This is a genomic window from Enterobacter quasihormaechei (assembly GCF_004331385.1).
In the GTDB taxonomy this organism is placed as follows: Bacteria; Pseudomonadota; Gammaproteobacteria; order Enterobacterales; family Enterobacteriaceae; genus Enterobacter; species Enterobacter quasihormaechei.
Window position 1 is genome coordinate 57,184 of sequence record NZ_SJON01000006.1, and the last position, 56,810, is coordinate 113,993.

The 56,810-nt window shown below is 55.2% G+C and carries 57 protein-coding genes, 3 tRNA genes and 1 pseudogene (2 of these 61 only partly in view); 43 read left to right on the plus strand and 18 right to left on the minus strand.

Translation table 11 applies throughout. The features are described from left to right. The 5 genes from tcyJ to sdiA form a co-directional block, all read left to right on the plus strand. A protein-coding gene (tcyJ, locus tag E0L16_RS10245; RefSeq protein WP_131636865.1) for a cystine ABC transporter substrate-binding protein crosses the window boundary here: on the plus strand, nt 1-264 show its 3' portion. It extends 537 nt beyond the left edge of the window; only the last 264 of its 801 coding nucleotides appear in the window; its start codon lies beyond the left edge, outside the window; it ends in the stop codon at nt 262-264. A gap of 103 nt (nt 265-367) precedes the next feature. After that, the gene (gene dcyD, locus E0L16_RS10250) at nt 368-1,354 is read left to right on the plus strand and encodes a D-cysteine desulfhydrase (protein WP_107533298.1); all 987 of its coding nucleotides are present in this window, start codon (nt 368-370) and stop codon (nt 1,352-1,354) included. Nucleotides 1,355-1,375: 21 nt separating this feature from the next. Next, nucleotides 1,376-2,044, plus strand: coding sequence for a cystine ABC transporter permease (tcyL, locus tag E0L16_RS10255; protein ID WP_003859632.1), 669 nt, complete (start codon nt 1,376-1,378; stop codon nt 2,042-2,044). After that, nucleotides 2,041-2,793, plus strand: a complete 753-nt coding sequence (gene tcyN, locus E0L16_RS10260; RefSeq protein ID WP_063450165.1) for an L-cystine ABC transporter ATP-binding protein TcyN — start codon at nt 2,041-2,043, stop codon at nt 2,791-2,793. The genes tcyL and tcyN overlap by 4 nt, the downstream gene beginning before the upstream one ends. Nucleotides 2,794-3,016: 223 nt before the next feature. Continuing rightward, entirely contained in the window at nt 3,017-3,739 is a 723-nt protein-coding gene (gene sdiA, locus E0L16_RS10265; RefSeq protein ID WP_131636866.1) for a quorum-sensing transcriptional regulator SdiA, read from the plus strand. Between the two features lie 64 nt (nt 3,740-3,803). Here sdiA and E0L16_RS10270 read toward each other — a convergent pair whose 3' ends face one another. Both E0L16_RS10270 and E0L16_RS22290 read right to left on the minus strand, forming a co-directional pair. Continuing rightward, complete coding sequence (locus E0L16_RS10270) at nt 3,804-4,028, minus strand: DUF2594 family protein (RefSeq protein WP_003859644.1); 225 nt, start codon at nt 4,026-4,028, stop codon at nt 3,804-3,806. Beyond that, on the minus strand, nt 4,015-4,095 hold the full coding sequence (locus E0L16_RS22290) for a hypothetical protein (protein WP_418235935.1): 81 nt from the start codon (nt 4,093-4,095) through the stop codon (nt 4,015-4,017). The genes E0L16_RS10270 and E0L16_RS22290 overlap by 14 nt, the downstream gene beginning before the upstream one ends. A 397-nt stretch (nt 4,096-4,492) precedes the next feature. Between E0L16_RS22290 and uvrY the strand changes: the two genes are divergently transcribed. From uvrY to E0L16_RS10305, 7 genes are all read left to right on the plus strand, one after another. Then, nucleotides 4,493-5,149, plus strand: a complete 657-nt coding sequence (uvrY, locus tag E0L16_RS10275) for a UvrY/SirA/GacA family response regulator transcription factor (protein WP_102751015.1) — start codon at nt 4,493-4,495, stop codon at nt 5,147-5,149. After that, nucleotides 5,146-6,978 carry an excinuclease ABC subunit UvrC gene (gene uvrC, locus E0L16_RS10280; protein ID WP_107533295.1) on the plus strand — a complete coding sequence of 611 codons (1,833 nt, stop codon included), beginning with the start codon at nt 5,146-5,148 and terminating at the stop codon, nt 6,976-6,978. Before uvrY ends, uvrC begins: the two co-directional genes overlap by 4 nt. Before the next feature lie 56 nt (nt 6,979-7,034). Next, entirely contained in the window at nt 7,035-7,583 is a 549-nt protein-coding gene (gene pgsA, locus E0L16_RS10285; RefSeq protein ID WP_003859652.1) for a CDP-diacylglycerol--glycerol-3-phosphate 3-phosphatidyltransferase, read from the plus strand. A gap of 152 nt (nt 7,584-7,735) precedes the next feature. After that, a tRNA-Gly gene (locus E0L16_RS10290) sits at nt 7,736-7,811 on the plus strand. 51 nt (nt 7,812-7,862) lie between these two features. Further along, nucleotides 7,863-7,936: transfer RNA gene (locus E0L16_RS10295), tRNA-Cys, on the plus strand. Nucleotides 7,937-7,947: 11 nt separating this feature from the next. Further along, nucleotides 7,948-8,034 (plus strand) — tRNA-Leu (locus E0L16_RS10300). Nucleotides 8,035-8,283: 249 nt separating this feature from the next. Next, complete coding sequence (locus E0L16_RS10305) at nt 8,284-9,210, plus strand: LysR substrate-binding domain-containing protein (protein WP_112793135.1); 927 nt, start codon at nt 8,284-8,286, stop codon at nt 9,208-9,210. Between the two features lie 5 nt (nt 9,211-9,215). On the opposite strand, the gene E0L16_RS10310 is transcribed toward E0L16_RS10305, so the two are convergent. From E0L16_RS10310 to E0L16_RS10335, 6 genes are all read right to left on the minus strand, one after another. After that, nucleotides 9,216-9,686, minus strand: a complete 471-nt coding sequence (locus E0L16_RS10310; RefSeq protein ID WP_112793134.1) for a hypothetical protein — start codon at nt 9,684-9,686, stop codon at nt 9,216-9,218. 161 nt (nt 9,687-9,847) lie between these two features. Next, complete coding sequence (locus E0L16_RS10315) at nt 9,848-10,564, minus strand: ABC transporter ATP-binding protein (protein ID WP_063450159.1); 717 nt, start codon at nt 10,562-10,564, stop codon at nt 9,848-9,850. Next, on the minus strand, nt 10,561-11,436 hold the full coding sequence (locus E0L16_RS10320; protein WP_063868429.1) for an ATP-binding cassette domain-containing protein: 876 nt from the start codon (nt 11,434-11,436) through the stop codon (nt 10,561-10,563). The genes E0L16_RS10315 and E0L16_RS10320 overlap by 4 nt, the downstream gene beginning before the upstream one ends. Beyond that, nucleotides 11,433-12,707: a high-affinity branched-chain amino acid ABC transporter permease LivM gene (livM, locus tag E0L16_RS10325; RefSeq protein WP_112793133.1), complete on the minus strand. Its 1,275-nt coding sequence runs from the start codon at nt 12,705-12,707 to the stop codon at nt 11,433-11,435. The genes E0L16_RS10320 and livM overlap by 4 nt, the downstream gene beginning before the upstream one ends. 11 nt (nt 12,708-12,718) lie before the next feature. Then, nucleotides 12,719-13,633 (minus strand): ABC transporter permease subunit, encoded by a 915-nt coding sequence (locus tag E0L16_RS10330; RefSeq protein ID WP_131636867.1) that lies wholly within the window; start codon nt 13,631-13,633, stop codon nt 12,719-12,721. A 68-nt stretch (nt 13,634-13,701) separates the two neighbouring features. After that, nucleotides 13,702-14,823 carry a branched-chain amino acid ABC transporter substrate-binding protein gene (locus E0L16_RS10335; RefSeq protein ID WP_063868432.1) on the minus strand — a complete coding sequence of 374 codons (1,122 nt, stop codon included), beginning with the start codon at nt 14,821-14,823 and terminating at the stop codon, nt 13,702-13,704. Between the two features lie 411 nt (nt 14,824-15,234). Here E0L16_RS10335 and E0L16_RS10340 point away from each other — a divergent pair, with 411 nt between their 5' ends. After that, the gene (locus E0L16_RS10340; RefSeq protein WP_063868433.1) at nt 15,235-15,903 is read left to right on the plus strand and encodes a YecA/YgfB family protein; all 669 of its coding nucleotides are present in this window, start codon (nt 15,235-15,237) and stop codon (nt 15,901-15,903) included. Nucleotides 15,904-15,931: 28 nt separating this feature from the next. On the opposite strand, the gene tyrP is transcribed toward E0L16_RS10340, so the two are convergent. Then, a complete protein-coding gene (gene tyrP / locus E0L16_RS10345) occupies nt 15,932-17,143 on the minus strand; it encodes a tyrosine transporter TyrP (RefSeq protein ID WP_063450153.1) in 1,212 nt (403 codons plus the stop codon). A 191-nt stretch (nt 17,144-17,334) separates the two neighbouring features. Here tyrP and E0L16_RS10350 point away from each other — a divergent pair, with 191 nt between their 5' ends. Next, nucleotides 17,335-17,571, plus strand: a complete 237-nt coding sequence (locus tag E0L16_RS10350; protein ID WP_131636868.1) for a YecH family metal-binding protein — start codon at nt 17,335-17,337, stop codon at nt 17,569-17,571. A 37-nt stretch (nt 17,572-17,608) separates the two neighbouring features. Here E0L16_RS10350 and ftnA read toward each other — a convergent pair whose 3' ends face one another. Continuing rightward, nucleotides 17,609-18,106 (minus strand): non-heme ferritin, encoded by a 498-nt coding sequence (gene ftnA / locus E0L16_RS10355; protein WP_003859676.1) that lies wholly within the window; start codon nt 18,104-18,106, stop codon nt 17,609-17,611. A 200-nt stretch (nt 18,107-18,306) separates the two neighbouring features. Then, entirely contained in the window at nt 18,307-18,645 is a 339-nt protein-coding gene (gene yecR, locus E0L16_RS10360) for a YecR family lipoprotein (protein ID WP_131636869.1), read from the minus strand. Nucleotides 18,646-18,890: 245 nt separating this feature from the next. Between yecR and E0L16_RS10365 the strand changes: the two genes are divergently transcribed. Continuing rightward, nucleotides 18,891-19,529, plus strand: a complete 639-nt coding sequence (locus tag E0L16_RS10365) for an RpiB/LacA/LacB family sugar-phosphate isomerase (RefSeq protein ID WP_003859680.1) — start codon at nt 18,891-18,893, stop codon at nt 19,527-19,529. A gap of 43 nt (nt 19,530-19,572) precedes the next feature. Here E0L16_RS10365 and E0L16_RS10370 read toward each other — a convergent pair. Continuing rightward, nucleotides 19,573-20,981 (minus strand): annotated as a pseudogene (locus E0L16_RS10370) (MFS transporter). A gap of 214 nt (nt 20,982-21,195) precedes the next feature. Between E0L16_RS10370 and azuC the strand changes: the two are divergent. Both azuC and E0L16_RS10380 read left to right on the plus strand, forming a co-directional pair. Next, entirely contained in the window at nt 21,196-21,279 is an 84-nt protein-coding gene (gene azuC / locus E0L16_RS10375) for a stress response protein AzuC (protein WP_003859682.1), read from the plus strand. A gap of 106 nt (nt 21,280-21,385) precedes the next feature. Continuing rightward, nucleotides 21,386-21,637, plus strand: a complete 252-nt coding sequence (locus tag E0L16_RS10380; protein ID WP_003859683.1) for a DUF2766 family protein — start codon at nt 21,386-21,388, stop codon at nt 21,635-21,637. Nucleotides 21,638-21,717: 80 nt separating this feature from the next. On the opposite strand, the gene E0L16_RS10385 is transcribed toward E0L16_RS10380, so the two are convergent. Beyond that, nucleotides 21,718-23,061: an anaerobic C4-dicarboxylate transporter gene (locus E0L16_RS10385; RefSeq protein ID WP_112793130.1), complete on the minus strand. Its 1,344-nt coding sequence runs from the start codon at nt 23,059-23,061 to the stop codon at nt 21,718-21,720. 141 nt (nt 23,062-23,202) lie between these two features. After that, the gene (locus E0L16_RS10390) at nt 23,203-23,706 is read right to left on the minus strand and encodes a non-heme ferritin-like protein (RefSeq protein WP_102751027.1); all 504 of its coding nucleotides are present in this window, start codon (nt 23,704-23,706) and stop codon (nt 23,203-23,205) included. A gap of 504 nt (nt 23,707-24,210) precedes the next feature. Here E0L16_RS10390 and E0L16_RS10395 point away from each other — a divergent pair. From E0L16_RS10395 to otsA, 6 genes are all read left to right on the plus strand, one after another. Next, on the plus strand, nt 24,211-24,768 hold the full coding sequence (locus tag E0L16_RS10395) for a DJ-1/PfpI family protein (RefSeq protein WP_131636917.1): 558 nt from the start codon (nt 24,211-24,213) through the stop codon (nt 24,766-24,768). A 316-nt stretch (nt 24,769-25,084) separates the two neighbouring features. Continuing rightward, a complete protein-coding gene (araF, locus tag E0L16_RS10400; protein WP_017384422.1) occupies nt 25,085-26,074 on the plus strand; it encodes an arabinose ABC transporter substrate-binding protein AraF in 990 nt (329 codons plus the stop codon). 71 nt (nt 26,075-26,145) lie between these two features. Further along, complete coding sequence (gene araG / locus E0L16_RS10405; RefSeq protein WP_131636870.1) at nt 26,146-27,660, plus strand: L-arabinose ABC transporter ATP-binding protein AraG; 1,515 nt, start codon at nt 26,146-26,148, stop codon at nt 27,658-27,660. 14 nt (nt 27,661-27,674) lie between these two features. Next, entirely contained in the window at nt 27,675-28,655 is a 981-nt protein-coding gene (gene araH, locus E0L16_RS10410; RefSeq protein WP_131636871.1) for an L-arabinose ABC transporter permease AraH, read from the plus strand. A gap of 153 nt (nt 28,656-28,808) precedes the next feature. Beyond that, a complete protein-coding gene (gene otsB / locus E0L16_RS10415) occupies nt 28,809-29,612 on the plus strand; it encodes a trehalose-phosphatase (protein ID WP_107533281.1) in 804 nt (267 codons plus the stop codon). Continuing rightward, nucleotides 29,587-31,011, plus strand: a complete 1,425-nt coding sequence (gene otsA / locus E0L16_RS10420) for an alpha,alpha-trehalose-phosphate synthase (RefSeq protein ID WP_063868442.1) — start codon at nt 29,587-29,589, stop codon at nt 31,009-31,011. Before otsB ends, otsA begins: the two co-directional genes overlap by 26 nt. Nucleotides 31,012-31,026: 15 nt before the next feature. Here otsA and uspC read toward each other — a convergent pair whose 3' ends face one another. Beyond that, nucleotides 31,027-31,455 (minus strand): universal stress protein UspC, encoded by a 429-nt coding sequence (gene uspC, locus E0L16_RS10425; RefSeq protein WP_063868443.1) that lies wholly within the window; start codon nt 31,453-31,455, stop codon nt 31,027-31,029. Nucleotides 31,456-32,252: 797 nt separating this feature from the next. Here uspC and flhD point away from each other — a divergent pair. The 6 genes from flhD (at nt 32,253) to cheW (ending at nt 37,658) form a co-directional block, all read left to right on the plus strand. Continuing rightward, nucleotides 32,253-32,603 (plus strand): flagellar transcriptional regulator FlhD, encoded by a 351-nt coding sequence (flhD, locus tag E0L16_RS10430; protein ID WP_003859693.1) that lies wholly within the window; start codon nt 32,253-32,255, stop codon nt 32,601-32,603. A gap of 2 nt (nt 32,604-32,605) precedes the next feature. Then, a complete protein-coding gene (gene flhC / locus E0L16_RS10435; RefSeq protein ID WP_003859695.1) occupies nt 32,606-33,184 on the plus strand; it encodes a flagellar transcriptional regulator FlhC in 579 nt (192 codons plus the stop codon). A gap of 123 nt (nt 33,185-33,307) precedes the next feature. Continuing rightward, nucleotides 33,308-34,195 (plus strand): flagellar motor stator protein MotA, encoded by an 888-nt coding sequence (gene motA, locus E0L16_RS10440; RefSeq protein WP_003859696.1) that lies wholly within the window; start codon nt 33,308-33,310, stop codon nt 34,193-34,195. After that, on the plus strand, nt 34,192-35,121 hold the full coding sequence (gene motB, locus E0L16_RS10445; protein WP_022648511.1) for a flagellar motor protein MotB: 930 nt from the start codon (nt 34,192-34,194) through the stop codon (nt 35,119-35,121). The genes motA and motB overlap by 4 nt, the downstream gene beginning before the upstream one ends. Before the next feature lie 4 nt (nt 35,122-35,125). Beyond that, complete coding sequence (gene cheA, locus E0L16_RS10450; protein ID WP_063450138.1) at nt 35,126-37,135, plus strand: chemotaxis protein CheA; 2,010 nt, start codon at nt 35,126-35,128, stop codon at nt 37,133-37,135. 19 nt (nt 37,136-37,154) lie between these two features. Next, nucleotides 37,155-37,658, plus strand: a complete 504-nt coding sequence (cheW, locus tag E0L16_RS10455; RefSeq protein ID WP_003859699.1) for a chemotaxis protein CheW — start codon at nt 37,155-37,157, stop codon at nt 37,656-37,658. Between the two features lie 97 nt (nt 37,659-37,755). Here cheW and E0L16_RS10460 read toward each other — a convergent pair whose 3' ends face one another. Beyond that, complete coding sequence (locus E0L16_RS10460; protein WP_063868444.1) at nt 37,756-39,015, minus strand: dicarboxylate/amino acid:cation symporter; 1,260 nt, start codon at nt 39,013-39,015, stop codon at nt 37,756-37,758. 426 nt (nt 39,016-39,441) lie between these two features. Between E0L16_RS10460 and E0L16_RS10465 the strand changes: the two genes are divergently transcribed. From E0L16_RS10465 to cheZ, 11 genes are all read left to right on the plus strand, one after another. Continuing rightward, complete coding sequence (locus tag E0L16_RS10465; protein WP_063450136.1) at nt 39,442-40,014, plus strand: Csu type fimbrial protein; 573 nt, start codon at nt 39,442-39,444, stop codon at nt 40,012-40,014. A 7-nt stretch (nt 40,015-40,021) separates the two neighbouring features. Continuing rightward, entirely contained in the window at nt 40,022-40,570 is a 549-nt protein-coding gene (locus E0L16_RS10470) for a Csu type fimbrial protein (RefSeq protein ID WP_131636872.1), read from the plus strand. 16 nt (nt 40,571-40,586) lie between these two features. Further along, nucleotides 40,587-41,348, plus strand: coding sequence for a fimbrial biogenesis chaperone (locus E0L16_RS10475; RefSeq protein ID WP_131636873.1), 762 nt, complete (start codon nt 40,587-40,589; stop codon nt 41,346-41,348). Then, entirely contained in the window at nt 41,324-43,708 is a 2,385-nt protein-coding gene (locus tag E0L16_RS10480; RefSeq protein WP_131636874.1) for a fimbria/pilus outer membrane usher protein, read from the plus strand. The genes E0L16_RS10475 and E0L16_RS10480 overlap by 25 nt, the downstream gene beginning before the upstream one ends. Then, entirely contained in the window at nt 43,705-44,667 is a 963-nt protein-coding gene (locus E0L16_RS10485) for a Csu type fimbrial protein (RefSeq protein WP_131636875.1), read from the plus strand. The genes E0L16_RS10480 and E0L16_RS10485 overlap by 4 nt, the downstream gene beginning before the upstream one ends. An 86-nt stretch (nt 44,668-44,753) precedes the next feature. After that, nucleotides 44,754-46,421, plus strand: a complete 1,668-nt coding sequence (tar, locus tag E0L16_RS10490; protein ID WP_112792784.1) for a methyl-accepting chemotaxis protein II — start codon at nt 44,754-44,756, stop codon at nt 46,419-46,421. 44 nt (nt 46,422-46,465) lie between these two features. After that, on the plus strand, nt 46,466-48,067 hold the full coding sequence (gene tap, locus E0L16_RS10495; RefSeq protein ID WP_131636876.1) for a methyl-accepting chemotaxis protein IV: 1,602 nt from the start codon (nt 46,466-46,468) through the stop codon (nt 48,065-48,067). 19 nt (nt 48,068-48,086) lie between these two features. Continuing rightward, nucleotides 48,087-48,953, plus strand: a complete 867-nt coding sequence (gene cheR, locus E0L16_RS10500; RefSeq protein ID WP_063868450.1) for a protein-glutamate O-methyltransferase CheR — start codon at nt 48,087-48,089, stop codon at nt 48,951-48,953. Next, nucleotides 48,950-49,999 (plus strand): protein-glutamate methylesterase/protein-glutamine glutaminase, encoded by a 1,050-nt coding sequence (locus tag E0L16_RS10505; protein WP_003859716.1) that lies wholly within the window; start codon nt 48,950-48,952, stop codon nt 49,997-49,999. Before cheR ends, E0L16_RS10505 begins: the two co-directional genes overlap by 4 nt. A 17-nt stretch (nt 50,000-50,016) precedes the next feature. Beyond that, nucleotides 50,017-50,406, plus strand: a complete 390-nt coding sequence (cheY, locus tag E0L16_RS10510; RefSeq protein WP_000763862.1) for a chemotaxis response regulator CheY — start codon at nt 50,017-50,019, stop codon at nt 50,404-50,406. A 10-nt stretch (nt 50,407-50,416) separates the two neighbouring features. After that, the gene (gene cheZ, locus E0L16_RS10515) at nt 50,417-51,061 is read left to right on the plus strand and encodes a protein phosphatase CheZ (protein WP_063450128.1); all 645 of its coding nucleotides are present in this window, start codon (nt 50,417-50,419) and stop codon (nt 51,059-51,061) included. A 42-nt stretch (nt 51,062-51,103) separates the two neighbouring features. On the opposite strand, the gene E0L16_RS22120 is transcribed toward cheZ, so the two are convergent. Beyond that, nucleotides 51,104-51,856: a hypothetical protein gene (locus E0L16_RS22120; RefSeq protein WP_203464867.1), complete on the minus strand. Its 753-nt coding sequence runs from the start codon at nt 51,854-51,856 to the stop codon at nt 51,104-51,106. Continuing rightward, a complete protein-coding gene (locus E0L16_RS10525; protein WP_131636877.1) occupies nt 51,819-53,267 on the minus strand; it encodes a deoxyguanosinetriphosphate triphosphohydrolase family protein in 1,449 nt (482 codons plus the stop codon). The genes E0L16_RS22120 and E0L16_RS10525 overlap by 38 nt, the downstream gene beginning before the upstream one ends. 236 nt (nt 53,268-53,503) lie before the next feature. On the opposite strand from E0L16_RS10525, the gene flhB reads away from it, so the two are divergent. The 3 genes in view from flhB to flhE are tightly spaced (each overlapping or abutting the next) and all read left to right on the plus strand, a layout consistent with a single transcriptional unit that may run on beyond the window. Beyond that, a complete protein-coding gene (gene flhB / locus E0L16_RS10530) occupies nt 53,504-54,652 on the plus strand; it encodes a flagellar biosynthesis protein FlhB (protein WP_064910429.1) in 1,149 nt (382 codons plus the stop codon). Then, the gene (flhA, locus tag E0L16_RS10535) at nt 54,645-56,723 is read left to right on the plus strand and encodes a flagellar biosynthesis protein FlhA (protein WP_063450124.1); all 2,079 of its coding nucleotides are present in this window, start codon (nt 54,645-54,647) and stop codon (nt 56,721-56,723) included. Before flhB ends, flhA begins: the two co-directional genes overlap by 8 nt. Continuing rightward, nucleotides 56,723-56,810, plus strand: the 5' end (the start) of a protein-coding gene (gene flhE, locus E0L16_RS10540; protein WP_131636878.1) for a flagellar protein FlhE. It continues 305 nt past the right edge of the window; the window shows 88 of its 393 coding nt (coding positions 1-88); its start codon is at nt 56,723-56,725; its stop codon lies beyond the right edge, outside the window. The genes flhA and flhE overlap by 1 nt, the downstream gene beginning before the upstream one ends.

Sequence of the window (56,810 nt, forward strand, 5' to 3'; positions counted from 1 at the left end):
CCGACGAAATACCAGGATCTGCGCGTAGGCCGTATCGACGCCATTCTGGTTGACCGCCTGGCAGCGCTGGATCTGGTGAAGAAAACCAACAATACCCTGGCTGTCGCGGGCGATGCGTTCTCCCGTCAGGAATCCGGCGTGGCGGTGCGTAAAGGTAACGAAGATCTGCTGAAAGCTATTGACGGCGCCATTGCCGAAATGCAGAAAGACGGCAGCCTGAAGGCGCTTTCTGAGAAGTGGTTCGGCGCAGACGTGACGAAATAAGTCTCTGCTCGACAAAAAAAGGCGCTTTTAAAAGCGCCTTTTTTATTTCTCGCGCGTCTGCGTGCATAATGAAATAACAATTGTTTGCGTGACCGGAGGAACCATGTCACTACAGAATTTAACGCGCTTTCCCCGTCTGGAGTTTATCGGCGCACCCACGCCGCTGGAGTATCTGCCGCGATTTTCTGACTATCTGGGGCGCGATATATTCATTAAGCGTGACGATGTAACGCCCATGGCGATGGGCGGAAATAAGCTGCGCAAGCTCGAATTTCTCGCCGCCGATGCCCTGCGCGAGGGCGCGGATACGCTGGTCACCGCCGGGGCCATTCAGTCTAACCATGTTCGCCAGACGGCGGCCGTGGCGGCAAAGCTGGGCCTTCACTGCGTAGCCCTGCTGGAAAACCCGATTGGCACGCAGGCTGAGAATTACCTGACTAACGGTAACCGCCTGCTGCTGGATCTGTTCAACGTGCAGGTTGAAATGGTTGACGCGTTGACCGATCCGGCTGCCCAGCTTGATGAACTGGCGACGCGCCTGGAAGCGCAGGGCTTTCGTCCGTACGTCATTCCGGTTGGCGGCTCGAATGCGCTGGGTGCCCTCGGCTATGTTGAGAGCGCACTGGAAATCGCGCAGCAGTGCGAAGGTGCGGTGAGTCTGTCCTCGGTGGTGGTGGCGTCCGGCAGCGCGGGTACCCATGCCGGTTTAGCGGTCGGGCTTGAGCAACTGATGCCGGACGTTGAGCTGATTGGCGTAACGGTTTCCAGAAGCGTTGCGGACCAAAAGCCGAAAGTCGTCACGCTGCAACAGGCGGTAGCTGAACAGCTTGAGCTTGAGGCGAAGGCGGAAATTATGCTGTGGGATGACTACTTTGCACCCGGCTATGGCACCCCCAATGATGAAGGGATGGAGGCCGTTAAGCTGCTGGCGCGTCTCGAAGGCATTCTGCTTGACCCGGTCTATACCGGCAAAGCAATGGCGGGCCTTATCGACGGCATTGCCCGGAAGCGCTTTAAGGATGAAGGACCCATTTTGTTTGTTCATACTGGCGGGGCGCCTGCGCTGTTTGCCTATCATCCTCATGTCTAAAAATCAGGTCGAAAAATAATAATGCAAGAAAGTATTCAACTGGTTATTGATTCGCTGCCGTTCTTACTTAAGGGCGCGGTGTTTACGTTACAGCTCAGTATCGGCGGGATGTTCTTCGGGCTGGTGCTCGGGTTCGTGCTGGCTCTGATGCGCATGTCAAACATCTGGCCGGTGCGGTGGCTGGCGCGCTTTTATATCTCCGTGTTCCGCGGAACGCCGCTTATCGCCCAGCTGTTCATGATCTACTACGGGCTGCCCCAGTTCGGTATCGAGCTGGATCCGATCCCGGCGGCGATGATTGGTCTGTCGCTGAATACGGCGGCGTACACCTCGGAAACGCTGCGTGCGGCGATCTCGTCCATCGATAAAGGGCAGTGGGAAGCGGCGGCCAGTATCGGGATGACCCCGTGGCAGACGCTGCGTCGGGCGATCCTGCCGCAGGCGGCGCGCGTAGCGCTGCCTCCGCTTAGCAACAGCTTTATCAGCCTCGTGAAAGACACCTCGCTTGCGGCAACCATTCAGGTGCCGGAGCTGTTCCGTCAGGCGCAGCTGATCACTTCGCGCACGCTGGAAGTGTTTACCATGTATCTGGCGGCCTCGCTGATTTACTGGGTGATGGCGACGGTGCTGTCGGCCCTGCAAAACTATTTTGAAAACCAGCTTAACCGCCAGGAGCGAGATCCAAAATGAGTGCAATTGACGTCAAAAACCTGGTGAAAAAATTCCATGGGCAAACGGTGCTGCACGGCATCGACCTTGAGGTTGAGCAGGGCGAAGTGGTGGCTATTATCGGCCCGAGTGGGTCAGGGAAAACCACGCTGTTGCGCAGCATCAATTTGCTGGAGCAGCCCGAAGGCGGGACGATCCGCGTGGGCGATATCACCATTGATACCGGGAAATCCATCAGCCAGCAAAAAGGGTTGATTCGCCGCCTGCGCCAGCATGTCGGCTTCGTATTCCAGAGCTTTAACCTCTTTCCACACCGTACGGTGCTGGAAAACATTATTGAAGGCCCGGTCATCGTCAAGGGTGAACCAAAGGAAGACGCGACGGCCCGCGCCCGCGAGCTGCTGGCGAAGGTTGGCCTGGCAGGGAAGGAGACGAGCTATCCGCGTCGCTTATCGGGCGGGCAGCAGCAGCGTGTCGCCATTGCGCGCGCGTTGGCGATGCGCCCGGATGTGATCCTGTTCGACGAACCCACCTCCGCGCTCGATCCGGAGCTGGTCGGGGAAGTGCTGAACACCATCCGCCAGCTGGCGCAGGAAAAACGCACGATGGTGATCGTGACGCATGAAATGAGCTTTGCCCGCGATGTGGCCGATCGGGCCATTTTCATGGACCAGGGGCGAATAGTAGAGCAGGGGCCGGCTAAAGCGCTGTTTGCCAATCCGCAGCAGCCCCGCACCCGCCAGTTCCTTGAAAAATTCTTAATGCAGTAGCATTTTCGCACTCAATTTGCTCCGGATGCCGCTTCTGGGGCAAATTATCCTCCCTTAAATTCGGTTCTGTTGCTTTTTTATTCCGGCTAATGTGGTTAAGCCTTCCTCAAATTAAAGATAATCTGCCCGTGGCCGATATTTTATATAAATAATCATGCTTTATGTGTTAGGTTATATTCACCATAATAATGATTATCTATTTCAGAGGCTTCATTCACTACGTATGAGGGATATAGACTTTTTCACCTGGCGACGGGAATGCTTCCTTCGGTTCCAGGAAATGACCTGTGCTGACGAGGTATATCAGGAGCTTCAGCGACAAACGCAGGCGCTTGAATTCGATTATTATGCGCTTTGTGTTCGACACCCTGTGCCATTTACCCGCCCGCGAACCTCCGTCCATTCCAGTTATCCGCAACAATGGATGGCACAATATCAGTCCGAGAATTATTTCACCATCGATCCGGTACTGAAGCCGGAGAATTTCATACAGGGACATTTGCCCTGGACGGATGAATTATTCGCGGATGCCCAGCAATTATGGGACGGCGCCCGCGACCACGGTTTGCGCAAGGGAATAACGCAGTGTCTGATGCTGCCAAATCATGCGCTCGGCTTCCTCTCTGTGTCACGTACCAGCGTAGAAGCAAACGCCATCACCAATGAAGAAGTTGAGCTGCGTTTGCAAATGCTGGTCCAGATGGCGCTCACAACGCTGTTGCGTTTTGAACATGAGACGGTGATGCCGCCGGAAATGAAATTCAGCAAGCGTGAACGGGAAATACTGAAGTGGACCGCAGAAGGGAAGACGTCGGCAGAAATTGCCATCATTCTCTCCATCTCGGAAAATACCGTGAACTTCCATCAGAAGAATATGCAGAAGAAATTCAACGCGCCGAATAAGATCCAGATAGCGTGTTATGCCGCCGCGACGGGACTTATCTGACTGCTCTCACGTTCTGCGTGTCAGACGAGGAAAAGGCTGAATGCACTGCATCCAGCCTTTTTTGTTACTGGCGGTAGGCTTGTTTAATTTGCTTAACCGTATTGGCAAAAACAGCGGATTCCGCCTGGTCTTCCATCTGCGCGATCTGTTTTTCCATTTTAATGATCACACGTCCAGCATCAGCCTGGCCCATCGCTTGTAGCATAAGCGTCAGCAGCGACTTCAGGCAGTTAACTTCCTGTGCCAGTTCCTGGTTATTCTCGGCAGTGGCAAATTCAGGTGTGCTCATTTATTTTCCTCATTATAAAACAGCGCATGAGCGCGACGATGAAAGTTAAGGCGGCGGAGTATACCACAAGCTGCGGCAAAAAATGCAGTGGTTGTTTTTTATACTTTTCCGCGTATTGATTATTGGCTGGTGCGGATTATGAAGGTAATCTGTCCAATATGTTAGCGACAATTAAATGTTTATCGCCGGTACGTCATCCGTTAATTGTTGTTACAAAAAAATGAGAGCATTTTTTAGTTTACGTTAACAAATGTTTTGGTAGCTTTTTGAATGCTGGTGCCAAAAAATAGCGGTAAAGCCCAGTGTACATGGGTTTTCTTTCCACTTACTGTACAGCCTAATTTCCAAAAACGAGACCCGAATCGTATAGCCGATTTTTTAGCGTTTTAATCTTGCATGGAAAACCGTTAATATAAACACAATTAGCAGTCAGTAGCGTTATCCCTATTCTGGAGACATTTCCTTTGATCAACGTCCTTCTTGTTGATGACCACGAACTGGTGCGCGCAGGGATACGACGCATTCTTGAAGATATAAAGGGTATTAAAGTTGCCGGCGAGGCGTGCTGTGGTGAAGATGCCGTCAAATGGTGTCGTACTCACTCAGCAGACGTGGTGCTGATGGATATGAACATGCCCGGCATCGGCGGGCTTGAAGCCACGCGTAAAATCGCCCGCATGTTTGTTGATACCAAAGTCATCATGCTGACCGTACACACTGAAAATCCGCTGCCCGCCAGAGTTATGCAGGCAGGTGCCGCAGGATACCTGAGTAAAGGTGCCGCACCGCAGGAAGTCGTCAATGCGATCCGTTCCGTACACGCAGGGCAGCGCTACATTGCTTCTGATATTGCTCAACAGATGGCGTTGAGTCAGATTGAACCGGAAAAAACGGAATCGCCGTTTGCCAGTTTGTCTGAGCGCGAATTGCAGATTATGCTGATGATTACTAAAGGTCAGAAGGTGAATGAGATTTCAGAGCAGCTGAATCTCAGCCCGAAAACGGTCAACAGCTATCGCTATCGGATGTTCAGTAAACTGAACATTCACGGTGATGTCGAACTGACTCACCTGGCCATTCGCCATGGTTTGTGCAATGCGGAGTCGTTATTAAGTCAGTGAGTGAAGCGTTCGATTCAAAAGCATTTCTGAAAACCGTCACCAGCCAGCCGGGCGTCTACCGTATGTACGACGCTGGCGGTACGGTTATCTATGTCGGTAAGGCGAAAGATCTCAAAAAACGCCTTTCCAGCTACTTCCGCAGCAACCTTGCTTCCCGTAAAACCGAAGCGCTGGTTGCCCTCATACATAACATTGATGTCACCGTGACGCACACGGAAACGGAAGCGCTGCTCCTTGAGCACAACTACATTAAGTTGTATCAGCCGCGCTACAACGTTCTGCTGCGCGATGATAAGTCCTACCCGTTTATCTTCCTGAGTGGTGATACGCACCCGCGGCTGGCGATGCATCGTGGCGCTAAGCATGCGAAAGGGGAATATTTCGGCCCCTTCCCGAACGGTTATGCCGTACGGGAAACGCTGGCGCTATTGCAAAAAATCTTCCCCGTTCGCCAGTGCGAAAACAGCGTCTACCGCAACCGATCCCGGCCATGCCTGCAATATCAAATTGGCCGCTGTCTGGGGCCGTGCGTTGAAGGGCTGGTGAGCGAAGAAGAGTACGCGCAGCAGGTGGAATATGTACGCCTGTTTTTAGCCGGGAAAGACGATCAGGTGCTCACGCAGCTGATTGCCCGCATGGAAAAAGCCAGCGCGGGGCTGGAGTTTGAGGAAGCCGCCCGCATCCGCGATCAGATCCAGGCGGTGCGCAGGGTGACCGAGAAGCAGTTTGTTTCCAATACCGGCGACGACCTCGATGTAATCGGCGTCGCTTTTGACGCCGGTCTCGCCTGTGTTCACGTGCTGTTTATTCGTCAGGGTAAAGTGCTCGGCAGCCGCAGCTACTTCCCGAAGGTGCCGGGTGGCACCGAGCTGGGTGAAGTGGTGGAGACTTTCGTCGGCCAGTTTTATTTGCAGGGCAGCCAGATGCGTACGCTGCCTTCGGAGATCCTGCTCGACTTTACGCTTGACGATAAAACCCTGCTGGCGGATTCGCTTTCAGAGCTGGCAGGCCGCCGGGTGAATGTCCAGACGAAACCGCGCGGGGATCGCGCGCGCTATCTGAAGCTGGCGCGAACCAATGCCGCTACGGCGCTGACCACCAAACTTTCCCAGCAGTCGACCGTCAGCCAGCGTTTAACCGCGCTTGCGACGCTGCTCAAGCTGCCGGAAGTGAAACGTATGGAATGTTTCGACATCAGCCATACGATGGGTGAGCAGACCGTGGCGTCGTGCGTGGTCTTTGATGCCAACGGTCCGCTGCGGGCAGAGTATCGACGCTATAATATCACCGGCATTACGCCCGGTGATGATTACGCCGCCATGAACCAGGTGCTGCGTCGTCGCTATGGTAAAGCGATTGAAGAGAGCAAAATTCCTGACGTTATCCTTATCGACGGCGGGAAAGGGCAGCTGGGCCAGGCGAAGGCGGTGTTTGAATCGCTCGACGTGGAGTGGGACAAAAACCATCCGCTGCTGTTAGGGGTGGCGAAAGGGGCGGATCGTAAAGCGGGCCTGGAAACGCTGTTCTTCGAGCCGGAGGGCGAGGGCTTTAGCCTGCCGCCAGATTCCCCGGCGCTGCACGTGATCCAGCACATCCGCGATGAGTCGCACGATCACGCCATCAGCGGGCACCGCAAAAAACGGGCGAAGGTGAAAAATACCAGTACCCTCGAGACTATCGAAGGCGTTGGGCCAAAACGTCGCCAGATGCTGTTGAAGTATATGGGCGGATTGCAAGGATTACTCAATGCCAGCATGGAGGAAATTGCAAAAGTGCCGGGTATTTCGCAAGGGCTGGCAGAAAAGATCTACTACTCGTTGAAACATTGAGGGCTCTGTAGCAACATAGAGCTAAATTTTACTGACAACAGACAGTTACCGTCATCATGCGATTTAATATCCCTACGTTGCTCACCCTTTTTCGCGTTGTGCTCATTCCGTTCTTTGTACTGGCATTTTACCTGCCGGTCGTCTGGGCGCCTTTTGCCTGTGCGCTGATTTTCCTGATTGCCGCCGTGACGGACTGGTTTGACGGGTATCTGGCACGCCGCTGGAATCAGAGCACCCGCTTTGGCGCGTTCCTCGATCCGGTCGCGGATAAGGTGATGGTGGCGATCGCGATGGTGCTGGTGGCGGAGCATTATCATACCTGGTGGGTCACGCTGCCCGCCGCGACCATGATTGGCCGTGAAATTATTATCTCTGCCCTGCGCGAATGGATGGCGGAGCTGGGGAAACGCAGCAGCGTGGCGGTATCCTGGATCGGTAAAGTCAAAACCACCGCACAAATGGCGGCGCTGGTGTGGATGCTGTGGCGTCCGAATGCCTGGGTCGAGTGGGCCGGCATTGGCCTGCTGTGGGTTGCGGCAGTGCTGACGCTGTGGTCAATGCTGCAATATTTGAACGCTGCGCGCGGTGATTTGCTTGAACAGTGATCGTTTCGGCTTAATTTTCAGCAAACGATCCTGAGATGCAAAAAATAACGTTGACTCAAAACGTCATATCAGTAGAATGCAACGCATCGAACGGCGGCACAGTTAGCCGGACGATAATGAAATCAAGTGGTTAGCAGTTAACTTGATAACATGCGGGAATAGCTCAGTTGGTAGAGCACGACCTTGCCAAGGTCGGGGTCGCGAGTTCGAGTCTCGTTTCCCGCTCCAGATTAAAGCATCGGCAGTTTGCGGGTGCGTGTCGAAAGACAAAAGATTTAAGGCGCGTTAGCAAAGCGGTTATGTAGCGGATTGCAAATCCGTCTAGTCCGGTTCGACTCCGGAACGCGCCTCCACTTTCTTCCCTGGCCGGATGGTGGAATCGGTAGACACAAGGGATTTAAAATCCCTCGGCGTTCGCGCTGTGTGGGTTCAAGTCCCACTCCGGCTACCATGGGAAACAAAGAATAATCAAAGCAATAAGCAGTGTCGTGAAACCACCGAAAGGTGGTTTTTTTGTGCCTGGTCTTCCGTTAATCATTCTCTTTCATCCCTGATCTTCACTTAATACACAGCGTTCCTTTCGTAACGGAATTAAACAGATACGCATTATGCTATCGTGTAGCGGGCGCGATATGCGGTTTGAACACGTGCACGTTTGCGACCCCGATTCCTCATCTCATCACGTTATGTAAGGGACGCTATGTCTTTACCGCCATTGTATGCACTGCGTGCGTTTGAGGTTGCTGCGCGGCTGAACTCCTTTAGTAAAGCCGCTGAAACGCTGAATATTACGCCGGGCGCGGTCAGCAGACATGTCCGTACCCTTGAACAATGGTTCGACTGCGAGCTTTTCAAAAGGCAAGGTCCTCGCGTGGAGGTCACTGAAGCCGGGCGGGTGCTTGCCGGACAGCTGAACGAAAGCTTCACGAGCATTGAATGGGCCTGCCGGGCATTTCGCAGTGAAAACCATCTGCTGCGGTTAAAAGCACCCAGCACCCTGACCATGAGATGGCTTCTCGACGTGCTGCGATCTTTTCGCAACAACCATGCAAAACCACAGGTGGAGATTGCCAGCGTCTGGATGGACATTGACACCGTTGATTTCAATCTTGAGCCATACGACTGCGCCATTCTTCTCGGCAATGGCCGTTTTGGTGAGACAACGGAAAGCCAGCTGCTTTTTCATGAATGGCTTATTCCGGTTTGCACACCATCGCTTCTCGAACCGGCCCGGCAGCAGCTTTCGCAATGCGATCTGATCCATCCTTCACCGGACAGACGGGACTGGAGGCGCTGGCTGCGAAGGACGGGCTTGTTCCCGGGGCTCGATATGAGCAGCGGCATGGTGTTTGACACCCTTGAACAGGGAAGTATCGCCGCGATGAACGGGCATGGCATCGCCATCGCCGACCTGCATCTCACGCTTGATGCCCTGAAAAGCGGCCTGCTGGGCCTGCCGTTCAGGGAAGCTATCGCGACGGGAGATGGCTACTACCTCGTCTGGCCAAAAAATTCGCTCAAAAGAGAGAGCATCCAGCACCTTCTGGCCTGGCTGCAAAGCCATACCCCGGTCGTTCCGGCTCTGGATATTCTTTTTCTGGAATACGATGAAAGCCGGGTTTATTAATACCCTTATGAGTAAGAGATGTTTGCCATCTTTTTATAGCGTTCTGGCAAAGCGCTGTTCAGGCTGAGCACCTTATCCAGAATATAAAAAGCAGGGGTATTTTTTTGCTGCTCGGCCTCGATGATTGCGTCGCGTAATATCGTGGCCGCAGACGTAATCTTATGAAAATATGCCTCGGACTCGGGCGTCTGAAATTCACCCGACGTGGCGTAACGCACGTGCGGCCAGCCGGAGAAGTCGAGCAGCGGAAGGGGCTTTCCTGCTTCAGGATGACAGGCTGAAATCAGCGCAGCCGCTTGCTTAGGGTCGCGATGGGCTACGGACAGCATGTACACGCGCTGCGAAAACGGTGACAGAGCCTCTGAGTGATGTTTCGTCGCCATAAGCATGGCCATAAAATCCTGTAAATCATTGGCTGAATCGGTGTCAGGTGGTAATACAGTTTTCATTAACTGATATAACGCATCAAGTGTCATGTTTGCCCCGGATCCTCTTATCATTATTATTCAGTTTGCGGCTGAACGTTTTATCGGCCCGCGCAAAGGCGGGTCGTGAGGATGATATTTGAATACGGTCGCATCAGAAAAACGATTAATAATGGAAATCACTGTGAGTTTTTCTCACTATAGCCCTGGCTTCACACGCCACCCAGATATGCCTTCCTCACCTCCGGATCCCTCAGCAGCGCCTCGCCGCTGCCGCTTAACCGAATCTGCCCGTTAACCATCACATAGCCGCGATCGGACAACTTCAGCGCATGGTGCGCGTTCTGCTCTACCAGAAAAATCGTCATTCCGTTACGGGCAAGCTCGCGCAGCGTCTGGAAGATCTGTTTAACCACGATGGGCGCAAGGCCGAGACTGGGTTCATCCAGCAGCAGAAGTTTGGGGCGGCTCATCAACGCCCGGGCGATAGCCAGCATCTGCTGTTCGCCGCCGGAGAGCGTCATCGCCCGCTGGTTGCGTCGCTCCCTGAGGCGGGGAAACAGGTCAAACATGCTTTGCAGATCTGCCGCCGCATGGTGATTGCCGATGGGGATTGTCCCCATCAGCAGGTTCTCCTCTACAGACATATCCGGGAAAATGCGCCGCCCCTCCGGTGCCTGCGCGATGCCGCCGGTGGCCACGTAGTGGGTGGATTTTTGGCTGATATCCTCCCCGCAGAAGAGGATCTGCCCATTGCGGATCCGGGGCTGGCCAAAAACAGACATCAATAATGTGGATTTCCCCGCGCCGTTAGCGCCAATCAGGGCCACGGTTTCCCCTTTATTCACCTCCAGCGAAACCTGCTTCAACGCCTGGATCGCCCCGTAGAACACGTCCACATCATGAAACTGAAGCATCGGTTCGCTCACAGATTTACCTCGCTTTCGTCGGTGCCCAGGTACGCGGCAATCACCTTTTCGTTGTGCTGGATCTCGGCGGGTTTACCTCTGGCAATAACGTCGCCGTGATCGAGCACAATAATGTCGTCCGAAATGTCCATCACCATCCCCATATCATGCTCAATCAGCAATACCGTGATGTCGTGGTGGTCGCGCAGGAACCGAATGATATCGCTCAGCTTGTGCGTCTCTACCGGGTTCAGGCCGGCAGCGGGTTCATCAAGACAAATCATCTCCGGGCCGGTACACATGGCGCGGGCGATTTCGAGGCGTCGCTGCTGGCCATAGGACATTTCACCGGCCAGACGGTTCGCGCAATCCACCAGATCCACCACCTCCAGCCAGTAAAACGCCCGGTCCAGCGCATCGTTCTCTGCTCGACGATACGCAGGGGTGTTGAGTACCCCCGCCAGCAGGTTACGGTTGACGCGCATATGCTGTGCCACCAGCAGGTTTTCCACCACCGACATCTCGCGGAACAGGCGGATGTTCTGAAACGTGCGCGCAAGACCCGCGCGGTTCACCAGATGCGTGCCGCCAAACATCTTATAGAACAGGCGTTGACCAAGCTGCGCCGGGTTGAGCCAGTCGCCGGGCTGGAATTTCTGCCCGAGCACCTGAATGACGTTGGTGGTTTTATGCCGCGCATTGAACAGGATGTTGCCGCCGGAGGCCCGGTAGAAACCGGTCAGGCAGTTAAAGACGGTCGTTTTCCCCGCGCCGTTAGGGCCTATCAGGGCGGTAATTGACCCGCGCTGCACCTCAAGATTGACGTCATTCAGGGCCTTGATCCCGCCGAAATGCATCATCAGATGTTCTACGCGCAAAATCGTTGCGTTCATGGCGCCACTCCTTTCCGTACGGCAAATCCGCTGCGGTTGATGCGGATCAGACCGCGAGGACGCCAGATCATCATCACCACCATCAGCATGCCAAAGAGCAACACGCGGTATTCCGCAAAGCTGCGCAGCAGTTCAGGCGTGACGGTCAGCACAAAGGCGGCCAGCACAACGCCCACGGTAGAACCCATCCCGCCCAGAACCACGATCGCGAGGATCAGGGCCGATTCAAAAAAGGTGAAAGAGGTGGGGTTAACAAATCCCTGATAGGTGGCAAAAAACACCCCGGCAATACCTGCCGTTGATGCGCCCAGGGTGAAGGCAGAAAGTTTGACCAGAACGTGGTTAAGCCCCATGGAACGGCAGGCAATCTCATCCTCACGGAGCGCTTCCCACGCCCGGCCAATGGGCATTCGGGTCAGCCGGTGTTTAATGTACAGGACCAGCATGACCACCAGAAAAAGCACGGCATAGATGAAGATAAACTTCATGTTGGGGTTATAGGTCAGGCCGAAAAACTCGTGGAAGGGTACGCCGCCTTCTTTGGCGCGTCGGCCAAACTCCAGGCCAAAAAAGGTCGGAGCAGGGGCCGAAACGCCGTTTGGCCCGCCGGTGAAGGTGAGCCAGTTGTTCAGCACCAGGCGGATGATCTCGCCGAACCCGAGCGTGACGATGGCGAGATAATCCCCGTGCATGCGCAGCACCGGAAAGCCGAGCAGGGCACCCGCGCCAGCGGCCATCAGCGCCGCCAGCGGCAGCATGCTCCAGAACCCGAGGCCCAGATACTGATACCCGAGCGCCAGGCCATAGGCGCCAATGGCGTAAAAGGCGACGTAACCCAGATCCAGCAGACCCGCGAGCCCGACGACGATGTTCAGCCCAAGGCCGAGCAGAACGTAGATCAGCCCGAGAATAGCGACCGTCAGCACGTATTTGGTGGCAACAAACGGGAAGCAGATCGCCAGCGCGATAATCAGCGGAAGGATCCAGCGCAGGCGGCTTTTATATTCCGGTGGCCGGACATACACCCCCGCATTGTCGGATTCAAACCGCGCCTGTAAACGCTTTCCGGCCGACGTGCCCGTGAAGGCGCTCAGCAAAAAGCGTCCCAGCATCACGGTGCCAACAATCCACGCCAGACGCTGGCCGTCAAAGTTAAAGCTGTAACCATCCAGTATGACGCCCGCAATCGGGCCAAAAATAATCAGGGCGATCATTCCGGAAAAAATTGCGTCCAGAATGCAGCGCTTCAGGGAAAAGCCGTCAGAGGTCATCGCGTTGTTCCTTACACTTTAGCCACGACAGGGCGGCCTAACAGCCCCTGAGGACGGAAGATCAGAATTAAGACCAGCAAACCAAACGAGAACACGTCTTTATAATCTGAGTTCACCATCCCGGAGAATTGCGCTTCTGCGACGCCCAGAATCAGCCCGCCGAGCATCGCCCCGGGCAGAGAGCCGATGCCGCCCAGCACCGCCGCCGTAAAGGCCTTAATGCCGATAACGAACCCGACGTAGAAATCAAAGGTGCCGTAATTCATAGTGATCAGCACGCCCGCCAGCCCGGCCATGGCTGCGCCGATAACAAACACCAGCGAAATAATTCTGTCGGTATTGATGCCCAGAATAGAGGCCATTTTGCGATCCTGCTGCACCGCACGGCACATCCGCCCCAGGCGGGTACGGTTGATGATCCAGGTCAGCACCAGCATGCCCGCGAACGAGGCGATGAGAATAAAGACTTTGGTATAGGTTATCTGGACAAACCCTTCGCCCATGTGAAAACGCAGCACGCCATCCAGCAGGGTGGGCACGCCCTGCTGACGCGGACCCTGACTGAGCTGGGCGTAGTTTTGCAGTATCAGCGACATCCCGATAGCCGAAATCAGCGGCGCCAGACGCGTCGAATTGCGTAGCGGCTTATAGGCGATGCGCTCGATCGTCCAGCCGTAAACCCCGGTGACCACGATGGTGAAAACCAGCGTCCCAAGGATCAGCAGCGGAAAGGACTGAAGTCCAAAAAACGCCAGCAGGGCCAGGCCAATGGCCGAGAGATAGGCGGAAATCATATACACTTCGCCGTGGGCGAAGTTAATCATACCGATGATGCCGTACACCATGGTATAGCCGATGGCGATAAGGCCGTAGACCGAACCCAGCGTTAAGCCATTAATTAACTGCTGTAGGAAGAATGTACTCATTGTCGCGCACCTGAAGAAAGGGTTACGCCGACAGGCAGACCTGCCGGCGCAGAGCAGATTCCGTCCCGTTATGGCACTTCTTTATATTTGCCTTTGTCGTCCCACTGGTAGACCACGTAGTCAGACACCTTGAGGTCACCTTTGCTGTCCCAGGCTTTTTGACCCATGACCGTGTCGACTGGGTTGGCCTTCAGCCACTCGCTGGCTTTCGCTGAATCCGTGCCTTTTGTGGCCTTGAAAGCCGCCGCGATAGCCTGCACGGAAGCGTAGGCATAGAGGGTGTAGCCTTCTGGTTCAAATTTACCGGCGCGGAATTTATCAATCACGGCTTTTCCGTCGGGGATCATGCGCGGATCTTTACCGAACGTCATGTAAATACCGTTGGTGTATTGCGCTCCGCCAGCAGCGGTGACCATCTCTTCATTGACGATACAGTCCCCCGAGAAGAACTTCGCCTGCACGCCCTGCTCACGCATCTGGCGAACCAGCGGGCCCGCTTCCGGATGGCAGCCTCCGAAGAACACCACGTCCGGTTTTTGTGCGCCAATCTTGGTCACCAGCGCGTTAAAGTCTTTTTCCCCGCGCGATAATCCTTCGTACATCACATCCTTAACGCCGCGTTTTGCCAGCGCCGCCTTAGTGGCATCCGCCAGCCCCTGACCGTAAGTGTCCTTATCGTGGATAATGACCACCCGTTTGGCCTTCAGCTTATCAAGAATAAAATCGCTGGCGACCTGGCCCTGCTGGTCGTCACGACCGCACATGCGGAACACATCGCTCATGCCGCGCTCGGTAATCAGCGGGTTCGTTGAGCCGGGAGTGATGGAGAGGATCCCGGCATCGCTATACACCTCGGAGGCGGGCATGGTCGACGAGGAGCAGAAGTGGCCGACGACCGCTTTCACCTTATCCTGATCGACTAAGCGGTTGGCGACGGCAACGGCCTGTTTGGGCTCGCAGGCGTCATCGCCCTGAACCAGTTTGATTTTCTCACCGTTGATCCCGCCTGCGGCGTTAATGTCTTCCGCCGCCTGCGTAGCGCCATGCCAGTATTGATCGCCGTAGGTTGCGTTCGGGCCGGTGAACGGCCCGGCCACGCCGATGACGATATCGGCCTGCGCGGAAAAGGCCGTTACCAGACAGCCGGCCAGCACGAGGGAGAGGGGAGTTTTGGTAAATTTCAGCGACATTATTATGTTCCTTAGCAAAGAGGTTTTTGCACCAGGTATAAACCCGAACGCCTGATGGCATTGTTAATCCAAAAACAAGAGCGAGAACAAAATGCACTTTAGGAGCAATCTTCTGCTTAATACGGCGAGGATCCCACGCACCGTGAAGCGCGCAGAACATTAAGCAAAAAGGTTGCCAGAATGGTTAATCCCTTGACCGGGGCACAACATGTTGAGTATAGAGTGCCGTTTTACGCCCCTTTGCGGGACAAGATGAATTTTCAGCGGAGATCACATCTCCTTAACAACAAAGCCCATAAGTTGTGCAACGGTCACGATTTGCACGTTTTTGCAGCAGCAAAGACCTCAACTTCAGATAGGCACGGGCGGCGATATATGTCAGGATCGTTTTTTTTATCAGGAGTATCAGCAATGGCTGAAGGCCCATTAAATGAAAGCGAGATGGCGTGGCTGGAAGAGACGTTAATGTCTTACGGTCACGACGATGCATCCGTGATTGACGTGTCCGAACTGGACGGCATGCTTACCGCAGTACTTTCCGGTCCCGTTGTGGTGGAGCCCGACACCTGGCTGGTGGCGGTCTGGGGTGGTGAGAAGTATATTCCGCGCTGGAAAAACGATCGTGAGATGAACCGGTTTATCGATCTTTGCTTTAAGCACATGAACGATATTGCCGAGCGTCTGAGCGAATACCCGGATCAGTTTGAACCGCTGTTTGGCTATAACGACGTTGACGGCCAGAGCTACACCGTGGTGGAAGAGTGGTGCTATGGCTACATGCGCGGCGTGGCGCTGACGGACTGGTCATCCCTGCCGGAAGCGCTGGAAGCGGATCTGGCGGTGATTGCCCTGCACGGCACGGAAGAGAACAGCGAGAAGCTGGATGCACTGACCGAAGAGGAGTATATGGCCAGCATCGAGAGCATTCAGCCTGCGGCGCTGCGTTTGTATAACTATTGGGTCGCTAACCCTCAGCAGCCGGAAGCGAAAAAGCCAATAATCAACGGGGCGAAAGTGGGGCGTAACGACCCGTGCCCGTGCGGCAGCGGGAAGAAGTTTAAAAGCTGCTGCCTGCACTGAAAAAAGGGGCTATTCATAGCCCCTTTTTTTACCCCACTTCCGGCAGCATTCCCGCTGCAATCAGCACCTGCACCAGAATAATCACCACCCCACAACCAAACACCGCGCACAGCATTGGCGTACCGCCCGCCACGCGATACCCCTGCTGCGGATGCTGCTGGCGGCTTTTCCACGCCAGCAGGGAAGGCAACAGCAGGGCCAGAACCGATAACGCCACGCCGGCATACCCCAGCGCCATCACAAACCCGCGCGGATAAAAGAGCGCGAAGGCCAGCGGCGGCAGGAAGGTCATCGCCCCCGTCTGTAAGCGTCCGGCAACGGTATTGCGACGCTGGAGCAGATCCGCCATATAGTCAAACAGGCCAAGCGCCACGCCGAGGAACGAGGTTGCCAGCGCCAGGTCTGCAAACAGATGTACCGCCAGCTCAACGTGTGAAGAGGCCACCACGTTACGCAGGGCAACCAGGAAACCATTCAGACCAGAATGCTCGGCCATCAGGCCAATAAAAGTGGTGGAATCGATGCTGCCCAGCGTCACCAGCTGCCAGAACAGATAGGCAATCAGCGGAATGGCGCTGCCGATGACAAAGACGCGGCGCAGCTTGCGTGTGTCGCCGTTCATATAGCTGACGATGCTCGGCACGCTGCCGTGAAAACCGAACGAGGTAAAAATCACCGGGATAGCCGAAAGCGCCAGGCCTTTTTCCAGCGGCATCGTCAGCAGATTGATCTTATGAACGTGCGGGGCCAGCAGCACCAGCATCACAACAAGGAAGAGAATTTTGGCGCTGAATAAAAAGCGGTTAAACAGATCGACCAGCGACGTGCCCGCGCAAACCACGCCGCCACCGATTAGCGCAAAGACAATGGCGCCTGTTTCCGGTGAAACCGACGCCCCGAAGCCGTCATTGATACTTGACGCTATCAGTTCCCCGGCGCCGCTGATGTAAGCGGCAGTCAGCGCGTACATCAGGAACATCATGCTAAAACCGGTGATCCACTGCCCGTAGCGTCCAAGATAGCGTGCCGCGAGGGAGCCTAGGCCGGTATCGGCAGGGACGTGCTGATAAACCTCCAGCAACAGGAGCGCGGTGTAACACATCAGGGCCCACAACCCGCCCAGTAACAGTACGGTCACGCCAAATCCGACGCCGGCAGCCGCCAGCGGCATAGCCAACATTCCTGCGCCAATTGTCGTTCCGGCGACGATAAAAATACTTCCCAGAGTTCTGTTTTTCACGCTTTCCTCTACAACCCTTCCATACCGCGACTCATTCTGCGGCGCAGAGTAAGGGAAAAGCCCCATCTCGTCAAATCACCGTTACATAGGGTGTAATGATTAATTTACAAAAAGAAAAGGGGAACCTGCGCCAGCGCAAAGCGTGTCGTGGAGGGAGCGGTTAGTCTGCTTTTTATTTGCGAGAGGTAACCATGTCAATTCACGGTCACGACGTGCTTAATATGATGATTGAGTCAGGTGAGCGCTATACGGAGCAGAGTCTGGTTGAGGCAATTCATGCCCGCTTTGGCGAAGCGGCGCGATTCCATACCTGTTCGGCTTCGGAGATGTCCGCCGAAGAGCTGGTGGCATTTCTGGCGGCGCGCGGAAAATTCATTCCGGCAGAAGAGGGCTTTTCTACGCACGAAAGTAAAATTTGCCGTCATTAAAATAAAACGGTGCTGAAAAGTCAGCACCGTTTTGATATTAATTCTGAGTATCGAGAGTCGACAGCTCTTTATCGATGAAGTACAGGCCTTCCCCGGATTTCCCCGCCAGCGATAATTTATCCAGTACGGATTTAAACAGCTTCTCTTCTTCGTGCTGTTCAGCCACATACCACTGAAGGAAATTAAAGGTTGGATAATCCTGGCTGGTCATAGCGGCATGAGCCAGTTCATTTATTTTCTGGGTGATCAGCTGTTCATGCTCGTACGTGGCGCGGAACAATTCATCCAGAGAGCCGTACTCGGCGAAAGGCGACGCCACGTTATCGATGCGCGGCAGGCTGCCGGTATCCGTCAGATAATCAAACAGACGCTGCATGTGCGTCATCTCTTCCTGAGCATGACGACGCAGGAAGGCGGCGGCCCCTTCAAAGCTGTGATAGCTGCACCAGGCGCTCATCTGCTGATAAAGCAGGGAAGAAAAAAGCTCAAGATTCATTTGCGCATTGAGCTTGTCGATCATTTCAGTTTTTAGCATGGTGCAGCTCCGGTTTATTATTTCTGGTTCACGATGAGCGACACTATAATTTGTTATTTAATTATTTGCAAAAAGTAAAATAAATATCTCTTTATTAAAAATACGAATGGGAATAAAACGCATTGCCGCTATTTATTTTTATTAATGCGAATTGTTTTTGTTCTTATTAAATAAACTGCCAGCGTGACTGGCAGTACCGGTTAATACCACGGATTCTGGCTGCCGGCGGTTACGGCGTAACCCTGACATTTATACTGAATGGTCACGCTTTCATTCAGACACAGCGAGCCGCTGATGAGCGTACAGGTTTTAATGGGCTGTCCGTAGGCTGACGCGGTGGCATAGCCCATGTTTTGACAGGCTTTTGTTGCCGTACCGTTATTGACATAGTCGTCAGACCAGGCATTTTGCAGCATGGCCTGGCCATAGTCGAGGCGCACAATCCCGTTAGGGGCATCGGTGCTGCTTACTTGTGCCTCACGGTTGATGCTGCACCCAGCGAGCAGCAGGATCGTTCCGGCGATGATTACACTTTTCATGGTTCACTCTGCGTGTCGGGAAATATGCCATTGTAACCAACGCGATGGGGCGCAATGGCTGGAATAGCCGGAGGATCTGACCCTTCACCGTGCAACGAGCCGGTCCCGCCTGCGAAATTGTGAGCGCATCTTTGTTTTTTAAAACAAGTTTTCACTTAATTTGAAAGTGCGTTTGTTTGATAGTAAGGTTAAGTGGAAAAGGTATCCACAGCGGGATCGCCCGCCATGCATTCAGGAGAGACGAGATGAAAATTGCACTGATGATGGAAAACAGCCAGGCCGCTAAAAATCCCATCATCCTTAATGAGCTGAAAGCCGTTGCTGATGAAAAAGGTTTCCCGGTCTATAACGTCGGTATGAGTGATGAGAACGATCATCATCTCACCTATATTCACCTGGGCATCATGGCGAGCATTCTGCTGAACGCGAAAGCCGTCGATTTTGTTGTTACCGGCTGCGGTACCGGGCAGGGCGCATTGATGTCCCTGAACATTCATCCGGGCGTCATTTGCGGCTACTGCATCGATCCTGCGGATGCTTTCCTGTTTGCACAAATCAACAACGGTAACGCGCTTTCTCTGCCATTTGCGAAGGGCTTTGGCTGGGGAGCAGAACTGAATGTCCGCTTTATCTTTGAGAAAGCCTTTACCGGACGCAATGGCGAAGGCTACCCGCCAGAGCGTAAAGAGCCGCAGGTGCGGAACGCGGGGATCCTCAATCAGGTGAAAGCCGCCGTGGTGAAAGAAAACTATCTGGATACCCTGCGTGCAATCGATCCTGAGCTGGTTAAAACCGCCGTCTCGGGCCAGCGCTTCCAGCAGTGCTTCTTCGAAAACTGCCAGGACAAAGAGATCGAAGCCTTTGTGCGCGGTATTGTTGGCTAATTCCGTTGTGCCGGGCGGCGCGTTGCCCGCCCGGCAAGAAGCCTTACTTTTTCGATGAGACCGCGCTGCCTGCATCTTTGGTCAGGCGCAGTGTGTCAAACATTCCTACCAGGCAGATTAGCGCGATCGCCACAAATGCCAGCCGGAAGCTCATTCCCGGCATGGCGGTAAGCCCCATCGCCTCGCTGACTGTTTCCCCGATACGACCCCGAGTGAGATCCCAAGCCCCACGGCAAGCTGCGTTGCGGTTGAAAATAACGTATTGGCGTAGCTCATCTGCGCCGTGGGCACATCCGCAAAGGCCAGCGTACTGACCGCCGTAAACTGAATCGAGCGGAAAACGCCGCCCAGATAGAGGATCAGCATCACGAGCCACACCGGGGTCTGCGGAGTGAGAAACGCGCAGGCCAGCAATGCCATCACATTCAGCGCACCGTTAATCAGTAACAGCCGCTTAAACCCCAGGCCGCGGATCAGGGGCGTCGTCGCCGGTTTAATGGTGAGATTGCCAACGAAAACGGCCAGCACCAGCAGGCCCGAATGGAACGCATCCATGCCAAAGCCGACCTGAAACATCAGCGGTAGCAGGAACGGGACCGCGCTGATGGAGGCGCGAAACAGCGATCCGCCGTACAGGGTGACGCGAAACGTTGGCACCTGCATCGCATCGAGACCGATCATCGGCCAGGCTGCCCGTTTAAAATGACGCAGCGCCAGGCCCAACGCGACGAAACCGACGATGAATAGCGTGGCCGTTAATCCTGCCCGAAGAGGCTGTCTTCCCATCAACTCCATCGCGTACACCAGGCTTACCATGGCAAGGGTGGTGACAACAAAACCCGGCAAATCAAATGGCCGTCGCGTATCTTCATGCAGGTCAGGAATGATGCGCAGCGCCAGCAAAATGGCGATGAACCCCAGCGGCACGTTAATAAAGAAGATCCAGCGCCAGTCGGCATAGCTTGTGATGAACCCGCCCAGCGGCGGGCCGATGATTGGCGCAACCAGCGCAGGCCAGGTCAGGGTGGCAATTGCCGTGATGAGCTGGTGTTTTGGCGTTGTGCGTAACACGGCCAGGCGGCCAACGGGCACCATCAGCGCGCCGCCTATGCCCTGGAGCACGCGCATCGCCACGAACTGCTCAAGCGTGATGGACAGGCCGCAAAATACCGAGGCCAGCGTGAAGATTGCCAGCGCGAGGGCGAACACTTTGCGTGCGCCGAAGCGGTCGGCAATCCAGCCGCTGGCGGGGATCAGCACGGCCAGGGTAATCAGATAGGCGCTGATACCGATATTCAGATCCACGGCCTGTACGCCAAAGCTCTTTGCCATATCCGGCAGCGCGGTGGCAATCACCGTCCCGTCCAGAAACTCCATAAAGAAAGCACCGGCCACCAGCAGCGCCGCAGGCGAGAGTCCACGGCCCTCTTTGCCGGTTAGGTTTTCACTCATTCTCTTCCTGCCCGTTCAAAAAATCTTATAAAAATTTACTGGAATTTATAAGTCTGTAAGATGCGGATTTATCTTGGCTTTTTTTAACAAACCAGCAGCACTGTGGGGTTTGTAACCGTGATGCAGGTCACAAAACGGTTGATTTTTGTGATGATGGTCATATTATAAGCGTATTGACAATAACACCTGCATAACACGTTACTGGAGCAACATAATGAAACTGCGCAAAATCCTGAAAAGCATGTGGGCGAACTACTGCACGACGTTCAAAGACGTCCCACCGGGTGCGATGTTCTGATAAAAAAACCTGCTTCGGCAGGTTTTTTTATGTCTGCGAACGACGAGAGGGAGATGGAAGGGCGTCTGTTTTGCTACTATGGCGGCCTTTCAATAAGGAGAAACCCATGTCACAAAACCTGAGCGCCGATCAGGAACTGGTATCTGACGTCGTCGCCTGCCAGCTGGTTATCAAACAAATCCTTGATGTGATTGACGTTATCGCGCCGGTAGAAGTGCGCGAAAAGATGTCGACCCAACTGAAAAACATCGATTTCACCAACCATCCTGCCGCGGCGGATCCGGTTACGCTCCGCGCGATCCAGAAAGCGATCGCGCTGATTGAACTCCGCTTCACGCCGCAGGGTGAGTCACACTAAAATAAACCGATGTTTTAAAATTAGAAACTGTTTTCTGATTTTACGTTGAAGGGCGACAGCGTCTGTCGCCCTCAGTAGGGTCAGAAGAACGTCTGCACCAGCAGATAGCTCACCACGCAGGCGCAGCTGACGCCAATCAGCCCCGGCAGAATAAAGCTGTGGTTAATGATGAATTTGCCGATGCGGGTGGTGCCGGAGCGATCGAATCCGATACAGGCCAGATCGCTCGGATAGGTGGGCAGCACAAAGTAGCCGTATGACGCCGGGAAAAAGGCAACCAGCATTTTCGGATCGATGCCCAGCATCAACCCCATCGGGGCGACGGCGGTCAAGGCTGCGGCCTGGCTGTTGACCAGTTTTGAGACCAGAAACAGCACGATGGCATACGTCCAGGGATGGCTCTTCACGACACCCTCCAGCGCCATTTTCAGCTCGTCGAGATGCGCCTGAAAAAAGGTATCGCTCATCCACGCCACGCCAAACACCGAGAAGATGGCGACCATCCCCGCCTTAAACACTGCCCCGTTTGAAATTGCCGATGCATTGACCTTGCAGGTCATCAGCATGACGGCCCCGGCGATCAACATCATCATTTGAATGACAAGATTCATCGACAGGGCGGTCATTTTACCTTTGATCTCAAAGGCCGGGCGTAGCGCTGGCACTGCCCCCAGCAGGACCACAACGGCAATACCGGCGAAGAAAATCCACGTTGACCAGTAGGCCTGTTTCGGGAAGCGCTGATCCATTAGCGTCTCCGTTCCCCCGTAGATAAACTCCCGCTGTTTCGGATCTCTCAGCTTTTCCTGAAACTCAGGATCGTCTGCCAGGTTCTTCCCGCGGCGTAAGCTCCACAGCGCGGCGATAGCGACGCCACACAGCGAGGCCGGTACGGAGACGGCCAGGATTTCGAGGATCCCCCACGCGTGGCCGATGCCGTGTTGCGCACCCAGAATGGACACCAGCGACACGACGGCCACGGAAACGGGGGAGGCGGTGATCGCCATCTGAGATGCTACCGAGGCCACTGCCATTGGTCGTTCCGGACGTATGCCTTTTTTCAGGGCAATATCCGCGATAATGGGAAACATGGTGTAGACGACGTGGCCGGTCCCGCAGAGAAAGGTCAGCGTCCAGGTGGTAAATGGCGCGAGAAGGGTGATGTGCTGGGGGTGTTTACGCAGCAGACGCTCCGCGAACTGCATCATCACGTTCAGGCCACCCGCAGTCTGTAGCGTGGCCGCACAGCCGATGACCGCAAGGATCGTGAGCATCACGTCAACAGGGGGTTTACCGGGTTGCAGACCAAAGACAAAACTCAAAATAAACAGGCCGATGCCGCTTATCAGCCCCAGGCCCATACCGCCGAAGCGTGTGCCTATCAGCAGGCAGAGAATAATGACAATAAACTCAATGGTGATCATGATGCTCCCTCGTCAATGAATGTAATTAAACAAATCATTACACGATGTGTGGTTATTCATTGGGAGCGAGATCTGATTTGTTAAATGTCAGTAAAAGCAGGGAGTTGGTACCCGCTCCCTGACGGGAGCGGGTGAAAGGGATTAGTGGTGCTGAACGGTGGCAAGGTCCAGAAGATGGCGGTCCGTCTGCTCCAGGCAAATACCCGCGCGCTTCGCGTTGCGGATTTCATCTGCGAGCGTTTTCAGCAGCATGCCATCCTGCTGCTGCTCTCTGTCCATATCACGTAAAAACCTGAAGGTCGTGATGTCCTGTTGTGCTTTGGCTTCATCAGCCAGCTTGCTCAGCGTCGCACAGCGTTGTTCATACTCTTCGAGCGTTTTCTGGAACAGTTCTTCCAGAGAAGAGTAATTATCTTCAATCGTTTCAAGCTCTTTTACGGTGGGGTTTGCCCCGACGGCTTTTAAAAAGTTAAAGACACGCATCATGTGCGTGACGTTACTTTGCGCCTGAGTACGAAAGAAGGTGGCAGTGCCGTTGAGGCTTTTTCTGGAACACCACGCGCTCAAATGCAGATGCAGATTTGAAGCGTAAAACTCCAGGTTCATCTGGGCATTCAGTTTTTGCATCATCGTTTGGGTAGTCATACTCATATCCTTATTGACTGTGGGACTTGATGTCCGCTACTTAACCTGACCCGGCAGGTATTGACGATTGAATGGCAGAAAAAGATTTCTGCAAGGTAAAGAAACTCGAAAATTCACTTCCTGTGTTCGATTTAAATAAGCATACGCTTCTCTTTGAATTAAGAAAACTCTTAATTGGGCTGTGTTTACCATACATTACAAATTTAAATATAGCGCAGAATAGAAAACAGGCGATGAGGCGAGTTGTTTTTTAATTATATGATTTTATTCATTTAAAAAAGAATAAAGCTCATTTTTATCGTTTCAGGAAACCTTCTTTGGCGGGAAATTCTGCGAAAGTGTTAAATGAGAAATAATATCTGCAAATATATCCTGCTGTAGGAAATTTGAGCTAAATCAATTTTACCGCAATATACGGTTCTGTGATCGCGTCGCAAGATTGTCATCTGACAAGGTGTAAAAATGAAACAATGTTTTATATCGTTTCATCCGTTGAGGTTTATGATGACTAAAGTTGCGGTGCTGTTGGCACCAGGTTTTGAAGAAGCAGAAGCGATTATCACTATTGATATTCTGCGCCGCTTGCAGATTGAGGTTGAAACGCTGGCCTGCACGGAGTCCCGTGCGGTAGTGAGTTACCACAATATTCCTATGGTGGCCGACAGTACGCTAACGGAGCGCAGTGAGACGCTTTATGACGCGGTGGTGTTACCCGGCGGGCCGCAGGGAAGCGTCAGCCTCGCGGCTAACCGCGAGGTGATACGCTTTATTTCCGCGCACGACGAGCGCGGCAAGCTTATCTGCCCCATCTGCTCTGCGGCAGCGCGGGTTCTGGGCGGCAACGGGTTGCTCAAGGGGCGCCGCTACGTCTGTTCCGGCGATCTTTGGGAAACCGTTAATGACGGGGTTTATGTGGATGCGCCGGTCGTAGAAGACAACAACCTTATCAGCGGTAAGGGCCTGGGACACGCTTTTGACTTTGCGCTGACGCTCTCTGCTCGTCTGTTGGGCGACGATGCCCCCGTTCGCGATCATGCGGAACACATCTATTATCCCTGGTAATTTCTCTGCCGGGCGCTCAGGCGTCCGGATGACAGGGACGTCTTAGCTAACCTTATGGATAATTCTGCTTAATCCCTTCCCATTTGTAGGACAATTACGGCATTTTTTATGTCATTTTTCGCTGAATTTATGTACGCAATTACTGTAATTCTGCGGTGTGATGGCGCTCTCTTATGGATGATTAATTTCTCGCTAAAACTATCACCAGCAATAACGCTTATGACGAGGTAAGCGCTAATGCCTTGTTTTAAGTCCGATTAAATAAGCTGTTCGCCATTATTCCCTACAGATAAGAATACTTAAGCTGGAGTTTACCATGCACAAATTTACTAAAGCGCTGGCGGCCATCGGCCTGGCTGCCGTTATGTCACAATCCGCTATCGCTGAAAATTTAAAGCTCGGTTTTCTGGTCAAACAGCCTGAAGAACCGTGGTTCCAGACCGAATGGAAATTTGCTGATAAAGCCGGGAAAGATTTGGGATTTGAGGTGATTAAAATCGCCGTGCCTGACGGCGAGAAAACGCTGAACGCCATCGATAGCCTGGCGGCCAGCGGCGCAAAAGGTTTCGTTATCTGTACACCGGATCCAAAACTGGGTTCGGCTATAGCCGCGAAAGCGCGCGGTTACGATATGAAAGTCATTGCCGTTGACGACCAGTTCGTGAATGCCAAAGGCAAACCGATGGATACCGTTCCGCTGGTGATGATGGCGGCCACCAAAATCGGTGAGCGTCAGGGTCAGGAGCTCTATAAAGAGATGCAAAAACGCGGCTGGGATGTGAAAGAGACCGCCGTAATGGCCATTACCGCTGACGAGCTGGATACCGCCCGTCGTCGTACCACGGGCTCCATGGACGCGCTGAAGGCGGCCGGCTTCCCGGAAAAACAGATCTACAAAGTGCCGACCAAATCCAACGATATCCCGGGCGCCTTTGATGCGGCGAACTCCATGCTCGTCCAGCACCCGGAGGTGAAACACTGGCTGGTGGTGGGCATGAACGACAACACCGTGCTGGGCGGGGTGCGTGCAACGGAAGGTCAGGGCTTTAAGGCACCGGACGTAATTGGGATCGGCATTAACGGCGTTGACGCCGTGAGCGAACTGTCTAAAGCGCAGGCGACCGGCTTCTACGGCTCCCTGCTGCCAAGCCCGGATGTCCACGGCTATAAATCCAGTGAAATGCTCTACAACTGGGTGACCAAAGGGGTTGAGCCGCCGAAATTCACCGAAGTGACCGACGTGGTACTGATCACCCGCGATAACTTCAAAGAGGAGCTGGCGAAAAAAGGACTGGGCGGTAAGTAATACGCTGTGATTGCGCCCCTTACACGCCGTGAGGGGCCAGACGTACACACTACAGGAATCACGGAGTCGTTATGCAACAGTCTGATCCGTATCTCTCTTTCCGCGGCATCGGGAAAACGTTCCCCGGCGTAAACGCGCTGACCGATATCAGCTTCGACTGCTATGCCGGCCAGGTTCACGCCCTGATGGGGGAGAACGGCGCGGGAAAATCCACGCTGCTAAAAATCCTCAGCGGCAACTACACGCCCACTACCGGTACGCTGGCCATTCGCGGCGAAGAGGTGGCCTTTGCCGACACCACGGCCGCGCTAAACGCGGGTGTCGCCATCATCTATCAGGAGCTGCATCTTATTCCTGAGATGACCGTGGCGGAGAATATCTATCTGGGCCAGCTTCCGCATAAAAGCGGCGTGGTCAACCGCTCGCTGCTCAACTATGAAGCGGGCTTGCAGCTGAAGCACCTTGGGCTGGATGTCGATCCGCAAACGCCCCTTAAGTATCTCTCCATCGGCCAGTGGCAGATGGTGGAAATTGCCAAAGCGCTGGCGCGTAACGCCAAAATCATCGCTTTCGATGAGCCAACCAGCTCGCTCTCCGCGCGCGAAATAGAAAACCTCTTTCGCGTGATCCGCGAGCTGCGCAAAGAGGGCCGCATCATTCTGTACGTTTCTCACCGTATGGAAGAGATTTTCGCCTTAAGCGATGCCATCACCGTGTTTAAGGATGGCCGCTACGTACGCACCTTTACTGATATGAAGCAGGTCAATCATGACCAGCTGGTGCAGGCGATGGTCGGACGCGATTTGGGTGATATCTACCACTGGAAACCACGGGAATACGGCCCGGAGCGTCTGCGTCTGGATAGCGTTAAAGCCCCCGGCGTTCGCACGCCCATCTCACTCTCGGTGCGCAGCGGCGAAATCGTCGGGCTGTTTGGCCTGGTGGGGGCAGGGCGCAGCGAGCTGATGAAAGGGCTGTTTGGCGGTACGCGCATCACCCAGGGCCAGGTCTTCGTCGACGGGAAAAAGGTGGATATTCAGAAGCCTGCCCAGGCGATTAATGCGGGCATCATGCTCTGCCCGGAGGATCGAAAGGCCGAAGGCATCATTCCGGTACATTCGGTGCGCGACAACATCAACATCTCTGCCCGGCGCAAGTTCATCCGTGCGGGATGCCTGATTAACGATGGCTGGGAGGCGAGCAACGCGGATCACCATATCCGTTCGCTGAACATCAAAACCCCCGGCGCTGAACAGCTGATCATGAATCTGTCCGGCGGCAACCAGCAGAAAGCGATTCTTGGCCGCTGGCTGTCGGAAGACATGAAGGTCATTTTGCTCGACGAGCCGACGCGCGGCATCGACGTCGGGGCGAAACACGAAATTTATAACGTCATCTATGAGCTGGCAAAACGCGGCGTGGCGGTGCTGTTCGCCTCCAGCGATCTGCCCGAAGTGCTCGGCGTTGCCGACCGTATCGTTGTGATGCGCGAAGGCGAAATTGCCGGTGAATTGTTGCATGAACAGGCGAATGAACAACAGGCGTTGAGTCTCGCCATGCCTAAAGTTAGCCAGGCTGTCGCCTGAGTAAGGAGTTAATGATGTCCTCTGTTACTACATCCGGAGCGCCGAAGTCGGCCTTCAGCGTTGGCCGCATCTGGGACCAGTACGGCATGCTGGTGGTTTTTGCCGCCCTGTTCGTTGCGTGCGCGATTTTTGTGCCAAACTTCGCGACCTTCATCAACATGAAGGGGCTGGGGCTGGCGATCTCCATGTCCGGCATTGTGGCCTGCGGAATGCTGTTCTGTCTGGCCTCCGGCGATTTTGACCTGTCGGTCGCCTCGGTGATTGCCTGTGCCGGCGTCACCACCGCCGTGGTCATTAACATGACCGAAAGCCTGTGGATCGGCGTATTTGCCGGGCTGATGCTCGGCGTGCTGAGCGGCCTGGTGAACGGCTTCGTGATTGCGCGCCTGAAGATTAACGCCCTGATCACGACGCTGGCGACCATGCAAATCGTGCGCGGTCTGGCCTATATCATCTCTGACGGTAAGGCGGTGGGGATTGAAGACGAGCGCTTCTTCACGCTGGGCTATGCCAACTGGCTGGGCCTGCCCGCGCCTATCTGGCTGACGGTCGCCTGTCTGATCCTGTTCGGTTTCCTGCTTAACCGCACCACCTTTGGCCGTAATACCCTGGCAATTGGCGGTAACGAGGAAGCGGCGCGCCTGGCGGGTGTGCCGGTTGTGCGCACCAAGATCATTATCTTCGTGCTCTCCGGGCTGGTATCGGCGGCGGCGGGGATTATTCTTGCGTCGCGCATGACCAGCGGCCAGCCAATGACCTCTATCGGCTATGAGCTGATTGTCATTTCAGCCTGCGTTTTGGGGGGCGTTTCCCTCAAGGGCGGCATCGGAAAAATCTCATATGTGGTGGCGGGGATCCTGATTCTGGGGACCGTGGAGAACGCCATGAACCTGCTTAATATTTCTCCGTTCTCTCAGTACGTCGTGCGCGGCCTGATCCTGCTGGCAGCGGTGATATTCGACCGTTACAAGCAAAAAGCGAAGCGTACCGTCTGATTTATTTTTAGCCACCAATATGCTCAACTATTAACCATAGTTGACCCCCTGACCGGCCCGCCAGTTTTGCTGACGGGCCGGTTGCTAAATGGCGAGCAGCGTCACACTGTCTATACTTACATGGCTGTTTTGCTAACCGTAAGGAGGATTAGGGTGGCTGACTTGTTAACCGCACCGCCTGTACTGCCCGGAAAATTTGCTTTCTTTTTTGACCTCGACGGGACGCTCGCCGGGATTGAGCCGCATCCTGATGACGTCGTTGTACCGGATACGGTGTTAGAGAATTTGCAGCAGCTCTCACGACAAAACGAGGGGGCACTGGCATTGATTTCAGGGCGCTCAATGGCCGAGCTGGACGTGCTCGCCAGTCCTTATCACTTTCCGCTGGCCGGTGTACACGGAGCGGAGCGCCGCGATATCCATGATCAACTGCACATAGTTTCACTCCCCGATACGCTGATTCAGGCGCTGCATGCGCAACTCTCTTCGGCACTGGAACTGCTTCCTGGTACGGAACTGGAAGCCAAAGGCATGGCCTTTGCGCTGCACTACCGTCAGGCACCCCACCATGAGTCAGCGATCTTTGCGCTGGCAAGAAGCGTGGCGGACGCCCATCCGGAGCTGGCCTTACAGCCGGGTAAATGTGTGGTTGAGATTAAACCGGCAGGCATTAATAAAGGCGCTGCCATTGCAGCGTTTATGGCGGAAGCACCGTTCAAAGGGCGTACGCCTGTATTTTTTGGGGATGACCTGACCGATGAGGCCGGGTTCAGCGTGGTAAACCAGGCCGAGGGCATGTCTGTCAAGGTCGGGCCTGGTGAAACCGTTGCCGGATGGCGTCTGGAAAATGTCGCCAGCGTCTGGCAGTGGATATCTGACGTCGCTAACCAGCAACAACAACAAATAGCGCAAAACAACGGGAGAAATCATTATGGGTCGCTTAGTCGTCGTCTCTAATCGCATCGCACCGCCGGATGATAAAAAAGCCAGTGCCGGTGGACTGGCGGTCGGGGTATTAGGTGCCCTCAAAGCCGCGGGTGGTCTCTGGTTTGGCTGGAGCGGTGAAATCAGTAATGATGAAAAACCGCTAAACAAGGTGTCGCGGGGCAATATCACGTGGGCCTCTTTCGCCCTCAGCGAAAAGGACTACGATGAATATTATTCCGAGTTCTCGAACGCCGTGCTGTGGCCTGCGTTCCACTATCGTCTGGACCTGGTGAAGTTCCAGCGTGAATCGTATGAAGGCTATATGCGTGTCAACGCGCTGCTGGCAGATAAACTGCTGCCGCTCATCGAAGAAGACGATATTTTATGGATCCACGATTATCACCTGCTGCCCTTCGCCAGGGAGCTACGTAAACGTGGCGTGAAAAACCGCATCGGCTTCTTTCTGCATATTCCTTTCCCGACTCCGGAGATTTTTACGGCGCTGCCGCAACATGAAGAGATCCTGGAGGCGCTGTCCGATTACGACCTGCTCGGGTTCCAGACGGAAAACGACAGGCTGGCTTTCCTCGACAGCGTGTCGGGTAAAACGCGGCTGGTCACTCACGGCGGAAAATCTCACACCGCGTGGGGGCGAAATTTCCATACCGAAGTCTACCCTATTGGTATTGAGCCTGACGAAATCGCCGAGCAGGCCTCCGGCCCGCTGCCGCCGAAGCTTGCGCAGCTTAAGAACGAACTTAAGCACGTTAAGAACATCTTCTCGGTCGAGCGTCTGGACTACTCCAAAGGGTTGCCGGAACGATTCCTTGCTTACGAAACCCTGCTGGATAAATTCCCGCAGCATCACGGCAAGATCCGCTATACCCAGATAGCCCCAACCTCGCGCGGTGAGGTTCAGGCCTATCAGGATATTCGTCACCAGCTGGAGACCGAAGCAGGGCGCATCAACGGACGCTACGGTCAGCTCGGCTGGACACCGCTTTTCTATCTGAATCAGCACTTTGAGCGCAAAATCCTGATGAAGGTGTTCCGCTATGCTGACGTCGGCCTGGTCACGCCGCTGCGCGACGGGATGAATCTGGTGGCAAAAGAGTATGTTGCAGCACAAGATCCTGCTGACCCTGGGGTGCTGGTGCTGTCACAATTTGCCGGTGCGGCAAACGAGTTAACCTCAGCGTTGATTGTGAACCCTTACGATCGCGATGACGTGGCCAATGCCCTGAACCGTGCGTTAACCATGCCGCTTGCGGAGCGTATTTCGCGTCATTCGGAAATGATGGAGACCATCGTTAAGAATGATATCGACCGCTGGCAGGCGCGTTTTATTGACGATTTGCGCGCGATCCAGCCGCAGAGTCAGGAAGGTGACCTGCAAAAAAAGATCGCGACATTCCCTAAACTCGCCTGATTTTCTCCGGGGGCATTAATTGCCCCCGAGAGGCACCAGCAGTACATCAACACGGCTTGATGAAACAATGGATTTTGCCGAGCAAGCCGCACGAGAAAAAAAGCTCTGGTTATGATTCCCGCAAATCACCAGGTCAATATTCTCTTTCTGGCACATGTCGAGAATATGCGCGCTTAATTCACCCGTCGCGATGACGGTCTGATGAATCGGATAGTCTGCCTTCTGTGCCAGCTCTCGCAGAAATTGCTGCGTTTCCTCCTGCAACACCTCACGAATATCCTCCAGCATCGGCGCAGCCAGCTGATTATACATTTCGGGTTCGGCGGCCAGCGTGATCAGGCTGATGCGGGCGTTTGCGGGGCGGGCGATGGACACGGCTCGGGCGACAAGCTGATGGCTTTCGGGAGAAACAGCAACGGAAACAAGCAGATGGGAGTAACTCATCACGCACTCCTTTGATGTCAGAATGACAAGTTTCCCCAGCTTTACCGCGAAACTGACGTTACTGCAAGGGGTGAATGCGTCATTAGTGTGAAGCTTATCATAATTATTCATTAATTATTCTTATAAGAAGAATAACTGAAAAGTTGGGCTAAATGAAAATAATTAACAACTTAACGTAAATCACACATTTAAGCTTCCGGGCGGTTTACCCGGCTTAACGCAACGTCAACCCGACGAAGATCGTTACGCAACGAAACTGTTTCTTTGGTTGCCAACGTTAACTTGCTGTTTTTACTTTATTAATTAAATGTCGTTTCAGCGTGACGTTTTCCCCATAGCAGGTTATCGCGAATTTGCCCTGTTCTCGCCTTTCCCAGGCCCAATTTTCCCGTCCGGATGCATGAGTATTCGTTGCTTAAGAATATAAACAAGCTTCGGTTGGATGAAAAACACCCAAATTACAAGTCACGCTGATGGATTTATGGGTTACATTCGCGTAAATTATGTGACGTAGATCACATTTTTTTTAAATTCCAGGGGGGGCTGCATTGTATGTGTCAAAACTGACGAGTAGAGTTTGCGTCGAATTAGGAAAAATCTTAGTTATTTGTAAGAAAAGATAAAATGTGTAACCGACATTTTGGCCATGTTAGCCGGTCACGCGCTTTACGACGTACAAACCTAAATTCAACTATGCATTTGGCCTTTTCTTTTTTATACCGGGTGATTTCCCGGCGACATCACGGGGTGCGGTCTTTCCGCATAAAAATAATAGTTGGTTATTCGGGATGGGAAAAATGCATACATCCGAGTTGCTAAAACATATTTACGACATCAATTTGTCGTATTTATTGCTCGCGCAGCGTTTGATTAGTCAGGACAAACCGTCAGCGATGTTTCGTCTGGGTGTTAACGAAGAGATGGCAACCATGCTGGGTGGATTAACGCTTCCGCAAATGGTCAAGCTGGCGGAAACTAACCAACTTGTCTGCCAGTTCCGTTTTGATAACCCCCAGACCATTACGCGTCTGACTCAGGAATCCCGCGTGGACGATCTGCAACAGATCCACACCGGTATTCTTCTCTCCACCCGCCTGCTCAACGAAATCAGCCAGCCTGATGACGTAGCCCGGAAGAAAAGGGCTTAACAATGAGCGAAAAAAGCATTGTTCAGGAAGCCCGTGACATACAGCTGGCGATGGAGCTGATCACGCTGGGCGCGCGTTTACAGATGCTGGAAAGCGAGACGCAGCTGAGCCGTGGACGTTTGATCAAGCTGTACAAAGAGTTACGTGGAAGCCCGCCGCCGAAAGGCATGCTGCCGTTTTCAACGGACTGGTTCATGACCTGGGAACAGAATATCCACGCTTCCATGTTCTGCAACGCCTGGCAGTACCTGCTTAAAACGGGCTTATGCAGCGGCGTTGACGCCGTGATCAAAGCCTACAAACTTTACCTTGAGCAATGCCCGCAGCAGGAAGAGGGTCCTCTGCTGGCGCTGACGCGCGCCTGGACGCTGGTGCGTTTTGTTGAAAGCGGAATGCTTGAATTGTCGCGCTGCAACTGCTGTGACGGCAATTTTATTACCCACGCGCACCAGCCTGCGGGCAGCTTCGCCTGTAGTTTGTGCCAGCCTCCATCCCGAGCCGTAAAAAGACGTAAACTTTCCCGGGATGCTGCCGATATTATTCCACAACTGCTGGATGAACAGATCGAACACGCTGTTTAACCCGAACCTGTGGGCAAGATTCCAGCAGCGGTAAGCCATTACCGCTGCTTTTTTTTACCCTGCGTTCCGGTCATGCGCTCGAGATGAACGTCCTGCCATAGTCACTAGCGGAAGGATGATGTCGTGCTTATCTTATTAGGTTACCTGGTAGTTCTCGGTACAGTTTTCGGCGGTTACATGATGACCGGCGGGCACCTTGGAGCACTCTATCAACCGGCTGAACTTGTCATCATCGGCGGTGCAGGGGTAGGGGCTTTTATCGTTGGGAACAACGGTAAATCGATCAAGGGCACGCTGAAGGCGATTCCGCTGCTGTTTCGTCGTTCGAAATACACCAAAAGCATGTATATGGATCTGCTGGCGCTGCTCTATCGTCTGATGGCGAAGTCACGTCAGCAGGGGATGTTCTCGCTGGAGCGGGACATCGAAAACCCGAAAGAGAGCGAAATTTTCGCCAGCTACCCGCGTATTCTGGCCGATGCGATGATGCTCGATTTTATCGTCGATTACCTGCGCCTGATCATCAGCGGCAACATGAATACCTTCGAAATTGAAGCCCTGATGGACGAAGAGATCGAAACCCACGAGAGCGAATCTGAAGTGCCGGCCAACAGTCTGGCGCTGGTGGGCGACTCGCTTCCGGCCTTCGGGATCGTGGCGGCGGTTATGGGCGTTGTTCATGCCCTGGCCTCGGCGGATCGCCCGGCGGCAGAGCTGGGGGCGCTGATTGCCCACGCGATGGTGGGAACCTTCCTCGGTATTTTACTGGCCTACGGTTTTATCTCCCCGCTGGCGAGCGTGCTGCGCCAGAAGAGCGCCGAAACCACCAAAATGATGCAGTGCGTGAAAATTACGCTGCTCTCAAACCTCAACGGCTATGCGCCACCGATCGCCGTCGAATTTGGTCGTAAAACGCTCTACTCCAGCGAACGTCCGTCGTTTATCGAACTGGAAGAGCACGTGCGTGCGGTGAAAAACCCTAACCAACAGACGACCACCGAGGACGCATGAAAAACCAGTCCCACCCGATCGTCATCGTAAAAAAGCGCAAGCATAAGGGGCACGGGCACGGTTCTCACGGCTCCTGGAAAATCGCCTACGCCGACTTTATGACCGCCATGATGGCCTTCTTCCTGGTGATGTGGCTGATCTCCATCTCCAGCCCGAAAGAGCTTATTCAGATTGCGGAATATTTCAGAACGCCGCTGGCGACGGCGGTCACCGGCGGGCCGCGTATTTCGAACAGCGACAGCCCGATCCCCGGCGGCGGTGACGATTACACCCAGCAGCAGGGCGAAGTCAAAAAACAGCCTAACATCGACGAACTGAAAAAACGGATGGAGCAGGCGCGCCTGAAAAAACTGCGCGGCGACCTGGATCAGCTGATTGAAGCGGACCCCAAACTGCGCGCGCTGCGTCCGCATCTGAAGATCGACCTGGTACAGGAAGGGCTGCGCATTCAGATCATCGATAGCCAGAACCGGCCGATGTTCAAAACCGGCAGCGCCGACGTGGAACCCTATATGCGCGATATTCTGCGCGCGATTGCACCGGTGCTGAACGGCATTCCTAACCGCGTGAGCCTGTCCGGTCACACGGATGATTTCCCGTACGCCACGGGCGAGAAGGGGTACAGCAACTGGGAGCTTTCTGCCGATCGCGCCAACGCCTCGCGACGCGAGCTGGTGGCGGGTGGGCTTGATGATGGCAAGGTCCTGCGCGTGGTCGGCATGGCTGCAACCATGCGCCTTACCGACCGCGGACCGGATGACGCCATCAACCGTCGTATCAGTCTTTTAGTGCTGAACCAGCAGGCGGAGCAGGCCATCCTGCACGAAAACGCCGAAAGTCAGAATGAGTCACTGGACGATTTAAAACAGCCTGGGGCCGTCCCTTCGGCTGCCGTTCCAACATCGCCACCAGCCAATCCGAGGTGATAGCGTGAGCATGGATATTACCGATTTTTACCAGACATTTTTTGATGAAGCCGACGAACTGTTGGCCGATATGGAGCAACATTTGCTGGATCTGGTGCCCGAAGCACCGGATTCAGAACAGCTCAATGCCATCTTCCGTGCGGCGCACTCCATTAAAGGCGGAGCCGGCACGTTTGGATTTACCATTTTGCAGGAAACGACCCATTTAATGGAAAACCTGCTGGATGAAGCACGACGCGGTGAGATGCAGCTCAATACCGACATTATCAACCTGTTTTTGGAAACGAAAGATATTATGCAGGAACAGCTCGACGCCTATAAAAGTTCGGCAGAGCCTGATGCCGCCAGCTTTGAATACATCTGCAACGCGCTGCGTCAGCTCGCGCTGGAAGCCAAAGGTGAGGCGTCTGCGCCCGTTGTCCCTGCGGCAAAACTGAGCGTTGTTGACGCCGTTGCTGAGCCAGATACGGCTCCTGAAGCGCCCGCAGGGAAACTGCGCGTGGTGCTGTCACGCCTGAAAGAGAGCGAGGTCAACCTGCTGGAAGAGGAGCTGGGTAATCTGGCGACGCTCAGCAACGTGGTGAAGGGCAAAGACAGCCTGGCCGCGACCCTCGACGACGGTATCGGCCAGGACGACATTGTGGCGGTGCTGTGCTTCGTTATTGAAGCGGATCAGATTGCTTTTGAAACCGACGCTGCGGCGGTTGAAGCGCCCGCTGCGGAAGAAAAGGCCCCTGCGGTGGTCCCTGCTGCCCCTGCGCTGAAGGCCGTGCCTAAAGAGACGGCATCGCCGGCGCGCGGTGAAAAACCGGCGGCGCGTTCCAGCGAGTCCACGAGCATTCGCGTGGCGGTAGAAAAAGTGGATCAGCTGATCAACCTGGTCGGTGAACTGGTCATCACCCAGTCGATGCTGGCCCAGCGCTCCAACGAGCTGGACCCGGTGACCCACGGGGATCTCATCACCAGCATGGGTCAGTTACAACGTAACGCCCGCGATTTGCAGGAATCGGTGATGTCCATCCGCATGATGCCGATGGAATATGTCTTCAGCCGCTTCCCGCGCCTGGTGCGCGACCTGGCCGGCAAGCTCAACAAGCAAATCGAACTCACGCTGATGGGCAGCTCTACCGAGCTGGACAAAAGCCTGATCGAACGCATTATCGACCCGTTAACGCACCTGGTGCGTAACAGCCTCGACCACGGCATCGAGTTGCCGGAAAACCGCGTGGCCGCCGGGAAATCGCCGGTTGGCAACCTGATCCTCTCTGCGGAACATCAGGGCGGCAACATCTGCATCGAAGTGACCGATGACGGCGCGGGCCTGAACCGCGAGCGTATCCTGGCGAAGGCGATTTCGCAGGGGATGGCGGTCAACGAAAACATGACCGATGAAGAAGTGGGCATGCTGATTTTTGCCCCGGGCTTCTCAACCGCAGAGCAGGTCACCGATGTTTCCGGCCGTGGCGTGGGCATGGACGTGGTGAAACGTAACATTCAGGAGATGGGCGGTCACGTTGAGATCCAGTCTAAGCAGGGCGCGGGCACCACGATTCGTATCCTGCTGCCGCTGACGCTGGCCATTCTTGACGGTATGTCCGTTAAAGTGGCGGACGAAGTCTTTATTCTGCCGCTGAACGCGGTGATGGAATCCCTCCAGCCGCGTGAAGAAGATCTCCATCCGCTGGCGGGCGGCGAGCGCGTGCTTGAAGTGCGCGGTGAATACCTGCCGCTGGTGGAGCTGTGGAAAGTGTTCGAAGTGGACGGGGCAAAAACCGAGGCGACGCAGGGTATCGTTGTGATCCTGCAAAGCGCCGGACGCCGCTACGCGCTGCTGGTCGATCAGCTGATTGGTCAGCATCAGGTGGTGGTTAAGAACCTGGAAAGTAACTACCGCAAAGTGCCGGGGATCTCTGCTGCCACCATCCTGGGTGATGGTAGCGTCGCGCTGATCGTCGATGTATCGGCACTTCAGGGATTAAATCGTGAACAACGTGTGGCGAACACAGCCGCCTGATTAAGTAAAAGGTAATAACATGACCGGTATGAGTAACGTAACGAAACTGGCGGGCGAGCCATCTGGGCAGGAATTCCTGGTTTTCACTTTAGGGGATGAAGAGTACGGGATCGACATTCTGAAAGTGCAGGAAATTCGCGGTTACGATCAGGTAACGCGCATTGCGAACACGCCTGCGTTTATCAAGGGTGTGACCAACCTGCGCGGTGTGATTGTGCCTATCGTGGATCTGCGCGTGAAGTTCAGTCAGGGCGACGTGGAGTACAACGACAATACGGTGGTGATTGTCCTGAATCTGGGGCAGCGCGTGGTAGGGATCGTCGTGGACGGCGTGTCTGACGTGCTGTCGCTGACCGCCGATCAAATCCGTCCTGCGCCGGAGTTTGCGGTCACGCTGTCGACGGAATACCTGACGGGTCTGGGTGCGCTCGGTGAGCGTATGCTGATTCTGGTCAATATTGAGAAGCTGCTCAACAGTGAAGAGATGGCGCTGCTGGATATCGCGGCGAATCACGTGGCATAAAATTAAAGCCGGGCGGCGGCGTCGCCTTACCCGGCCTACACATGGCTCGAACACGGAGGCCGGGTAAGCGTCAGCGCCACCCGGCTCTTTTGTAGCCTTACGCCTCCTGCTCCACCAGCTCTGCCTCCGCTTCCCGCGCCCCTTCATTCTGCGACAGCATCGCCGTCGCGATCCCGTTCCCCAGCACGTTAATGGCCGATCGGCCCATATCCAGGAAGTGGTCAATCCCCATCAGCAGCAGGATCCCGGCGACCGGGATGTTAAAGCTCGGAATGGTTGCCGCCAGCACCACCAGCGACGAGCGTGGTACGCCCGCAATACCCTTCGAGGCCAGCATCAGCGTGAGCATCAGCACCGTCACCTCGGTGAAACTCAGGTGAATATTGTACGCCTGGGCGATAAACATCGAGGCGAACGAGCAGTACACCATGGAGCCGACCAGGTTAAACGAATAGCCGATCGGCAGAACGAAAGAGGCGATATTACGTGAACAGCCGAAGCGTGCTAGCTGCTCCAGCGTTTTAGGGTATGCCGCTTCTGAACTGCTGGTGGTAAACGCCACCAGCACCGGATCCTTCAGCATCGCCACCAGACGGAAAACCTCTTTTTTCAGCACCATGTAACCGACCGCCAGCAATACCAGACAGGTCAGGAGGATCGCCACATAGTAACCACCAATAAACGAGGCATAGTTCAGCAAAATGCCCAGCCCCTGCGTGGCAATCACCGACGAAATCGCTGCAAAAATGGCGAGCGGCGCAACGTACATCACGTAGCCCGTCACTTTAAGCATAATGTGGGACACCACATCCAGCGCCGCGACCAGCGGGGCGTTGAATTTTTGGCCCAGCGACGCGCCGCCAATGCCGAAGAACATCGAGAAGACCACAATTTGCAGGATCTCATTGTTGGCCATCGCGCCGGCAATGCTGGTTGGAATGGTGTGTGACAGGAAGGCTTTCAGCGACATCCCACTCACGGCCAGGCCGGTATCAACCGTCTCAGTAGGAATGCTCAGGTTCAGACCGCTGCCGGGTTGTTCAAGGGTAACGATAAACAGCCCCACCAGAATGGAAAGCACGGACGAGCTGATAAACCATACCATCGCTTTACCACCGACGCGTCCAATCGTCGACGTTTCACCCAGCCTCATAATGCCCACCGTCAGGGTGCTGAACACCAGCGGGGCAATCACCATTTTAATCAGCCGCAGGAAGATATCGGTCAGCAGCGTAATGTTCTCCGACCAGGCCTGTATCGCGTCGGGCGATGCATATTCATGGATCGCCGCACCTGAAAGAATACCCGCCAACATGAAAATCACGATGAAGAGCGTGAGTTTGTTTGCACTTGCCACAAAAAGATCCTCAATGCGCTAAAAGAGTTTCCTGCGTCAATGCATACAAAATTTTTATTTAAGCGCAGGAAAATATTCGGGGCATAAATTGAAGTAAAGCGGGGTGAGTTACAACTTGTTTTTAATTTTTATGAAATTCGTTGTTTTGCAGGTCACGATATATTGTGACTCAGATCACACTACAGGCGATATATCCTCAAGCTGAGCAAGAATAATGCCTCTTTTTTTTTGCTAACTCTTTGTAATGTTTGTTAATAGTCTGTTAATTCGGGCGAAGTTGACCGCTTTTTGATGAAAGTGGTTGAAGTGCTAACCATAAACTAAATTCTCAGTAACCGCGCCGGGGAATGTTTTAGCGGGGCTAACATACTGAACAGTATGAATAAAATATGGCAAGCGAACCTATAATCTTCTGGAGAGTGGTAAATGAAAAGAAAACTTCTTTTTATCTGCGCGGGCACGCTGCTGACGGCGACAACGGTCGGTCAGGCTCTCGCGGTCACCAGTAGCGGCACTATCGGCGCGACGCTGACGCTGACCAACGGCTGCTTGATCAACGGCTCGCCAACGCAAAACGGCATTAACTTCGGTACGCTCGATTTCGGCACCCATCCTGCTACGTTTTCCACGCTGACAACCCAGTTAACCGGTGCCAGCGGAGGAAACACCTTTACCATTCAATGTACCACCGCCAGCTATACAGTGGCGATCACCGGCAACACCAACGCTACCGCACCCGGAACCGTCGTCGGCACCCCAGGTACGCCGGGCCGCTATTTGGTGAACACCGCCAATGCGGCGCAGGGCGTTGCCTACAGCCTGTTCAGCGATAGCGGTTACAACAACGTGGTTGCGAACAATGCCGCGCTGCCGGTTGCCTCTACGGCGGGTGGGGTGGACAGCTACACCCTTTACGCACGCATCACGGGCGGCGGCAATAGCGTAACGGTCGTACCGGGAACCTATACCGACACGATTAACGTCAGCGTCACCTACTGATTCAGCCATGAAGGCACTGTGTTTATGTCTGCGCGTCAGTGCAGAGGGCCTCGTGCACCCTTTTTTGGCCCTGCTCGTCGGGCTGGTGCTGCTCCCCGACGCCAGGGCGGTGACGTCCCAGTCATTCAGGGTGAGCGCGACGGTGGTACCCGGATGCTCGGTAAGCACCGGCACCGGCGGGCGTTTCGGTACGCTAAATTTCGGGACCCGCAGCGGTGTGGAAAGCGCGCCGGTCAGCACCAGTTTTGTCGCCGACGGCGCGTTGTCCATCGCCTGTACGCCGGGCGTGGCGCTAAGCATGAGCATTAACGGCGGGCAGAACTACAGCTCGGTGCGGCGGATGACCCGTTCAGGCGGGACGGAGGTGGTTGGATACCGCCTCTACAGCAGCAGCTCTCTGGCCGCAAACAGTGAAATTGGGGTTAACCAGGCCATACCGATTACCTATACCAACAGCAATAACATCGCGCTGCCTCTTTTTGGCGTCGCGCTTCTGACCGGGTTTAGCCCGTCAGGAACTTATTCAGATCAACTCACCGTGACCTTGTCATGGTAGGAAAGGGAGAGCATCGATGAAGCCATTTTTCAGGCGGTCAGGCCTGATAAGTCTGTTGGGGGTAACGGCCCTCGCGACGGTAAAGGCGCAAGCAGCGGCAACCATTCTTCTGTGGCCCATCGATCCGTGGCTTTCGGCAGAGGCCAAAGCCACTGAATTGTGGATCCAGAACCAGGGCAACAGCGCCACGACAATGCAGATACGTATTGTGCGCTGGAAACAGGAGGGCGGTTATGAGCGTTACACTGCCCAGCAGGATGTGGTCGCCAGCCCGCCGATTGTGACTATCGCAAACGGCAGTAAACAGCTTATTCGCCTGATCAAGCAGGGGACGATCCCGTCGGGCGTCGAGCAAGCCTACCGCATTATCGTGGATGAAATTCCCCAGCCGGATGCCAAAGCGGAACCGTCCCTCGGCCTGAAACTGCAAATGCGCTACTCCATTCCTTTATTCGTCTACGGCCAGGGGATCCCCACCCTCAATGAAGGAGCGCATCACGCGCTGGCGAACACCCAGCAACTCAGCTGGCGGGTCATTCAGGAGGAGGGAAAACCCGCGCTTCAGGTCCGCAATCACGGGAACGTTCACGTCAGGCTCAGCCAGGTTGCGGTTGAGCAGGGCGGGCAAAAACGCACGGTTGCCGAGGGGCTACTGGGTTATGTGCTGCCAGGCAGCACCCGAAGCTGGCCGCTTCCGGCAGGGATTTATCAGCCGAATCGGATGAGCGCGCAAATTAATGCCAGGGATACGCAATGGCAATCGACGCCCGACAGCTGAAACCGGCGATGATGATCCTGCTTTGCGTCAGTACCAGCGCCTTTGGCGAAACCGGCGACGACAGTTTACCGCCGCCGCCGGACGCGCAGACGATGAACGGTGAAGCAGTATTCCAGCTCGCCCTGGTGCTGAACCACTATGACACGGGTCTGGTGGTGCCGGTGACGCAGCGCGAGGGCGCCTGGTTTATTTCAGGGGCAGATTTGCTTCGCGCCGGGCTGCCGCCGGAGCATGTGCCTGCCGGAGAGGTGAACCTTTCAACGCTTTCATCGGTACGCGTGGAGTATGACAGCAGCGCCCAGCGGCTAATGCTGACGGTCCCCCGGGGGTGGGTTGCGGCGCGGATCACCTCGTTTAACGGTCAGAGCGCGCAAAGCAAACCGCATTATGGCCGGGGTGCGCTGCTCAACTACGACGTTTATACCAACCATACCGAGCACACGGGCGGCCAGGCATCGCTGTGGCATGAGTTCCGCTATTTCAACGAAGACTATTCGTTTTCTTCAACAGGGTACGCCCGACAGAATTTCGCCGGAAGCAGCGGGCAGCAGGAAGGGTACGTGCGTTATGACTCGACCCTGCTGATCACCAACGAAGAGGATGCCACCACCTGGACCGTCGGGGACGTTATCAGCGATGCGCTGAGCTGGAGCACCAGCGTGCGCATGGGCGGGATCAGCTACGGGCGCGACTTCTCCCTGCGTCCGGATCTGGTGACCTGGCCGCTGCCGGAGTTTTCCGGTGAGGCGGCGGTGCCGACCTCGGTCGATCTGTTTATCAACGGCTACCGTTCCGGCTCCACCCGTCTTCAGCCGGGGCCGTTTACCCTCACTAATCTGCCGTATATCAACGGCGCGGGAGATGCGGTACTGGTTACCACCGACGCGCTGGGGCGTCAGGTAAGCACCACACTGCCGTTTTACGTCAGCAGCGATGTGCTGAAGCAGGGGTTAAGCGACGGCGCCGTGACGCTGGGCAGCCTGCGGCGCAACTACGGTATAGACAATTTCGACTATGGCCCGGCGGCGGGCAGCGGATCGTATCGCTACGGGTTGACCGACTGGCTCACGCTGGAAGGGCACGCGGAAGGGGCGGAATCGCTGGCGCTCGGCGGCGCGGGCACGGTGGTGAAGCTCGGGCGTTTTGGCGTGGTCAATACCGCTTATACCCAAAGCCGGATGCGCGGCGACGAAGGGGGACAGATGAACTGGGGCTATCAGTACAGCACCAGCGAGTTTAGCGTAGCGACCCAGCATACCCGACGCGATCGCGGCTTCGGCAACCTCGCCCTGTACGATCAGCCCACCGTTTATGATGAATATGATAACCCCATTGCCAGCCTGAGCCGCAATACCGACCAGTACTCCTTAACCTTTAACCTCGGTGATTACGGCAATATCGGCGCGGCGTGGATCGGCGTTGAGAGTTTTGACAGCCGCAAAACCGAGTTGCTTAACCTCTCCTGGAGCCGCAACCTGTGGGGCTCAAGCAGTATTTATCTGGCTGCCAGCCGTGACCAGCAGCGAGGCGACTGGACGGTTGCGCTGTCGTTGCAGGTTCCCCTCGGCGAACGCGACAGCGCCGCCGTCACCTTTGAAAACACGCCTGACGCAGGCAGCACGCAACGCATTAACTACAACCACTCGATGCCGTCTGACGGCGGCTTTAGCTGGAACATGGCCTGGGCCAACCAGTCGCGGTCGAGTAACTATCAGCAGGCCACCCTCGGCTGGCGCAATAACAACGTTGAGCTTCAGGGCGGCGGCTACGGCGAGAAGGGCATGATGACCTGGTGGGGCGAGGCGATGGGATCCATCGTGCTGATGGACGGTGAACTGTTTGCGGCGAACAAAATCAACGACGCGTTTGTGGTGATCAGCACCGACGGACACCCGGACGTACCCGTCAGCTACGAGAACCAGCCGGTCGGTAAAACCAATAACAAAGGCTACCTGCTGGTGAGCGGCGTTTCCGCCTACTATCCGGCAAGCTACCGCATTGATACCCTGAACCTTCCGGCAGATACCCGGCTGAAGGAGACCGAACGTCGGGTAGCGATTCGTCGGCATAACGGCTATCTGGTGGATTTCCCGATGGAGCAAGAGCGGGTTGCCAGCGTGATCCTCCACGACGCGCAGGGCTATGCGATCCCGGTGGGAAGCCAGGTCAAACGCGCGTCCCGCAGCAGCGCGGTTGTCGGCTATGACGGCCTCGCCTGGCTGGAAAACCTCCACGATGTGAATCCACTGGAGGTTATCACCCCGGACGGTAAACGCTGTACCGCAACGCTGACCGTGGGCGCAAACCCCGAGCATAAGCTGCAAACCTACGGTCCGCTGACCTGCCGGGAGGCGCCATGAAACGTTTGATGATAGCCATACTGCTGCTGTTCTCGGGCAGCAGCTGGGCGGCCTGCACCGTCAGTACGGTGAACGCCTCGTTTGGCAGCGTCACCTCGTTCGCCCTGAGCAGCACGGGGGAGGTGCAAACCACCGGCACGCTGGTGGTCTCCTGCGATACGGTCCTTAACCTCCTCACCAACGACTCGGTGACGTTGACCTACACCTCGGCGTCGATAGCCGCCAACAGCCGCGCCACCATGAAACGAACCGATAACGCGGCCATCGCGGACGTTATCCCCACGCGCCTGTGCGGTGCCACTGGCTGTGGCGGAAACAGTGAAGTGCAAATCAGTAAATCCTATACCTGGAGCGGCAACACCCTGCTCGGGCTGCTGGGGTCCAGACGCTACAACATTCCCCTTTATTTCCGTACTGTGCCGGGGCAGAACGTCACGGCCGGGCCATACCAGGTATTGCTAACGTTCAGCATCAACTACAACGTGTGCGCCGTTGGCGCAGCCGGGCTGTGCCTGACCCCGCAAACCGGCACGGCAACCACCTCTATCCTCCTTAATATGACCGTCACCAACGATTGCAGCACCATGACCACGCCTGACGTGAACTTCAACAGCGCGCCGCTGGTGCAAAATTTCCCCACCGTTTCGCAGTCGATCGCCGTCACCTGTACCAAAGGCAGCACCTACACCATAGGGATAAACAATGGCGCAAACGCCCTGAACAACGTTCGTCGTATGGTTAGCGGCAGCAACTTTATGAGTTACGACATCTATAAAGAGGCGACCAGCAACCGCTGGGGCGGCAGCGGCAGCGAGCGCTGGGCCAGCGCCAGCTCGTCCCAGGTCAGTACCGACGGGCTTTTACGCACCTACAACTACACCGCTAAAGTCCTGACCAGCCAGGCCACGCCGCCTGCCGGAACCTACAGCGACACGCTGATTGTTGACGTCGCGTTCTGATCCTCCGCGCTTTTCCCTTTCGCAAATGTAAAGTTCCCGTGGCCCGTGCCGATAACACCGTTAATCAATCGATGAGAAGGTGTTGTATGTTGAACCGTATCCGCGTTGTCACAATGCTAATGATGGTGCTGGTCATTTTCGCACTTCTTCAGCTTATTTCTGGCGGCCTCTTTTTCTCGTCTTTAAAACAGAACCAGGACAGCTTCGCGGCCTCGAACGATTTGCGGATGCAGCAAAGTGAACTGACCACGACCTGGGATCTGATGTTGCAGACGCGTATCAACCTGAGCCGCTCGTCCGCCCGCATGATGATGGACCCGAACAACCAGCAGAGCAGCGCCAAAACGGAACTGCTGAAGAACGCGCGCGCCACGCTGGCAGACGCGGCGAAACACTATGACGCCTTCAAAAAAATCGCCCCTCAGCCCGCAATGGCGCAGGCGAGCGCGAATATAGATGAAAAATATCAGGCCTACTTTGCCGGCCTGACGGAGCTGGTGCAGTTCCTGGAGAAGGGCAATATGGATGCCTATTTCGCCCAGCCGACCCAGGGCATGCAGAACGCCCTCGGCGCGGCGCTCGGCGAGTACGCCAAAGCCAGCGGCGAGCTTTATCACTCGGCGTTTACGCAAAGCCAGAGCGACTACCGTTTTGCGAAATGGCAGATGGCGGTTCTCGCCCTCGCGCTGGTCATCGTGCTGATGGCCGTCTGGTACGGCATTCGCCATATCCTGCTGAACCCGCTGGGCCGCGTCATTGCGCATATCCGTGACATTGGCCGGGGCGATCTCACTAAAACGCTGACCGTTTCTGGCCGCAACGAGATCACCGAGCTGGCGACCAGCGTCGACCATATGCAGCGTTCGCTGATTGATACCGTCGCCAACGTGCGTGAGGGGGCGGATGCCATCTACACCGGCACGAGTGAAATCGCGATGGGTAACAACGATCTCTCGTCCCGTACCGAACAGCAGGCGTCTGCCCTGGAAGAGACGGCTGCCAGCATGGAGCAGCTCACCGCAACCGTGAAGCAGAACGCCGACAACGCCCGCCAGGCGTCTCAGCTTGCAGAAAGCGCGTCCGATACCGCCCAGCGCGGCGGTCGCGTGGTAGACGGCGTGGTGAAAACCATGCACGACATTGCCGACAGCTCGAAGAAAATCGCCGACATCATCAGCGTTATCGACGGCATCGCCTTCCAGACCAACATTCTGGCGCTGAACGCGGCCGTTGAAGCGGCACGAGCGGGCGAGCAGGGACGCGGATTTGCCGTGGTCGCCGGCGAAGTGCGCAACCTTGCCAGCCGCAGTGCCAACGCGGCGAAAGAGATCAAAGCCCTGATTGAAGACTCTGTTTCACGCGTGGATACCGGCTCGGTGCTGGTGGAAAGCGCGGGTGAAACCATGAATGACATCGTGAATGCCGTGACGCGCGTGACGGACATCATGGGTGAAATCGCCTCTGCATCGGACGAGCAGAGTCGTGGTATTGACCAGGTCGCCCTGGCGGTATCGGAAATGGATCGTGTGACGCAGCAAAACGCCGCCCTGGTGCAGGAGTCCGCTGCGGCGGCCGCTGCGCTGGAGGACCAGGCGAGCCGCCTGAAAATGGCCGTCTCGGCGTTCCGTCTTACTTCAAAAACAATAAATACGGTCAGCTCGCGGTCGGCGTACGGCGAAGCAGCCCCGGCGCCCGTGACAGCACGTACGCGCACAGCGGTGACCGGACAAGATGAAAACTGGGAAACATTTTGACTGACAATTAAACCGCGGCTGCTTGCCGCTTGATGGGAGCGTGGATGTTAAATCGTATTCGTATCTCGACCACACTGTTTTTGATTCTGATCCTGTGTGGGGTTTTGCAGGTTGGCAGTAACGGGTTGTCTTTCTGGGCGTTTCGCGATGGCTATCAGAATTTGCAGGAAGTTGAGACGAGTAATCAGCAGCGCTCCGCACTGGCACAAACGCGTGCCGTGCTGTTGCAGGCAAGCACTGCGCTGAACAAAGCAGGGACCTTAACCGCGCTGAGCTATCCGCCGGATGATATTAAGACGCTGATGGTCGTGGCCCGCAGCAGCCTGAAGCAGGCCGACGCGCAGTTTAAGGCGTTTGCGGCGCAGGAGGCGGTGAGTGAGAAAGAGAAAGCGCTGAAGGTCGCCATGAAGAAGAACTTTGATGCGTGGTACGGCGATCTCGAGCATCAGGCGACGTGGCTGGAGAACAACCAGCTTTCTGACTTCCTGACCGCGCCGGTACAGGCATCTCAGGCGGCGTTCGACGGCAGCTTTAACGCGTGGCAGCAGGATATTAACCAGTTTGTGGCGCGTGCCGGCGCGGACAGCCGTACCAGCTACCGCATGTCAGGGATGATTTTTCTGACCATGGTGATCCTGGCGGCCCTGCTGACCGGCGGCTCGCTGTGGTGGTCACGCAAAACGATCGTGCAGCCGCTGGCCATCATCAGCAGCCACTTCGACAGTATCGCAAAAGGCGATCTGGCGCGTCCGGTTGCCGTGTATGGCAAGAATGAAATATCGGCGATTTTTGCCAGCCTGAAGGCGATGCAGGGATCGCTGCGGGAAACGGTAAGCAACGTTCGTCAGGGCAGTTACGCCATGCACACCGGGATCTCAGAGATTGCGGCAGGCAATAACGATCTGTCGTCCCGCACCGAACAGCAGGCGGCATCGCTGGCGCAGACGGCGGCCAGTATGGAGCAACTGACCGCGACGGTAAGCCAGAACGCCGATAACGCGCGTCAGGCGTCCGACTTGTCCAGACAGGCGGCGATGACGGCGAAACGTGGGGGTGACCAGGCCTCGCACGTCGCCAGCACGATGCAGGAGATTGCCGCCAGTTCGCAGAAAATTGGCGACATTATTAGCGTCATCGACGGTATCGCGTTCCAGACCAATATTCTGGCGCTGAACGCTGCGGTGGAAGCGGCGCGTGCCGGGGAGCAGGGACGCGGGTTTGCGGTGGTTGCCGGTGAAGTCCGTAACCTCGCCAGCCGCAGCGCCAACGCGGCGAAAGAGATCAAAGGGCTGATTGAAGAATCGGTCTCCCGCGTCCAGCAGGGATCCGCGCTGGTGGATACCGCCGCGCAGACCATGCACGAGATTGTCACCTCCGTGACGCGGGTGAACGACATTATGGGCGAGATTGCCTCGGCGTCGGATGAACAGCGTCGCGGCATTGAGCAGGTGGCGCAGGCCGTCACGCAGATGGATCAGGTTACGCAGCAGAACGCCTCGCTGGTGGAAGAGGCGGCGGCGGCTGCCGATCAGCTGGCGAACCAGGCGGATCACCTTACCGGGTTAGTCGCCGTATTTAATGTGAAAGAGCACGTTGAAGCAGTAACAGAAGTCGGACGGTCACAGGCCGTGCCCGTTGTATCCTGAATGTGATTAAGAAGGCGCTATGACATCACCCATGCCCTCAGGGCAAACGTCATTATTGTTGCAGATGACACAGCGCCTCGCGCTGTCCGACGCGCATTTTCGTCGGATATGTCAGTTAATCTACCAGCGTGCGGGGATCGTGCTTGCTGACCATAAGCGAGACATGGTCTACAACCGGCTGGTGCGGCGCCTGCGCACGCTGGGGCTGGACGATTTTGGCCGCTATCTGAGCATGCTCGAAGCGAACCAGAACAGCGCCGAATGGCAGGCATTTATCAACTCATTAACCACCAACCTGACCGCGTTTTTCCGCGAGGCGCATCACTTCCCGGTGCTGGCGGAACACGCCCGTCGCCGTAGCGGAGAGTATCGCGTCTGGAGCGCGGCGGCCTCCACCGGTGAGGAGCCGTACTCGCTGGCCATCACCCTGGCGGACACCCTGGGCATGGCGCCGGGCCGCTGGAAAGTGTACGCCAGCGACATCGACACCGAAGTGCTGGAAAAAGCCCGCAACGGCGTTTATCGCCAGGATGAGCTGAAAACCCTGTCGCCTCAGCAGCTACAGCGTTACTTCATGCGCGGTACAGGCCCGCACGAAGGACTGGTGCGCGTACGCCAGGAGCTGGCGAACTGCGTGGAATTTGCCCCCGTTAATTTACTGGACAAGCAGTACAACGTGCCGGGGCCATTCGACGCCATTTTTTGCCGTAACGTGATGATCTATTTTGATAAAACGACGCAACAGGACATTCTGCGTCGCTTTGTTCCGTTGCTCAAGTCTGACGGTTTACTGTTTGCCGGGCACTCGGAAAACTTTAGCAACCTCGTGCGTGAGTTTAGCCTGCGTGGGCAAACGGTATATGCGCTGAGTAAGGAAAAAGCATGAGTAAAATCAGGGTATTGTCTGTCGATGATTCGGCGCTGATGCGTCAGATCATGACCGAAATCATCAATAGCCACAGCGATATGGAGATGGTGGCGACAGCGCCCGATCCGCTGGTCGCGCGGGATTTAATCAAAAAATATAACCCCGACGTGCTGACGCTTGATGTCGAAATGCCGCGCATGGATGGCATCGATTTTCTGGAAAAATTAATGCGCCTGCGACCGATGCCGGTGGTGATGGTCTCCTCCCTGACCGGGAAAGGCTCGGAGATTACCCTGCGCGCGCTGGAGCTGGGGGCGGTGGATTTTGTCACCAAGCCGCAGCTCGGCATTCGCGAGGGGATGCTGGCGTACAGCGAGATGATCGCCGAGAAGATCCGCACCGCATCCCGGGCGAAGCTCGCCGCGCACAAGCCGACGGCGGCCCCGGCAACGCTGAAGGCGGGGCCATTACTCAGCTCGGAAAAACTGCTGGTGATTGGCGCGTCAACCGGAGGAACAGAGGCAATTCGCCATGTACTCCAGCCATTGCCGCTCTCAAGCCCGGGTATCCTGATTACGCAACATATGCCGCCAGGCTTCACCCGCTCGTTCGCGGAGCGCCTGAATAAGCTGTGCCAGATTAGTGTGAAAGAGGCGGAAGACGGCGAGCGCGTGCTGCCGGGACACGCGTATATCGCTCCGGGTGACAAGCACATGGAGCTGGCGCGAAGCGGGGCGAACTATCAAATCAAAATTCATGACGGGCCGCCGGTTAACCGGCACCGTCCGTCGGTGGATGTGCTGTTTCATTCGGTGGCGAAACATGCGGGGCGCAACGCCGTAGGGGTGATCCTGACGGGGATGGGCAACGACGGCGCCGCCGGAATGCTTGCGATGCACCAGGCTGGCGCCTGGACCATCGCGCAGAATGAAGCAAGTTGTGTGGTGTTCGGCATGCCGCGCGAGGCCATCAATATGGGTGGCGTGAGCGAAGTGGTCGATCTTAGCCAGGTAAGCCAGCAGATGCTGGCGAAAATCAGTGCCGGACAGGCAATACGTATTTGACTCAGGAGTATTATTTTATGGCGGATAAAGAGCTTAAGTTTTTGGTTGTGGATGACTTTTCCACCATGCGTCGCATTGTGCGCAACCTGCTGAAAGAGTTGGGATTCAACAATGTTGAAGAAGCAGAAGACGGTGTGGATGCGCTGAACAAACTCCAGGCTGGCGGGTTTGGCTTTGTGATTTCCGACTGGAACATGCCAAACATGGACGGTCTCGAACTGCTGAAAACCATTCGCGCGGATGCGGGCATGGCCTCTCTGCCGGTGCTGATGGTGACCGCAGAAGCGAAAAAAGAGAACATTATTGCTGCCGCACAGGCGGGCGCAAGCGGCTACGTGGTGAAGCCTTTCACCGCGGCGACTCTGGAAGAGAAGCTCGGCAAGATCTTCGAGAAACTCGGCATGTGAGGTGGTGGTGATGATGCAACCTGCTATGAAACCCGTTGAAGAACATTCGCCGAGCGACATTATTGCCCGCATTGGTAGCCTGACGCGCATGCTGCGCGACAGCCTGCGTGAACTGGGGCTGGACCAGGCGATCGCCGAAGCGGCGGAAGCCATCCCTGACGCCCGTGACCGTCTGGACTATGTGGTCCAGATGACCGCGCAGGCAGCCGAGCGCGCGCTGAACAGCGTTGAAGCTTCGCAGCCGCACCAGGACGCGATGGAGAAGGGCGCAAAAGCCCTGACCCAACGCTGGGACGCGTGGTTTGAAAACCCAATCGAGCTGGCCGACGCGCGCGAGCTGGTCACCGATACCCGCCAGTTCCTGGGGGACGTGCCGGGACACACCAGCTTCACTAACGCCCAGCTGCTCGACATTATGATGGCGCAGGATTTCCAGGATCTTACCGGCCAGGTGATCAAGCGCATGATGGATGTGATTCAGGAGATTGAGCGTCAGTTGCTGATGGTGCTGCTGGAGAACATTCCGGAACCGGCTGCCCGTCCGAAACGCGAGAACGAAAGCCTGCTCAATGGGCCACAGCTCGACGCCAGCAAGGCGGGCGTGGTGGCAAGCCAGGATCAGGTGGACGATCTGCTGGACAGCCTGGGTTTTTAACGTAAAAAAACACCACCTCATTCAGGTGGTGTTTTCATTTGTTTAAATCCGAATTTTTTTATCTAAACCGGTTCGGGAATGACAGAGGGCTTCTTTAAGTTGCCGCAAATCCTCTACGCTGAAGGAAGAGGTGCGATAACTACCGTATTCATACTGCCTTAGCTGGTCAAAAGTGTGTTCTTGCAGAGCCTGTAACAGAAAATTGGTTAACTGCGGTCCAATGACCTGGACTCGTTTGTTATAAATTGTTCGTAAGATCTTGATAACAGAACCCATTTCGTTTGGTGTTTTCTGTAAAACGAGTTCAAGTCGACGATGATGCAAGTCGTGGAGATAGTTATCAGGACTGATGAGATGCTTTTTCTTCACATCGTAAAGAATCGAATCCCATGACATTAGCGTTGTGTTCAACAGACTATAGGTATCCTTAAACTCAACAATCCTGTTCTTAAAGGCCCATGTATCATTGATGCTCCAGATATCAAAATCCAGGCTCATGTAATGGAAGCGGATCCCGCCCAGCTTATTAACACTGAAACGTTCGATGTCGTGCCTGTTAAGCGCGTTAATCAACTCTTCTCGCGAAAGATCTATGACCAGATCGATATCCGACTTAAAGCCCCCACGCCCAAAAAGGCCGATATCGCGAATCATTCCGCCAAAAATCCACGCGTGCGAGCGCTCAGCCAGCGCGTCAATGAGCGCTCTGGCTTGCTTTCGCTCTTCGCTAACGTCGAAAAAATCTTCGATTCTTAGCTTAAGGCGTTGATGGCTGGAGACGACTTTCATATTCATAAAGCGATTTTAGCTCATCGTGAAGGCGTATCAAATAACTGTCTGTCATCCCTGAAACAGCATCAGCGAGCAACTGCGCTTCTTTGTAGAGCGGAGGTAAAGTGTTCCCCTTATCATCGAACACACGACGATAGTTTTCAGAAATACGGCCATAAGCATAACGACCAAAGGGCGTATCCCATTCTTTTCCACCGCTTTTACGACCCTTTATACCTACCCAGAGCATGTCCATAAGCCCCTGTATGTAGTTTGAGCCTTTCAGTTCAAGTTCAAGTACGGTTCGATGACGATAGCCACGGGTTTGATCGAATTTTTTCAAAGCTGAACAAAGTTCATTGCCATCACTAATACTAATGAGATCCTTAATATCGCACTCTGTGTTACAAAGTTGTTTGTGGCAATGTCGAAAGGCTTCAACAACACTCGTAATAAGAACATTCGTTCCGTGCACGCGGAACATTTGCATACTCATATCATTGATTTCGGCGGGAGAGAGTTCTTGCTTTCGATAGTCCCACTCCTGATTTTTATCCTGAACTTTTTTAACCAGGTGGTTAATGGTTTGGTCTGCTCCGTTTTTCCAGCTTGCCAGAAAACTCATCAGATCCTGATAGGACGCCAGCCCTTTTTTTATGGTGTCTTCCGCATCAAGAATTGAATACGCAATGTCATCGCACGCTTCCATTAAGTAGGTAAAGGGATGCCTGAGGCCTTCAGAAAGTCCTGTTTCCTGCCAAATTTCATGTACCACTTTTTCTTCCGAGAACAGATACCCATGTTTACTCCATTTCTTGTTTTGGGTGTAGGAGGACTGAGGGTATTTGATCATGGCTGCAAGTGAAGCGTAGGTAAGATTCAAACCATAGTTATCATTGATGATTTGAAGTCTGGTCACAAGGCGTAGCGTTTGAGCGTTGCCGTCGAACTTCATGAAATCATTGAATATGTTACCGCTTTCTTCATCAAAATCTACAGCGACTAAGGGCGCCAAATTGCGACGGAACCACGCCGCCATTGCCGCTTCACCCTGATGCCCAAACGGGGGATTACCTAAATCATGTGCTAGTCCAATCGTTGCCAACAGAGCGGGTACATCGCGTTCAAGTATTAAGTGGTTACAGTCGCTTCCAAAAATTTCTTCTTTCATTTCAAAGGCGAGACGCATCCCGATGCCTCTCGCAAAATTTGCCACTTCGTGGGAATGGGTTAATCGGGTACGTACGCTGTCATTAAGATCCAGCGGGAAAACCTGTGTTTTATCCGCTAAACGACGGGTTGGTGCTGCGAAGAGTAAGCGGTCAAAATCTCTTTCAATCTCTTGCCTTCCGGCGGCGAGGTCGGACGTGTGTGAATCCGGCTTTTTCTTTTTATCTTTGCGTCTGCTGCTGTTTAACAACTTACTCCACTTCATAAAACATCCTTTTTATTGAGGTCTTTAAGGAAAGCTATCAAACCCAGTTAGGGGTTACCAGACGGTCCAGAGTGAAAATTTGAAAACTGGAATGCGCTACGCAAGAAATGAAATCAAAGGCAAGCGTAGTGGTTGTTAAGGGATTAAATCGGCCCTTTTTATTAGTTTGTTTACGCGATTGCCACCGTAATTATTAGGCATGATACCCGTGAATTAATGGGCTGCGAGCAGGCACAGTGGCAGAAGAGAACGACGACAAAACAGAAGCCCCCACACCCCACCGACTTGAAAAAGCCCGTGAGGATGGGCAGATCCCCCGATCCAGAGAGCTGACGTCCCTGCTGATCCTGGTGGTCGGCGTGTGCATCATCTGGTGGGGCGGGGAGATGCTCGCCCGCAGACTGGCGGGCATGCTCTCTGCTGGCTTACGTTTCGATCACAGCATGGTCAATGACCCCAATCTGATCCTCATTCAAATCATCAATCTTGTGAAAAGCGCGATGATCGCCTTGCTGCCGCTGATCGTGGGCGTGGTCATCGTGGCGCTTGTATCCCCGGTCATGCTCGGTGGCCTGGTGTTCAGCGGTAAATCGCTGCAACCGAAATTCTCTAAGCTCAACCCGCTGCCCGGAATTGCAAAAATGTTCTCCGCGCAAACGGGCGCTGAGTTGCTCAAAGCCATTCTGAAATCGCTCCTTATGGGCGGGACAGCTGGGTTTTTCCTGTGGCACTACTGGCCTGAGATGATGCGCCTGATCAGCGAATCCCCCATGACGGCGATGAAAAACGCCCTGAATCTGGTCGGATTATGCTCGCTGCTGGTAGTGCTCAGCATTATTCCGATGGTGGCGTTCGACGTTATCTTCCAGATCTTTTCCCATATCAAGAAGCTGCGAATGTCGCGTCAGGACATCCGCGATGAATATAAACAGATGGAAGGCGACCCGCACGTCAAGGGCCGTATCCGCCAGATGCAGCGTGCTGCCGCGCGTCGTCGCATGATGGAAGATGTGCCGAAAGCCGATGTGATCGTCACTAACCCGACCCACTACTCCGTCGCGCTACAGTACGACGAAAACAAAATGAGCGCGCCGAAAGTGGTGGCGAAAGGGGCCGGGCTGATTGCGCTGCGCATTCGTGAAATCGCCACGGAAAACCGCGTGCCGATCCTTGAAGCACCGCCACTGGCCCGTGCGCTGTACCGCCACGCGGAAATTGGACAACAGATCCCGGGCCAGCTCTATGCCGCTGTCGCAGAGGTGCTGGCCTGGGTGTGGCAACTGAAACGCTGGCGTTTAGCAGGCGGTCAACGACCTGTAAAACCTGAGAACCTTCCGGTGCCTGAAGCACTGGATTTTTTGAACGAGAAGGACACTGATGGCTAATCTGGTGGCAATGTTGCGCCTGCCCGGCAACCTGAAAACAACGCAATGGCAGATCCTTGCCGGACCGATTCTGATCCTGCTAATTTTGTCGATGATGGTGCTGCCGTTACCGGCATTTATACTCGACCTGCTTTTCACCTTCAACATTGCGTTGTCCATCATGGTGCTGCTGGTGGCGATGTTTACCCAGCGCACGCTGGAGTTCGCCGCGTTTCCAACGATCCTGCTGTTCACTACGCTGCTGCGCCTTGCGCTGAACGTTGCCTCCACGCGTATCATCCTGATGGAAGGGCACACCGGCGCGGCGGCGGCGGGCAAGGTGGTAGAAGCCTTCGGTCACTTCCTGGTGGGCGGCAACTTCGCCATCGGTATCGTGGTGTTCGTCATTCTGGTGATCATCAACTTTATGGTTATCACTAAAGGTGCAGGGCGTATCGCAGAAGTGGGCGCGCGCTTCGTGCTCGACGGGATGCCGGGCAAGCAGATGGCCATCGACGCCGACCTTAATGCCGGGCTGATCGCGGAAGATGAAGCGAAAAAACGCCGTGCCGAAGTGACCCAGGAGGCCGATTTCTACGGCTCGATGGACGGTGCGAGTAAGTTTGTGCGCGGTGATGCCATCGCGGGCATTCTGATTATGGTGATTAACGTCGTCGGCGGCCTGCTCGTCGGCGTGCTGCAACACGGAATGGACATGGGCCACGCGGCGGAAAGCTATACGCTGCTGACCATCGGTGACGGTCTGGTCGCGCAGATCCCGGCGCTGGTGATCTCCACCGCGGCGGGTGTGATCGTGACTCGCGTCAGCACCGACCAGGACGTTGGCGAGCAGATGGTAGGACAGCTGTTCAGCAACCCGCGCGTTATGCTGCTCTCCGCGGCGGTGCTGGGTCTGCTCGGGCTGGTGCCGGGCATGCCAAACCTGGTGTTCCTGCTGTTTACCGCTGGACTGCTGGGGCTTGCCTGGTGGATGCGTGGCCGTGAAACCCAGCCAGCGGCAGAGCCGGCGCCGGTCAAAATGCCTGAGAACACCCAGGCGGTGGAAGCGACCTGGAACGACGTTCAGCTTGAGGATTCTCTGGGGATGGAAGTGGGGTACCGCCTGATCCCAATGGTGGATTTCCAGCAGGATGGTGAACTGCTGGGCCGTATCCGCAGCATTCGTAAAAAATTCGCCCAGGACATGGGCTTCCTGCCGCCGGTGGTTCATATCCGTGACAACATGGATCTGCCCCCCGCACGCTACCGCATCCTGATGAAAGGGGTGGAAATCGGCAGCGGCGACGCGTACCCCGGCCGCTGGCTGGCGATTAACCCCGGCACCGCCGCAGGCACGCTGCCGGGCGAGCAGACGACCGATCCGGCCTTTGGTCTGGCCGCTATCTGGATCGAAAGCGCGCTGAAAGAGCAGGCGCAGATTCAGGGTTACACGGTCGTTGAGGCCAGTACCGTGGTGGCGACACACCTTAACCACTTGATTGGTCAGTTCTCTGCGGAGCTGTTCGGACGTCAGGAGGCGCAGCAGCTGCTCGACCGCGTAACGCAGGAGATGCCGAAGCTGACCGAAGATTTAGTCCCGGGCGTGCTGACCTTAACCACGCTGCATAAAGTGCTGCAAAACCTGCTCGACGAGAAAGTGCCTATCCGCGATATGCGTACCATCCTCGAAACGCTGGCCGAGCATGCGCCGCTGCAAAGCGATCCGCACGAGCTGACGGCGGTAGTGCGTGTAGCGCTCGGACGCGCCATTACCCAGCAGTGGTTCCCGGGAACCGGCGAAGTGCAGGTGATTGGTCTCGACACGCCGCTTGAACGTCTGCTGCTACAGGCCCTACAGGGCGGTGGCGGACTGGAGCCAGGCCTGGCGGACAGATTACTGGCGCAAACTCAGGAGGCGCTGGCGCGTCAGGAGATGCTGGGCGCGCCGCCGGTGCTGCTGGTGAATCATGCGCTGCGTCCGCTGCTGTCGCGCTTCCTGCGCCGGAGCCTGAACCAGCTGGTGGTATTGTCGAACATGGAGCTGTCCGATAACCGCAACATCCGCATGACGGCGACCATCGGAGGAAAATAATGCGTAAATGGCTGTGGATCTTACTTTTTCCGCTGGCGGTGCAGGCCGCAGGCGAGGGGGCATGGCAGGCCAGCAGTATCGGCTTAA

Coding starts and splice junctions, on each gene's coding strand:
- E0L16_RS10525 (WP_131636877.1), bottom strand. CDS start 53,267: ATGAAGTGGAGTAAGTTGTTAAACAGCAGCAGACGCAAAGATAAAAAG.
- E0L16_RS10475 (WP_131636873.1), top strand. CDS start 40,587: ATGAAGCCATTTTTCAGGCGGTCAGGCCTGATAAGTCTGTTGGGGGTA.
- E0L16_RS10320 (WP_063868429.1), bottom strand. CDS start 11,436: ATGAACGCAACGATTTTGCGCGTAGAACATCTGATGATGCATTTCGGC.
- dcyD (WP_107533298.1), top strand. CDS start 368: ATGTCACTACAGAATTTAACGCGCTTTCCCCGTCTGGAGTTTATCGGC.
- araF (WP_017384422.1), top strand. CDS start 25,085: ATGCACAAATTTACTAAAGCGCTGGCGGCCATCGGCCTGGCTGCCGTT.
- E0L16_RS10480 (WP_131636874.1), top strand. CDS start 41,324: ATGGCAATCGACGCCCGACAGCTGAAACCGGCGATGATGATCCTGCTT.
- azuC (WP_003859682.1), top strand. CDS start 21,196: ATGAAACTGCGCAAAATCCTGAAAAGCATGTGGGCGAACTACTGCACG.
- cheW (WP_003859699.1), top strand. CDS start 37,155: ATGACCGGTATGAGTAACGTAACGAAACTGGCGGGCGAGCCATCTGGG.
- E0L16_RS10335 (WP_063868432.1), bottom strand. CDS start 14,823: ATGTCGCTGAAATTTACCAAAACTCCCCTCTCCCTCGTGCTGGCCGGC.
- yecR (WP_131636869.1), bottom strand. CDS start 18,645: ATGAAAAGTGTAATCATCGCCGGAACGATCCTGCTGCTCGCTGGGTGC.
- E0L16_RS10380 (WP_003859683.1), top strand. CDS start 21,386: ATGTCACAAAACCTGAGCGCCGATCAGGAACTGGTATCTGACGTCGTC.
- pgsA (WP_003859652.1), top strand. CDS start 7,035: ATGCGATTTAATATCCCTACGTTGCTCACCCTTTTTCGCGTTGTGCTC.
- E0L16_RS10340 (WP_063868433.1), top strand. CDS start 15,235: ATGGCTGAAGGCCCATTAAATGAAAGCGAGATGGCGTGGCTGGAAGAG.
- E0L16_RS10385 (WP_112793130.1), bottom strand. CDS start 23,061: ATGATCACCATTGAGTTTATTGTCATTATTCTCTGCCTGCTGATAGGC.
- E0L16_RS10365 (WP_003859680.1), top strand. CDS start 18,891: ATGAAAATTGCACTGATGATGGAAAACAGCCAGGCCGCTAAAAATCCC.
- E0L16_RS10465 (WP_063450136.1), top strand. CDS start 39,442: ATGAAAAGAAAACTTCTTTTTATCTGCGCGGGCACGCTGCTGACGGCG.
- E0L16_RS10395 (WP_131636917.1), top strand. CDS start 24,211: ATGACTAAAGTTGCGGTGCTGTTGGCACCAGGTTTTGAAGAAGCAGAA.
- cheZ (WP_063450128.1), top strand. CDS start 50,417: ATGATGCAACCTGCTATGAAACCCGTTGAAGAACATTCGCCGAGCGAC.
- E0L16_RS10390 (WP_102751027.1), bottom strand. CDS start 23,706: ATGACTACCCAAACGATGATGCAAAAACTGAATGCCCAGATGAACCTG.
- E0L16_RS10470 (WP_131636872.1), top strand. CDS start 40,022: ATGAAGGCACTGTGTTTATGTCTGCGCGTCAGTGCAGAGGGCCTCGTG.
- flhC (WP_003859695.1), top strand. CDS start 32,606: ATGAGCGAAAAAAGCATTGTTCAGGAAGCCCGTGACATACAGCTGGCG.
- araG (WP_131636870.1), top strand. CDS start 26,146: ATGCAACAGTCTGATCCGTATCTCTCTTTCCGCGGCATCGGGAAAACG.
- E0L16_RS10485 (WP_131636875.1), top strand. CDS start 43,705: ATGAAACGTTTGATGATAGCCATACTGCTGCTGTTCTCGGGCAGCAGC.
- uspC (WP_063868443.1), bottom strand. CDS start 31,455: ATGAGTTACTCCCATCTGCTTGTTTCCGTTGCTGTTTCTCCCGAAAGC.
- E0L16_RS10505 (WP_003859716.1), top strand. CDS start 48,950: ATGAGTAAAATCAGGGTATTGTCTGTCGATGATTCGGCGCTGATGCGT.
- cheR (WP_063868450.1), top strand. CDS start 48,087: ATGACATCACCCATGCCCTCAGGGCAAACGTCATTATTGTTGCAGATG.
- E0L16_RS10305 (WP_112793135.1), top strand. CDS start 8,284: ATGTCTTTACCGCCATTGTATGCACTGCGTGCGTTTGAGGTTGCTGCG.
- tcyN (WP_063450165.1), top strand. CDS start 2,041: ATGAGTGCAATTGACGTCAAAAACCTGGTGAAAAAATTCCATGGGCAA.
- sdiA (WP_131636866.1), top strand. CDS start 3,017: ATGAGGGATATAGACTTTTTCACCTGGCGACGGGAATGCTTCCTTCGG.
- motB (WP_022648511.1), top strand. CDS start 34,192: ATGAAAAACCAGTCCCACCCGATCGTCATCGTAAAAAAGCGCAAGCAT.
- otsA (WP_063868442.1), top strand. CDS start 29,587: ATGGGTCGCTTAGTCGTCGTCTCTAATCGCATCGCACCGCCGGATGAT.
- tap (WP_131636876.1), top strand. CDS start 46,466: ATGTTAAATCGTATTCGTATCTCGACCACACTGTTTTTGATTCTGATC.
- tar (WP_112792784.1), top strand. CDS start 44,754: ATGTTGAACCGTATCCGCGTTGTCACAATGCTAATGATGGTGCTGGTC.
- ftnA (WP_003859676.1), bottom strand. CDS start 18,106: ATGCTAAAAACTGAAATGATCGACAAGCTCAATGCGCAAATGAATCTT.
- flhA (WP_063450124.1), top strand. CDS start 54,645: ATGGCTAATCTGGTGGCAATGTTGCGCCTGCCCGGCAACCTGAAAACA.
- E0L16_RS22120 (WP_203464867.1), bottom strand. CDS start 51,856: ATGAATATGAAAGTCGTCTCCAGCCATCAACGCCTTAAGCTAAGAATC.
- tcyL (WP_003859632.1), top strand. CDS start 1,376: ATGCAAGAAAGTATTCAACTGGTTATTGATTCGCTGCCGTTCTTACTT.
- E0L16_RS10330 (WP_131636867.1), bottom strand. CDS start 13,633: ATGAGTACATTCTTCCTACAGCAGTTAATTAATGGCTTAACGCTGGGT.
- E0L16_RS10350 (WP_131636868.1), top strand. CDS start 17,335: ATGTCAATTCACGGTCACGACGTGCTTAATATGATGATTGAGTCAGGT.
- livM (WP_112793133.1), bottom strand. CDS start 12,707: ATGACCTCTGACGGCTTTTCCCTGAAGCGCTGCATTCTGGACGCAATT.
- E0L16_RS10270 (WP_003859644.1), bottom strand. CDS start 4,028: ATGAGCACACCTGAATTTGCCACTGCCGAGAATAACCAGGAACTGGCA.
- flhD (WP_003859693.1), top strand. CDS start 32,253: ATGCATACATCCGAGTTGCTAAAACATATTTACGACATCAATTTGTCG.
- E0L16_RS10310 (WP_112793134.1), bottom strand. CDS start 9,686: ATGACACTTGATGCGTTATATCAGTTAATGAAAACTGTATTACCACCT.
- araH (WP_131636871.1), top strand. CDS start 27,675: ATGTCCTCTGTTACTACATCCGGAGCGCCGAAGTCGGCCTTCAGCGTT.
- cheY (WP_000763862.1), top strand. CDS start 50,017: ATGGCGGATAAAGAGCTTAAGTTTTTGGTTGTGGATGACTTTTCCACC.